Below are 55,008 nucleotides of genomic sequence, written 5' to 3' on the forward strand. Positions count from 1 at the left end.
CCTACCTGCCCCCCGCCATGACCCAAGCCCCATCCCCTGCCGACGCCGGCGCCCTGCGCGCCGAGGACTTCGACGAACTCGACGCCATCCTGGACGAGCTGCGCCAGCGCGACGACGAGACCCCGCAGTGGGAGTTCTGCGAGGGCTTCCTGGCCGCCCTGGTCTGCTGCCGCCGCTCCCTCCCGCAGGACGAATGGCTGCCGGTGCTGCTGGGCGGCGAGGAAGGCGAGACCTTCGCCGACGCGGCGCAGCGCCAGCGCTTCATGGCCCTGTGGCAGCGGCGCTGGGACGAGGTGCGTGCCGCGCTGGACGCGCCGGCCGAGTCGCTCGACGACGAGCAGGCCTACGCGCCCGAGGTCATGGACGTGCGCGGCGCGATCGCCGGCCTGCCCGAGGCCGAGCGCGCCGAGCTCGAGGGCGAGCTGCTGCCCGCCTTCGCCCAGGTCTGGGCGCTGGGCTTCATGTTCGCCGTGGAGAACTGGCCCGAGGAATGGGCGCCGCCGCGCGACCGCGAGGCCGCCAAATGGCTCGATGCCTCGCTGGAAGCCATCGTGGCCATGACCGAGGACGACGAGGAGGAGCCCACGCTGTCGGCGCTCAGCGAGGATGGGCCGCCCAGCGTCAGCGAGGCGCGCCTGAACGCCTACGCCGAGGCCCTGTGGGCGGTGTACGACCTGCGCGAGCTCTGGCGCGGCATCGGCCCGCGCGTGGAAACCGTGCGCAAGGCGCCCGAGCCCGGCCGCAACGACCCCTGCCCCTGCGGCAGCGGCAAGAAATACAAGAAATGCCATGGTGCCGTGGCCTGAGGGGCCGGGCCGCCATGGATGAAGCAAAGGAGAGGCAGAGCATGAAATCTTCATCCCAACCCTGGCGTGCCCTGGGGGTCGTCACCCTGGCGGCCCTGCTGATCAGCGGCTGCGAAACCATGCCGGGCGTGGCTGGACAGGTCGGCATCGCGGGTCCCAACGCCGCAGTGTCGGTGGCGTTCAGCGACCGCGACCGGCAGCTGATCAGCGAGTACTACGCGGCCCCCGCGCGCCGCGCCCCGCCCGGCCTGGCCAAGCGTGACCGCCTGCCGCCCGGGCTCGAGAAGCAACTGCAGCGCAACGGCCGGCTGCCGCCGGGCCTGCAGGGGCGCGGCCTGCCCGGCGACCTCGAGGCGCGGCTGACGCGCCTGCCCGAGGGCTATGCGCGCATCGTCATCGGCGGCGACATCGTGATCAGCAACACCCGTACCCAGGTCGTGGTCGACATCTTCAGGGGCGTCGTGCCCTACTGAGCGGGGTGCGCTCTCCTGGCTGTCCCGGCTTGACGAAGCGGGGCGCTGCGCGTTCAATGGGGGCACCACCGCCGCGGCGCAGCGGCCCGGCGGCGCGCATAAACGCCAAGGAGGAGACCCATGCGTGTCAGCGACCAGGACTATTTCCGCAGCTGCGTGGCCAAGGAGCGGCAGCTCGCGCACCTGCTGGGCCACAAGAACGTCGAGGAGTGCTACGAGAGCGCCGGCACGCTGTGGGACAACAACCGTGCCCTGCCGCAGTGGACGCGCGACTGGCAGGCCTGTGGCCCGCTGCTGGCGCGCTTCGCCATCCCCGTCAGCTATGGCCACGATCCCGGCCAGGCCGACCACAGCTACGCCATCGTCGGGTCCACGGTCGTGCATTTCGCCGACCACCCGAGCAAGGACCGCGCCCTGATGTACGGCATCGTCAAGGAGGTGATCCAGCACCTGGAGCATCCCAGGCGCTACGCGCTGGCCTAGCGCGAACGGGCCCTAAGCCAGCAACTCGACCAGGCGCCGCAGCGCATGGTCCACGGTCGCGGCGCGCACCGCGGCCCGGTCGCCGGCAAACTGACGGCGCTCCGCGCTGGTCCGTCCGGCCACGCACCAGCCGAACCACACGGTGCCGACCGGCTTGTCGGCGCTGCCGCCGCTGGGTCCCGCCACGCCGGTCACGGCCAGGCTGACCTGGGCCGGCGAACGCGCCAGAGCCCCCTCGGCCATGGCGCGCGCCACGGCCTCGCTGACCGCGCCGTGGCGCGCGATCAGCGCCGCGTCCACGCCCAGCAGCTCGGTCTTGGCGGTATTGGAGTAGCTCACGAAGCCGCGCTCGAACCAGTCGCTGGAGCCCGGCAGCTCGGTGCAGGCGCCGGCGATCAGGCCGCCGGTGCAGCTCTCGGCCGTGGCCAGCATCCAGCCCCGCCGCTTGAGCCGCTCGGCCAGTGGCTCGAGCATTGCGGCGGCGCTCACCAGGCCCTCCACAGCGCGATCACGAACAGGGTGCAGAAGGCCGCGACCAGGTCGTCGAGCAGGATGCCGAAGCCGCCGCGCCAGCCGAAGCCGTGCAGCAGCCGGTCGGCCCAGCCCACCGGGCCGGGCTTGACCGCGTCGAAGAAGCGGAACAGCGCGAAGGCCGCCAGCTGGCCCCAGAAGCCGGTCGGCAGCACCAGCCAGAGCACCAGCCAGAAGGCCACGATCTCGTCCCAGACGATGCGCCCGGGGTCCAGCAGGCGCAGGTGGCGCGCCGTCAGCGTGCAGGCCCACCAGCCCAGGCCCAGCGCGGCGGCGATCAGCAGGCCCTGCGCGCCCGGTGCCAGCCAGCGCTCGAGTACCAGCCAGGACAGCCAGGCCCAGAGCGTGCCGGCCGTGCCGGGCGCCACGGGCGAGAGGCCCGAGCCGAAGCCCATGGCGATGAAGTGCGCCGGGTGGGCCAGCATGAAGCGCGCGTCGGCGCGTGGCGGTGCCGGCGGCAACGGCGGGTTCAGCGCCGTGGGGGACTCGGGAGGCAATAGGGCGGTATCGGTGCGCTCGGTCATGGGGCTGATTATCGGCGTGCCATGTCGGCCAGCCACTGGGTCCAGTGGTCCATGCAGGCGCGGATTTTCGGCAGGCGCTGGCGCTGGCGCGGCATCACGGCATAGATGGTCACGCGCGGGCCGGCCATGCTGTCCTGCAAAAGCGGCACCAGCGCGCCGTCTTGCACCAGGGGGCGGGCCAGCAGGTCCATCAGCCGGGCGATGCCCACGCCATGCTGCACCAGGCTCAGCATCACGGCCGAGTTGTCGGTGCGTGTGTGGCCCTGCACCTGGAGCTCGCCGCCGCGCCGGTCCTCCCTGTCGGTCAGCGGCCAGCGGTTGAGCTGCGGGCTGACGCTGTTGGCCAGCAGGCGGTGCTGCCGCAGATCGTCCGGATGCCGGGGTGTGCCGAAGCGCGTCAGGTAGGCGGGCGAGGCATAGAGCGTGCGCGTGTAGCTGCCGATCTCGCGCGCCACCACGGTGTCGCTCGACGGCGTGCCGGTGCGGATCGCGATGTCTATGCCTTCGCGCGCCATGTCGGCGATCCGGTCGTCGGCGTTGATGTCGACGTGCAGCTGGGGATGGCGCTCGTAGAGGCTGGGCAGGCTGGGCGCGATCACGGTCTGCGCCAGCAGGGGGCTGACGCTCACGCGCACCCAGCCGCTGGGTCCGCTGATCTTGCCGCTGAGTTCGCTGGCCAGCTCTGCCGAGACGTCCAGCAGGCGCTGCCCGTAGGCCAGGAAGATGTCGCCCTCGTCGGTCAGCGAGAGGCCGTGCGTGCTGCGGTTGAGCAGGCGCAGCCCGCAGGCGGCCTCCAGCCGCGCGAGCGCGCGCGTGACCTGGCTGACCGGCACGTTGCGCTCGCGCGCCGCCGCAGACAGGCTGCCGAGTTCGGCGATGCGGGCGAACAGTGCGACGTCCTGGAGCTGCAGTTGCATGGCGGTACTTTGCATGGCTTTTGCAATTAATGCAAAACCAACGCCCATTTTTTGCCGTTTCCGTTCGTTGGATCAATCAATAAAGTTGATTCCACCGAAACTGAAAGGGATGCGCCATGAGCCCCTCCAAGACCTTCCCCGACTGGCCCGCATCGCCGGCACCCGCCGAGTTCAATCGCCTGCACGACGAGGCGCGATGCCTGGCGCTTGAACTGCGCCGCGAAGCCATGGAGGATTTCTGGCGCGGTGCCGATGCGGCCTTCGCCGCGACCCTGAGTCCGGCGCAGCGCAGCGCCTCGCGTCTGGCGCAGCGGCTGGCGCGTCATAGGCGCAGCCGGCCCGCGCCGACGCCCTAGGCGAAGTGATCGAACGACGCGTAGCGCTGGCTGATTGGCTGGCCCTGCGCGTCGACCAGGCGCAGGCCGGGCTCGGCCTCGATGCGGCCGATGCGCGTGACCGGGGTCCGGCTGGCCTGGGCGGCGGCCTGCACGGCCTGGCGCCCGGCGGGCGGGGCGGTGAACACGAGCTCGTAGTCGTCGCCGCCGGCCAGCACCCAGGCCAGCTGCTGCTCGGGATCCAGCGGGCGGCCGGCCTGGGCCAGCGGCGCGGCGGCGGCCAGCAGCGGTGCGGCCGCCTCGGCCTCGATGCGCGCGCCCACGCCGCTGGCCTTGAGGATATGGCCGAGGTCGCCGAGCAGGCCGTCGCTGACGTCGGCCGCGGCCGTGGCCAGGCCGCGCAGCGCCAGGCCCAGGGCCAGGCGCGGCGTCGGCTGCTCCAGGCGCGCGCGCGCGGCCTCGAATACCGGGTCCGGCAGCGCCAGCCGGCCCTGCAGCGCCTCGAGCGCCAGCCTTGCGTCGCCCAGGCTGCCGCTCACGTAGACCTCGTCGCCGACGCGCGCGCCCGAGCGCAGCAGGGCCTGGCCGCGCGGCACCTCGCCGAGCACGGTGATGCTGAGGTTCAGCGGGCCCTGGGTGGTGTCGCCGCCGATCAGCTCGCAACCATGGGCGTCGGCCAGGGCCAACAGGCCGCGCGCGAAGGGCGCCAGCCAGGCCTCGTCGACGCGCGGCAGCGCCAGGGCCAGCAGAAAGGCCAGCGGCTGGGCGCCGCAGGCGGCCAGGTCGCTGAGGTTCACGGCCAGCGCCTTGTGGCCCAGCTTGGCGGGGTCGACCTCGGGCAGGAAATGGCGTCCCTCGACCAGCATGTCGCTGGACAGGGCCAACTGCATGCCGGGCGCGGGCTGCAGCAGCGCGCAGTCGTCGCCCACGCCGAGGTCGGCGCGCCGCGCCGGGCGCTTGAAGAATCGGTCGATCAGCTCGAATTCACCCATGCGGCCGAGCATAACCCGCGGCGCTCAAGCGTCCGGCTGGCCGCGCAGGCGGCGCGCCGCCTGGCGCACCACCTCGGCCAGCAGGCGCTCCTGGCCCTGGCGTTCGCGCAGCCAGCGCGCGTCGTTGTGGTCGCGCCGGACGTCGTCGCGCAGGGTCTGTAGCATGCTGGCCGCGCCCAGCCCTTCGGCGTGGCGCTCGATCTGGTGCAGGGTGTGCAGGATGTGCTCGCGCAGCGCCATGTGCTTGCCCGTGGCGGGGTCGACGTAGATCGCGTCCAGGCCGAAGCGGCAGGCCTGGAAGCGGTTGTAGGTGTAGACCAGGTAGTCGTCCTCGGCCGGCAGGAAGGGCTGGTCCTGCATGAACCAGGACGCCAGGGCCTGCACGTAGCCGGCCAGGGCCGCCGCGCGCTCCACGGTCAGCGGCGTGTCGAACACGCGGATTTCTATGGTGCCGTACTCGGGCTTGGGCCGGATGTCCCAGTAGAAGTCCTTCATGCTCTTGACCACGCCGGTGCGCGTCATCTTCTCGAAGTACTGCCCGAACTCGGACCAGCTCAGCACGAAGGGAGCGCGGCCCGACAGCGGAAAGGCGAACACCGAGTTCAGCCGCGCCGAGTCGAAGGCCGTGTCCTGCCCCTGCACATAGGGGCTGGAAGCCGACAGCGCGATGAAGTGCGGGATGTAGCGCGACATGCGGTGCAGCGTGAGCAGGGCGGTGTCGGCGTCCGGGCAGCCCACGTGCACATGCTGGCCGAAGATGGTGAACTGCTTGGACAGGTAGCCGTAGAGCTCGGACAGCTCGCGAAAGCGCGGCTTGTCGTAGATGCGCCTCTCGTGCCATTGCTGGAACGGGTGCGTGCCGCCGCCGACCACGGCGATGTTGAGCTTGTCGGCGCAGCGCACCAGGGCGTCGCGGATCAGGCTGAGCTGCCCCAGCACCTCGGCCACCGAGTGGCAGACGCCGGTGGAGATCTCGATCATGCTCGAGGTCATCTCGGGCACCACGCTGCCGGGCAGGGCCTGCTTCTTCATCAGGCGCAGCATGTCGTCGGCGTAGGGCGCGAGGTCGTAGTCGTGCGTGTTGACCAGCTGCAGCTCGAGCTCGACGCCCAGCGACAGCGCGGCCGACTGCTGGAAGGGTTCAAGCGACATGGCGGTCTCCCGAGGCGGCGGCGCGCGGCGCGGACCTGCTGCGCGCGCTTTCCCCCGCGCGCAGCAGGGCGAAGGTGGCGATCACCGCGCCCAGCACCTCCATCAGCAGGATGGCGGGCAGGGCGATGGCCGAGATCTCGGGGCCCAGGCGCGGCGAGGCGGACGCGAACTGCGAGGTCATCAGCAGCGCCACCGAGGACAGCGGCGACATGGCGCAGCCGACCCACAGGGCCTGCTTCCAGGCCATGCCGCTGCCTATGCTGGCCACGGTGAGCGCCGCGACCTTGGCCAGCCCGCGCGCGGCCAGCAGCGCCAGCACCAGCACGGCGACGGCGCGGCTCCAGCCGCTCTGGGTCGCATGGGCGGCCACGGTGGACACCAGCACGAACATCAGCATGGTGATCAGCGAGGCGGCGGTGCCGAGCTGGCGCGGCCAGGCCCAGGGGCGCGGATGCAGCTGCTTGAGCAGCATGCCGCCGAGCAGGGCCGCCAGCGCCGCCGAGCCGCCGAACTGCGCCGCCAGCGCGGTGCCGGCCGCGATCATGGCCAGCAGCAGGATGGCGGTGTTCTCGCTCGTGGGGTTCATCACGCGCAAGGCCATGCGCAGCGCCAGCGCCAGCAGCGCCGCGACCACGAAGGACAGGCCCAGCACCACGGCGAGCGGGTAGATCGTGTCCATCAGCCTGTCCTGCGCCCGGCCCATCAGGCCGGCCTGGGCGCTGCTCAGGGTCAGCGCGTACAAGGTGTTCAGGGTGGACAGCACGACGGCGCGCTCGGTCACGGGGCCGGAGGCGCGCATGTCCATGACCACGCGCGTGAGCACGGCCGGCGAGGCGGCGACCGCGACCGTGGCCACGGCCTCGGCCACCTCGAGGTCGACCTTGAGCGCCTTGAGCGTGGCCAGCACGGCGACATAGGTCAGCGTGGCCTCCAGCAGGCTTTGCACCAGCACCATGGGGTTGTGGCGGAACCAGCGCACCGAGGTGCGCGCCCCGGCCTCGAACAGCACCACGGCGATGCCGAGCTCGACCAGGAACAGGCCTATGCCCTGCAGCGGCCAGATGGCGCCGCTGAAGCCGGCCAGGCCGGCGAGCGCGCCCACGACCGAATAGCCGGCCAGCTTGGGCAGGCCGGTGAAGCGCTGCAGCAGGTGGCCGGCGGCCGCGGCCACGGCCAGCAGCAGCGACCATTCGAGGGTGGGCAGACCGGCCGAGGGCTTGGCCCATTCGGCCCAGATGGCCATGAGTTCGTCCATGCGATTGTTCCTCTGGTTCGGGATGGCGGGCCGGCAGGAGGCCGGTCGCGCCGCGGCCGCTGCTCGATGGCGGGGCCGCGCGACAGGGGAGGCGCGGCGCGAGGCGGGCCCGCGGCGCACGAAGCAGGCGGCCCCGGTCTCATGGTCCGGGCCGGGCTGTCGAGGCCTATTTTGGCCCAGGAAGGACGGATTGGCGCCGAGCGCCGCCGATACGCTGTAACAACCTTTTTTACAAAAGGGGTCATTGCGGTCCGGCCGCCCCGGCCTCGGCCCGGTGCCGCGGCGGCAGCAGGAAGGAGGCCGGGGCCTGGAGCAGGCGCCGGCGCAGCGCGGCGTGGATGCGGCGCCGGTCGACCCGGGTCACGCTGTGCGCTGCCAGCGCGAGCCGGAACGCGAGGTAGAAGCTCACCGCGAGGTTCAGCGGCCCGATCACGGCGATGCCGGCGAGCGCCCACCAGAAGTCCGGCAGCTGCCATGCCGCCTGGCCCAGCGTCGCCGCGGCGGCCGCGACCTGGCCGGTGGACAGCGTGACGTGGCGCACCTCCAGGCCGAGCCCGAAGAAGGCGGTGAAGGCCGGCACCAGGCCCAGCATCAGGCCCAGCGAGATGTTGGCGCTGAAGCCCGAGATGTGGCGGCGCAGGAAGCCCGACCAGCGCTGCGCGCGCGCCGTGCCCCCCAAAAGGCGCGCGCAGCGCGGATGGTGCGCGATGGCCGAGTCGAGCCGGTGGAACACGAACCAGTTCTCCACCCAGCCGGCGATGATGCTGGAGGCGAACAGCAGCACCCCGGTGAAGGCTGCGAACAGCGCGGTGGGGCCGAGCAGATGCTGCTCGTGCAGCACCTTCCGGGTGTGCGCCAGGTCGACCATGGGCGGCAGGCCGGCCAGGCGCAGCGCCCAGCAGATCAGCAGCACCACCGGCACCACCAGGCCCAGGTTGCCGAGGATGGCAGCGATCTGCGAGCGCAGCAGGTTCGCCACCTCGTCGACGAAGCTCTCCACAGCGCCGGCGTCGCCCATGTCCTTGAGCTTGGCGGCCATGGCCGAGGCCGTCATGGCGGGCTGCTTGGTGGCCACGGTCCAGTGCATCAGCATGATCAGCACGAAGGAGGCGGCGTAGTTCAGGCCCGCCGCCAGGCCGCTCCAGAAGGCCGACAGGCCCAGCGCGTAGATCGCGAACTTGGCCCAGGTGGTGAAGGCCAGCACCGCGCCGCCGCCGGCGGCCGCGCCCAGCATGGCCCGGTACTCGGCGGCGTCGCGCGTGATGTAGTGCTCGCCGCTCTCGGCGCTGCGCTCGGCCACCTTGGCCGCCGTGAGGTGCGAGCTCGTCGTGATCAGCGCGCGCAGGCTGCGGCGGTCCTCGCTGATCTGCGCCAGCTGGGCCAGCAGCTCGGTCATGGCCTGGGCCGGCTGGTCGCTGCTCAGGCAGTCCAGCAGGGCCTTGATGCGGATGATGCGCTCGCGCAGCTGGCGCAGGCGGAACACGATGCCCACCGAGACGCCGTGCGCGTCGAGGTGGGCGTAGACGGTGTAGGCGGCGTGGCGGCAGGCGTCGAGCTGCTCTCGCAGCACGCCGGCTGCCACCAGGGCCGGCGCGCTCTGCGCCCCGTGGGTGGCCACGGCGGCGCGCAAGGCTTCGAAATGCGCGGGCAGATCATGGAAGGGGCGCGCCTGCTTGGCGGCGTCCGACATGCGGATGCGGATCTCGGAGGCGAAGCCGGTAGCGCTGACCTGGCTGACGCTGTAGGTCAGCGCGTCCATCAGCAGGCGGCTGCCGGGTTCCGGCGCATCGGCCGGCGCGTCGGCAGGGGCGGCGGCGAGCAGCAGGCGGTGCAGCCGCGCCAGCGTGTCAGCGTCGAGCGCGCGCAGCCACTGGGCGTCGTAGGCCGTGGGCCGCAGCAGGTCGAACAGCTCGCCCAGGTCGCTGGTCTCGGGCGTGCCCGGCAGCAGCTTGCGCCGCAGCCGGTGGCCGAACTCGCTGAAGAAGGCCGAGCGCGGCGCGAAGCCGTGGTCGGCCAGCAGCGGCGTGGCGTCCACCGTGGCCAGGAAGGCCTGCCACCAGCGGCGCCAGCGCTGCCCCTCCTCGGGGTGGGCCAGGGTCGCGTCGAGCAGCAGGCGCAGGCGCGCCGCGGCGGCGCTCACGTTGGCGCCGTCGCCGCGCAGCCACTGCACCAGGTCGATCAGCCAGAGGTGGCGCCCGGCCAGCGGGGCCTCGGGGTCCAGCGTGGCAAGCAGTCGTGTCAGGTCGGGTGGGGGACTTGCCATGTGCTCAGTGCAGCACGCGCCCGCGTCCCTGGGCCTGGCCGTCGGCCTCGAGCACGAACAGCGGGATGCTGGTCTCGAAGCGCTCGCCGTCCTCGGCCACGCAGAAGTAGCTGCCATGCATGGTGCCGCTGGCGGTGCGCAGGCGGCAGCCGCTGGTGTACTGGAAGGACTCGCCGGGCTTGAGCAGGGGCTGGTGGCCGACCACGCCCAGGCCCTTGACCTCCTCGGTGTGGCCGCGCGCGTCGCTGATGATCCAGTGGCGCGAGATCAGCTGCGCGGCGATCTCGCCGGTGTTGCTGATGGTGATGGTGTAGGCGAAACCGTAGGCGTCCTGCCCGGGATCGGACTGCTCGGGCAGGTACTGGGGCTCGACTTCCACGCTGAACTGGTACTTGGACATGGCGCCATGGTAACTGCGACAATTCCGCGATGAGCTCGACCTACCGCATTGCCCCCTCCATACTGTCCGCCGACTTCGCCCGCCTGGGCGAGGAGCTGCGCGACGTCATCGCCGCCGGCGCCGACTGGATCCATTTCGACGTGATGGACAACCATTACGTGCCCAACCTGACCTTCGGTCCCATGGTCTGCCAGGCGCTCAAGCCGCACGCCAAGCGCGCCGACGGCAGCGCGGTGCCGATCGACGTGCACCTCATGATCCAGCCCGTCGACGCGCTGGCCGCCGCCTTCGCCGAGGCCGGTGCCGACCTGATCAGCTTCCATCCCGACGCCTCGGCCCATGTGCACCGCAGCGTGCAGGCGATCAAGAGCAAGGGCTGCCAGGCCGGCCTGGTGTTCAACCCGGCCCAGCCGCTGGACGCGCTGGACTGGGTGATCGACGAGATCGACCTGGTGCTGATCATGTCGGTCAACCCCGGCTTCGGCGGCCAGAGCTTCATCGACTCGGCGCTGCGCAAGATCGAGCAGGCGCGCCAGCGCATCGAGGCCAGCGGACGCGACATCCGGCTCGAGGTCGATGGCGGCATCAAGGCCGACAACATCCGCCGCGTCGCCGACGCCGGCGCCGACACCTTCGTGGCCGGCAGCGCGATCTTCGGCAAGCCCGACTACCGTGCCGTGATCGAAGCCATGCGGGCCGAGCTGGCGCGCTGAGCCCTAAACCTGGACGCCACTGTGGTTTCTCGCACGTACCACGCTCGGAGGCTGCGCTCAATATAATTGTTCCTAGATGTAAAGCCTCTGGAACAGGGGCAGCAGGCGGTGCGCGGAAATGGACAGGCGTCTTTTCGGTAGCGACGGCGTGCGCGGACGCATGGGCGAGGCGCCCATGACGCCGGAAATGGTCATGCACCTGGGCTATGCCACGGGCAAGGTGCTGGTCGATGAGGCCGCACGCCAGCACCGTTCCGAGCGGCCCACGGTGCTGATCGGCAGCGACACCCGCAGTTCGGCCTACATGATCGAGGCGGCGCTGGGCGCAGGTTTCTCCGCCACCGGGGTCGACGTGATGCATTCGGGGCCGCTGCCACCCCCGGCCGTGGCCTACCTGACCCGCCAGATGCACCTGTCGGCCGGCATCGTGGTCCATGCCTCGCACCAGGCGCGCGACGACAACGAGGTCCATTTCTTCTCTTCCGAAGGGCGCCCGCTGCCCGAGGCCGTGGAACTGGCCATCGAGGCCGAAATGACCGCCCCGATCGACTGCGTGCCGCCGCCCCGCGCCGGCACCTCCAGGCGCATGCGCGATCCCAGCCGCCACTACCTGGACTTCTGCAAGAGCAGTTTCCCGGCGGGCCGTGACCTGCAGGGCCTGCGGCTGCTGGTGGACAGCGGCACCGGCACCGGCTACCAGCTGGCCCCCCAGGTGTTCGGCGAGCTCGGCGCCGAGGTGCTTGCGCTCGACCCCGTGCTCGATCCGGGCCGGGACGCATCGGGCGAGATCTCGCCGGCCGCGCTGGCGCAGGCCGTGCGGCGGCAGGGTGCCGCGCTCGGCATCGCGCTCGACGCCGAAGGCGACCGCCTGTGCATGGCGGACGGGGAGGGCGCCAGCTACGACGGCGACCACCTGCTCTACGTGATTGCCCGGCACCTGCGCCAGCGCGGCGCGCTGGCCGGCGGCGTGGTGGGCACGCAGATGAGCAACCTGGGACTGGCCCATGGGCTCAGCGACCTCGGCATCCCGTTCGCGCGTGCCGTGGACGGCGACCGCGGCCTGCTGGACCTGATGCTGAAGCGCCATTGGCGGCTCGGCGGCGACCCCTCGGGCCACATCATCTTCCTGGACCGCCAGTTCACCGGCGACGGCATCATCGCGGCGCTGCTGGTCCTGCAGGCGCTGCGTGAAAGCGGGTCGTCGCTGTCTCGGCTGACCCAGGACCTGACCCTGTACCCGCGGCGCGTGGTGCCCGTGGGGCTGCCGCCCGAGGCCGCCTGGCGCGACCATCCCGCCCTGCTGCGGTGCAAGATCGAAGTCGAATCCGCGCTGGCGGGCATGGGTCGGGTGCTGCTGATCCCGTCCGAAACCGGGTCATTGCTGAGGGTGGTGGTGGAGGCCCCGGAGCCTGAGCTGGCCGGCGAGCTCGCCCAGCGTCTGGCCGACACCGTGGCGGTCGAGCTTGGCGGTGAGCTGCTGGACGCCGCGTCACCCGGCAATGGCACCGCTGCATGATCGGACGCGGCAGTCGGCGCAATGTGCGCCAGCGCACCTAAAACTGGGTATTGCCGGATCGAATGGATCGGCCAAGAATGAGCCCAAAAAGTGGAGGCTGAGCGCGCATCCCAGGCGAGCGGCTTCCAGCCGCCTTTGGCCAAGGAGCCTATGCCCAGTCCATTGTCACCCTTGCAGAACCATCTGCTGGCGGCCCTGCCGGACGAGGTTTTCCAGCGCTTGCTGCCGCACGTGAGGGCAGCGGACCTGCACCCGGGCCAGATGCTTTACGAGTCCGGCATCGCCCAGGGCTCGGCTTATTTCCCGGTCAGCTGCACGGTGTCCCTGCTGCATGTGATGGAGAACGGCGCGACGGCCGAGGTGGCCGTGGTCGGGTCCGAGGGCCTGCTCGGATTTTCCATGCTGATGGGCGGCGAGCCGCGGCCTTGCCGCGCCGTGGTCCTGCATGGCGGCGGCGGCTTCCTGCTCAGCGCCCAGCGCCTGCAGGAAGAGTTCAACCGCGCCGGCGCCCTGATGCAATTGCTGCTGCGCTACACCCAGGCCTTCATCTGCCAGGTGTCGCAAACCGCGGTCTGCAACCGCCACCACGCGATCGACCAGCAGCTGTGCCGCTGGCTGCTGCTGAGCGTGGACCGGCAGCCCGGGCGTGATCTGCTGATGACCCAGGAGTTGATCGCCAGCATGCTCGGCGTGCGCCGCGAGGGCATCACCGAGGCGGCGGGCAAGCTGCAGCACGCGGGGCTGATCAACTACCGGCGCGGCCACATCAAGGTGCTGGACCGCGCGGGCCTGGAGGCCCGGGCCTGCGAGTGCTACGCCGCGGTGGAGCGCGAGTACCGGCGGCTGCTGCCGGCGCCACGGGCAATCGGGCACTGAGCAGCCGGGCCCCGGCGCAGGGCATGGCATTGGCGCTATGCTCGGCCGATGACCAGGCCAGAGCGCGTTTCCCCGATGTCCATTCCCTCGCTGGCAGGCCTCGAGCTAGACGCCTGCATCGTCGACCTGGACGGCACCCTGGTCGACACGCTGGGCGATTTCGAGGCCGCGCTGAACCTCATGCTGGCCGAGCTGGGCCGCCCTGCGGTCACGCGCTCGCTGGTCGAGCGCCTGGTGGGCAAGGGCTCGGAGCATTTGATCCGTTCGGTGATGGCGCACCAGGCGCGCGAGCGCGGCGGCCCGGACGCGGCCGTGCCCGATGCGCTGTACGAGCCGGCCTGGCGCGCCTACCAGCGGCATTACCTGGAAGTCAACGGCCGCCACAGCCGGGTCTACCCCGGCGTCATCGAGGGCCTGCACGCCCTGCGGGCGGCCGGGCTGCCGCTGGCCTGCCTGACCAACAAGCCGGGCGCGTTCGCGCGGCCGCTGCTGAAGGCCAAGGGCCTGGACGGCTATTTCGGGCCGGTGTTCGGCGGCGATGCCTTCGCACGCAAGAAGCCCGACCCGCTGCCCCTGCTCAAGACCTGCGAGGCGCTGGGTACCCACCCGGGCCGCACCCTGATGATCGGCGACTCGAGCAACGACGCCCAGGCCGCGCGCGCGGCCGGCTGCCCGGTGCTGCTGGTGACCTACGGCTACAACCATGGCGAGCCGGTGCGCGCCGTGGACGCCGACGGCTTCGTCGACTCGCTGGGGGAGCTGGCTGGGTGAGAATCCGGGGGCGCGCCGGGGCGCGGCTTTGCTACACTCTGGCCACGATGTTCATTCACGGCACTTTCCACTGCGCTTGCCTGCCGGGCCTGCAAGGCCGGGGAGCCTGGCCTTGGCGTAAGCCAGAGTAACGTGCATTTCTGACCGCGCGGCCGCAGGCCCGCGCCCAGGCGCTCCCGGCACCTCTGGCCGCGGGGCACAGGATGGATGAACGCAACCCTTGCCCAGAATCCACAGGGTTGTCGAGGCTCGATGGAGGCTTCTCTCGTGATCACCGAACTTGAATTCAAAAGCCTGGCCCAGCAGGGCTACAACCGCATCCCGCTGATGGCCGAGGCCTTCGCGGACTTGGAAACCCCTCTTTCCCTCTACCTCAAGCTGGCCCACAGCAAGGACGGCGGCAGGCACAGCTTCCTGCTCGAGTCCGTGGTCGGCGGCGAGCGCTTCGGCCGCTACAGCTTCATCGGCCTGCCGGCGCGCACCCTGCTGCGCGCCAGCGGCTTCGGCGCCGACGCCGTCACCGAGGTGGTGCGCGATGGCCAGGTGGTGGAGACGGCCACCGGCAACCCGCTGGACTTCATCGCCGCCTACCAGCAGCGCTTCAAGGTGGCGCTGCGCCCCGGCCTGCCGCGCTTTTGCGGCGGCCTGGCCGGCTACTTCGGCTACGACGCGGTGCGCTACATCGAGAAGAAGCTCGAGCGCAGCTGCCCGCCCGACACCCTGGGCTGCCCCGACATCCTGCTGCTGCAGTGCGAGGAGCTGGCCGTCATCGACAACCTCTCGGGCAAGCTCTACCTCATCGTCTACGCCGACCCGGCCCAGGCCGAGGCCTACGCCGGCGCCAAGAAGCGCCTGCGCGACCTGCGCGAGCAGCTCAAGTACTCGGTCAGCGCGCCGGTGGTCAAGCCCAGCCAGGGCTACCCGGTCGAGCGCGAGTTCGCCAAGCCCGACTACCTGGCCGCGGTCGAGCGCGCCAAGGAGCTGATCTTCGCCGGCGACTTCATGCAGGTGCAGGTCGGCCAGCGCATCAAGAAACGCTACACCGAGAGCCCGCTCTCGCTGTACCGCGCGCTGCGCTCGCTCAACCCCAGCCCCTACATGTACTACTACCACTTCGGCGATTTCCACGTGGTGGGGGCCAGCCCGGAGATCCTGGTGCGCCAGGAGCATGTGGAGGCGGGACAGAAGATCACCATCCGGCCGCTGGCCGGCACGCGTCCGCGCGGCGCCACGCCCGAGAAGGACAAGGCGGCCGAGGTCGAGCTGATCAACGACCCCAAGGAGCGCGCCGAGCACGTGATGCTGATCGACCTGGCGCGCAACGACATCGGCCGCATCGCCCGGACCGGCAGCGTCAAGGTCACCGAGGCCTTCGTGGTCGAGCGCTACAGCCACGTGATGCACATCGTCAGCAACGTCGAGGGCCTGCTCGAGGAGGGCATGACCAGCATGGACGTGCTCAAGGCCACCTTCCCGGCCGGCACGCTGACCGGCGCGCCCAAGGTGCACGCCATGGAGCTGATCGACCAGCTCGAGCCCAGCAAGCGCGGCCTGTACGGCGGCGCCTGCGGCTACCTCAGCTACGCCGGCGACATGGACGTGGCGATCGCCATCCGCACCGGCATCATCAAGGACCAGACGCTGTACGTGCAGGCGGCCGCCGGCGTGGTGGCCGACTCGGTGCCCGAGCTCGAATGGAGGGAGACCGAGGCCAAGGCGCGCGCCCTGCTGCGCGCGGCGGAACTCGTGGAGGAGGGCCTCGAATGACACGCGCGATCGACAAGGTGCAGCACTGCACCACCATGGAAGACGTGCGTCGCCAGATCGACGCGCTCGACGACATCCTGGTGCCCCTGCTCGTGCAGCGGGGCGGCTACATGACGCAGGCTGCGCGCATCAAGCAGGACGCGGCGCAGGTGCGTGACGAGGCGCGCATCCAGGCCATCGTGGACCGCGTGCGCCCGCGCGCCGAGGCCGAGGGCGGAGCGCCCGAGCTGATCGAGGCTATCTACCGCAGCATGATGGAGGCCTACATCGCCTATGAACACCGCGAATTCGCGCGCCTGCGCGAAGACGCACCCCGCACGGCACGAGAAGGGTGAGCATCATGAAACTGCTGATGATCGACAACTACGACTCGTTCACCTACAACATCGTCCAGTACTTCGGCGAACTCGGTGCCCAGGTCGAGGTGTTCCGCAACGACGAGATCACGCTCGAGGGCATCGCCGAGCGGCGCCCGGACCGGCTGGTGGTCTCGCCCGGTCCCTGCTCGCCGGCCGAGGCCGGCATCTCGGTCGCGGCCATCCGGCATTTCGCCGGCCAACTGCCCATCCTCGGCGTCTGCCTGGGGCACCAGAGCATAGGCGCGGCCTTCGGCGGCAAGATCGTGCGTGCCCGCCAGCTGATGCACGGCAAGACCAGCCTGATCTCCACCGACCAGAAGGGCGTGTTCGCCGGCCTGCCCAGGCAGTTCACGGTCAACCGCTACCACTCGCTGGCGATCGAGCGCGAGAGTTGCCCCGAGGAGCTGGAGGTCACGGCCTGGACCGAGGACGGCGAGATCATGGGCGTTCGCCACCGCAGCCTGGACATCGAGGGCGTGCAGTTCCACCCCGAGTCCATCCTCACCGAGCATGGCCACGATATGCTGAAGAACTTCCTGGAGCGCTGAGCATGAGCGCCGCCGGACCGCTCCAAGGCGCGAAGGCCCCCTCGGGGGGCAGCGCCGCGGCTTGGGCCGCAAGCGTGGGGGCCGCATGATGGGCGTCGACCACCTGGGGCTGTTCGTCGTCGCGGGCCTGCTGCTCAACCTGACGCCGGGGCCCGACGTGCTGTTCATCGTGACGCGCGCGCTGAAGTCGGGCGCGCGCGCCGGCATGGTGGCGGCGCTGGGCATTGCGGCCGGCTGCTGCGTGCACATTCTCGCGGCGGCCGTCGGCGTCAGCGCCCTGGTCGCGGCCTCGGCCACGGCCTTTGCCGTGCTCAAGTGGCTGGTCGCGGCCTACCTGGTCTATGTCGGCCTGTCCATGTTGCTGGCGCGCCGCGCGCGTGAATCCGGGCCGGTGGTCCTGGCCCCGGACGCGGTGGCGTTGCGGCCCGGCCTGGGCCGGCTGTTCCTGCAGGGCTTCTGGACCAATGCGCTCAACCCCAAGGTGGCGCTGTTCTTCCTGGCCTTCGTTCCGCAGTTCATCGCGCCCGGGGCGGGCGACCCCACGCTGGCCTTCCTGGGGCTGGGCGCCCTGTTCAACCTCAACGGCCTGCTGGTCAACTTCGGCTGGGCGCTGCTGGCGGCCTGGCTGGCCGGGCGGCTGGGCTCGCTGCGCCATGGCCTGGCCGGTCTGCAGCGCGTGGCCGGCGCTCTGTTCATAGGCTTCGGCCTCAAGCTGGCGCTCTCGGATGCGCCGGTCCCGTCACGATAGAAGGAGCTTGCAAATGTCCATCACCCCCCAGGAAGCCCTGCAGCGGACCATAGAGCACCGCGAGATCTTCCACGACGAGATGCTGGTCCTCATGCGCATGATCATGAAGGGCGAGCTCTCGCCCGTGATGACGGCCGCGCTGGTCACCGGCCTGCGCGTCAAGAAGGAAACCATAGGCGAGATCACGGCCGCGGCGCAGGTGATGCGCGAGTTCTCGACCAAGGTCCAGGTGGCCGACACCCGGCACCTGGTCGACATCGTGGGCACGGGCGGCGACGGGGCCCACACCTTCAACATCTCCACCTGCGCCATGTTCGTGGCCGCCGCCGCGGGCGCGCGGGTCAGCAAGCATGGCGGCCGCAGCGTGTCCAGCAAGTCCGGTAGCGCCGACGTGGTCGAGCGTCTGGGCGGCAGCCTGGACCTGACGCCCGGGCAGATCACGCGCAGCATTGCCGAAGTGGGCATAGGCTTCATGTTCGCGCCCAACCACCATCCGGCCATGAAGAACGTGGCGCCGGTGCGCAAGGAGCTGGGCGTGCGCACCATCTTCAACATCCTGGGCCCGCTCACAAACCCGGCCGGCGCGCCCAACATCCTGATGGGCGTGTTCCACCCCGACCTGGTCGGCATACAGGTGCGCGCCCTGCAGCGCCTGGGCGCCGAGCACGCGCTGGTGGTCTACGGCCGCGACGGCATGGACGAGATCAGCCTGGGCGCGGCCACCATGGTCGGCGAGCTCAAGAACGGCGAGATCAGCGAGTACGAGATCCACCCCGAGGACTTCGACCTGCCCATGGCCAGCAACCGCACGCTGAAAGTGGAGACGCCCGAGCAGTCGCTGGCCCTGATCCACGGCGTGCTCGACAACGACCATGGCGCGGCGCGCGACATCGTGATTTTCAACGCCGGCGTCGCGCTGTACGCGGCCAACGTGGTGGCCACGATGGAGGACGGCGTGGAGCGGGCGCGCGCGGCGATCGATTCCGGCGCGGCCAAGGCCAAGCTGGCCCAGTTCGTGGCCTTCAGCCAGTCGGTGAGGGCGCAGGCATGAGCGACATTCTTGACAAGATCGTCGCCGTCAAGCGCGAGGAGGTCGCGGCCGGCCTGAAGAAGAAGTCGCTGGCCGCGATGCGCGCCGACGCCGAGAGCCGGGTGCTGACGCGCGATTTCGTCGGCGCGATGCGCGCGCGCATCGCCGCCGGCCAAGCCGCCGTGATCGCCGAGGTCAAGAAGGCCAGCCCTTCCAAGGGCGTGCTGCGCGAGGACTTCGTGCCGGCCGACATCGCGCAAAGCTATGCCGAGCACGGCGCGGCCTGCCTGTCGGTGCTGACCGACCGCCAGTTCTTCCAAGGCAGCATCGACTACCTCAAGCAGGCCCGCGCCTCCTGCGACCTGCCGGTGCTGCGCAAGGACTTCATGGTCGACCCCTACCAGGTCTACGAGGCGCGCGCCATCGGCGCCGACTGCATCCTGCTGATCGCGGCCTGCCTGGACGACGCCCGGATGGCCGAGCTCGAGGCCATCGCGCGCGGTCTGGACATGGCGGTGCTGGTCGAGGTGCACGACCGCGCCGAGCTCGAGCGCGCGCTCAGGCTCAAGACCCCGCTGGTCGGCATCAACAACCGCAACCTGCGCAGCTTCGAGGTCAGCCTGGACACCACGCTGTCCATGCTCAAGGACGTGCCGGCCGACCGGCTGCTGGTCACCGAAAGCGGCATCCTCACGCGCGCCGACGTGCAGCGCATGCGCGACGCCGGCGTGCACGCCTTCCTGGTCGGCGAGGCCTTCATGCGCGCGAGCGACCCCGGTGCCGCGCTGGCGGCGCTGTTCTCCTGAACGCGCGCCGCGGAGCATGCGCATGCGATCACCGGTTCAGGCTGAACTGATGCTCGACGAGCCGCCGCCGGCGGCAGACCGGCCCGCCGGGCGTCTGGGCGCCTGGCTGGACGGCCTGGAGGGGGTGGCGCCCGACTGGCGGCCGCTGGTCGACGCCTTCCTGGCCGGCCCCGAGGGGCGGCGGGTCGAGGCTTTCGTGCGCGCGCGCCTGGCGGCCGGGGCGGCGGTCTATCCGCCGCTGCCGCTGCGCGCCCTGGCGCTGACGCCGCGCGCGGCGGTGCGCGTGGTCATCCTGGGCCAGGACCCCTACCACGGCCCCGGCCAAGCCGAGGGCCTGGCCTTCTCGGTGGCGCCCGGGGTCAGGATCCCGCCCAGCCTGCGCAACATCTTCAAGGAACTGCAGCGCGACCTGGGCCTGGCGCCGCCGGCCGACGGCTCGCTGGTGCGCTGGGCGCGTCAGGGCGTGCTGCTGCTCAACACCAGCTTCACGGTGGAGGATGGGCAGGCCGGCAGCCACGCACGCCGGGGCTGGGAGGCCTTGAGCGACGCCGCGGTGCAGGCCGTGGCGCAGGGCTCTCGCCCCGCGGTGTTCATGCTCTGGGGAGGGCATGCCCAGGCCAAGCGGCCGCTGATCGAAGCGGCCGCTCAGGGTGGGCGGCACCTGGTGCTGACGGCCAACCACCCCTCGCCGCTGTCGGCCCTGCGGCCGCCCCAGCCTTTCCTGGGCTGCGGCCACTTCCGCTCGGCCAACGACTACCTGGTGCGCCAGGGGGAAAAGCCGGTCGAATGGTAAATTCTTTGGCCCGGCATCGTCATCGGGCAAAAATGCTGGCATAATCCTGAGTTCGCTGCGGAGGAGTGCCCGAGTGGCTAAAGGGGGCAGACTGTAAATCTGTTGGCTTACGCCTACGCTGGTTCGAATCCAGCCTCCTCCACCAGCAAAAAAATCTGGCCATGCCAGTTGACGGCGAGCGTTTGGAAAAGGTTTCCGTGCATTGGCTCCCGCGGGTCGCGCCTGGTGCGTGGCCGTGCGGTCGATGCGGGAGTAGTTCAATGGTAGAACCTTAGCCTTCCAAGCTAATGACGCGGGTTCGATTCCCGTCTCCCGCTCCAGTCGACGGTGTGGCGAGTGCAGAATTTTCTGCCCTTGTGGCTCAGTGGTAGAGCACTCCCTTGGTAAGGGAGAGGTCGCGGGTCCGATTCCCGCCAAGGGCACCATTCTCAGGGTGTGCGACCGGTTCGCGTGCCTGGTGTCGCGGTTGTTGACTAATTGTTTTTTTCGGAGTCGAAAAAATGGCAAAAGAGAAATTTGAACGGACCAAGCCGCACGTCAACGTCGGCACCATCGGCCACGTGGACCACGGCAAGACGACCCTGACGGCGGCCATCGCCACGGTGCTGGCGGCCAAGTTCGGCGGCGAAGCCAAGGCCTACGACCAGATCGACGCGGCTCCGGAAGAGAAGGCGCGCGGCATCACCATCAACACCGCCCACGTCGAGTACGAGACGGCCAACCGCCACTACGCCCACGTGGACTGCCCGGGCCACGCCGACTACGTCAAGAACATGATCACCGGCGCCGCCCAGATGGACGGCGCCATCCTGGTGTGCTCGGCCGCCGACGGCCCCATGCCCCAGACCCGCGAGCACATCCTGCTGGCCCGTCAGGTCGGCGTGCCCTACATCATCGTGTTCCTGAACAAGTGCGACATGGTCGATGACGCCGAGCTGCTGGAGCTGGTCGAAATGGAAGTGCGCGAGCTGCTCTCCAAGTACGACTTCCCCGGTGACGACACCCCCATCATCCACGGCTCCGCCAAGCTCGCCCTCGAAGGCGACAAGGGCCCTCTGGGCGAAGAGGCCATCATGAAGCTGGCCGAAGCCCTGGACACCTACATCCCCACGCCCGAGCGCGCGGTGGACGGTGCCTTCCTGATGCCCGTGGAAGACGTGTTCTCCATCTCCGGCCGCGGCACCGTGGTGACCGGCCGTATCGAGCGCGGCATCGTCAAGGTTGGCGAGGAAATCGAGATCGTCGGCATCAAGCCCACGCTCAAGACCACCTGCACCGGCGTGGAAATGTTCCGCAAGCTGCTGGACCAGGGCCAGGCTGGCGACAACGTCGGCATCCTGCTGCGCGGCACCAAGCGCGAGGAAGTCGAGCGCGGCCAGGTGCTGTGCAAGCCCGGCTCCATCAAGCCGCACACCCACTTCACCGGTGAGGTCTACGTGCTGAGCAAGGACGAGGGCGGCCGCCACACCCCGTTCTTCAACAACTACCGCCCGCAGTTCTACTTCCGCACCACGGACGTGACCGGCGCCATCGAGCTGCCCGAGGGCAAGGAAATGGTGATGCCTGGCGACAACGTGTCGATCACCGTCAAGCTGATCGCCCCGATCGCCATGGAAGAAGGCCTGCGCTTCGCCATCCGTGAAGGCGGCCGCACCGTCGGCGCCGGCGTCGTGGCCAAGATCATCGAGTAATCGAGGCTCGTAGGGGTATAGCTCAACTGGCAGAGCGTCGGTCTCCAAAACCGAAGGTTGGGGGTTCGATTCCCTCTGCCCCTGCCACCCATGGGGTGGTTTTCAAGCCCGCCAGCACCCTGGCGGGCTTCAGCGTTGTAAGCGCTGGGACCCAAGCAGCAGAGCGCAGGACTTGCCGACATGGCCACATCTCAAGTTGAAACCGTCAGTACCGGAGCCGACAAGGCCAGGCTCGCCGTGGCCGGCGCCCTGGTCGTCGCGGCGCTGGTGGCCTTTTACCTGCTGTCCAAGCAGGGTGCCCTGGCCCAGTGGGGCGCGCTGCTGGTCGGCCTGGGTGCCGCGGTGGCGGTGTTCCTGAGCTCGGAGTCCGGGCGCCAGCTGATCGGCTTCGGCGGCGACGCCTGGCGCGAGGTCAAGAAGGTGGTCTGGCCGACCCGCAAGGAAGGCATGCAGATGACGGCCTACGTGTTCGCCTTCGTGGTGATCATGGCGCTGTTCCTCTGGCTGACCGACAAGACGCTCGAATGGGTGTTCTACGACCTGATTCTGGGGTGGAAAAAGTGATGACCGATGTTGTAGAAAACGCCGCTGGCGGCGCCCCTGCCAACCCCGACCTCAAGTGGTACGTGGTCCATGCCTATTCGGGCATGGAGAAGGCCGTGGAGCGCAACATCGTCGAGCGCATCAACCGCGCCGGCATGCAGGACAAGTTCGGCCGCATCCTGGTCCCGACCGAGGAAGTGGTCGAGATGAAGAACGGCCAGAGGCGCACCACCGAGCGCAAGTTCTTCCCCGGCTACGTGCTGGTCGAGATGGTGATGAACGACGACACCTGGCACCTGGTGAAGAACACCGCCAAGGTGACCGGCTTCGTCGGTGGCGCGCGCAACCGCCCGGCGCCGATCTCCGAGGACGAGGTGCAGAAGATCGTCAGCCAGATGCAGGAAGGCACAGACAAGCCGCGCCACAAGGTGGAGTTCGAGGTCGGCGAGTACGTGCGCGTCAAGGAAGGCCCGTTCACCGACTTCAACGGCACGGTCGAGGAAGTCAACTACGAAAAGAACAAGCTGCGCGTGTCGGTCACGATCTTCGGTCGCGCCACGCCGGTGGAGCTCGAATTCAGCCAGGTCGAGAAAACCTAAGTTTCTTCACCTGAGGGATCTGATTCCGCGCCTTGCGACTCGGTGCGGATGTTGTTTGTGAGTCGTCAACCCCGGGGAGCCCAGGCGTAGCCGCCCAGGCGTTAGAACCCGCAAGGAGAAAAGCATGGCGAAGAAAATCGTCGGTTTTGTCAAGCTGCAAGTGCCGGCTGGCAAAGCCAATCCGTCGCCGCCCATTGGTCCCGCTCTGGGCCAGCGCGGTCTGAACATCATGGAGTTCTGCAAGGCGTTCAACGCCCAGACCCAGGGCGTCGAGCCCGGTCTGCCGCTGCCGGTGGTGATCACCGCGTTCGCGGACAAGAGCTTCACCTTCATCATCAAGACGCCGCCCGCGACGACCCTGATCAAGAAGGCCATCAAGCTCGACAAGGGCTCGTCCAAGCCGCATACCGACAAGGTCGGCAAGATCACGCGCGCCCAGCTCGAAGAGATCGCCAAGACCAAGATGAAGGACATGACGGCCGCCGACCTGGACGCCGCCGTGCGCACCATCGCCGGCTCGGCCCGTTCCATGGGCGTGAATGTGGAGGGCGTGTGATGTCCAAGCTGACCAAGAAGCAAAAGGCCCTGCAGGGCAAGGTCGACAGCATGAAGCTGTACGCCCTGGGCGATGCGCTGGCCATCGTCAAGGAAGCCGCCACCGCCAAGTTCGATGAGTCCATCGACGTGGCCGTGCAGCTCGGCATCGACGCCAAGAAGTCGGACCAGGTGGTGCGTGGCGCCGTCGTGCTGCCCAACGGCACCGGCAAGACCAAGCGCGTGGCCGTGTTCGCCCAGGGTGCCAAGGCCGAGGAAGCCAAGGCCGCCGGCGCCGACATCGTCGGCATGGACGACCTGGCCGCCATGGTCAAGGCCGGTGACATGCCCTTCGACGTGGTGATCGCCGCCCCCGACGCGATGCGCGTGGTCGGCACGCTGGGCCAGATCCTGGGCCCGCGCGGCCTGATGCCGAACCCCAAGGTCGGCACGGTGACGCCCGACGTGGCCACGGCCGTGAAGAACGCCAAAGCGGGCCAGGTGCAGTTCCGCGTGGACAAGGCCGGCATCGTGCACGGCACGATCGGCCGCCGCTCGTTCGGCAACGACAAGCTGCAGGGCAACCTGGTGGCGCTGATCGAGGCCCTGAACAAGGCCAAGCCGGCCACCAGCAAGGGCGTGTACCTGCGCAAGGTGGCGGTCTCGTCGACCATGGGCGTCGGTGTCCGCGTGGACACCCAGACCATCGCGGCGTGAACGTAGATTCGGGCTTCCCGCAAGGGTGGCCCGGTGTGGTGGGCTGCCGGAGCCCCTTCCAGGACCCCGGCAGGCCATCCAAGACCGTTGGCGCGCGGCTGGCCGCGCTTAATCAGAGGAAAGCCAACGCAGATGGCGATCCCGCTGCAGATGGAATCGAGAGGTTTCTGAAAACAGTTGGTCGCTGCAATGAGGCGTGTCCGAGGGCGAAAGCCCGAAGGCACATTTTGAAGGAGTAGACCTTGAGTCTGAATCGCAGTGAGAAAGAAGCGGTCATCACCGAAGTGACCGGCCTCGCCGCTCAAGCTCAAACGCTGGTGATGGCGGAATACCGCGGCATCACGGTCGCTGACATGACCAAACTGCGCACCGACGCGCGCAGCAAGGGCGTGAGCCTGAGCGTGTTGAAGAACACGCTGGCCCGCCGTGCTGTGGCCGGCAGTGCCTTTGAGGTCGTGGCCGACCAGATGACCGGCCCGCTGATCTATGGCTTCTCCGTGGATGCCGTGGCCGCCGCCAAGGTGGTGGCCGACTTCGCGAAAACCAACGACAAGCTGGTGATTCGCGGCGGCGCATTCGCGGGCAAGGCCCTGGACGTCAACGGCGTCAAGCAGCTCGCCAGCATCCCTTCCAAGGAAGTGCTGCTGGCCCAGCTGTGTGGCTTGCTGATGTCGCCGATCTCCCGCACCGCCGTGGTGCTGGGTGCCCTGGCGGCCAAAAAAGGCGAAGGCGAACCGGTTGCCGCCTGAAGCGCGCAGCCAAACTGTTAACCAATTGTTAGGAAATCAAAATGGCATTCGATAAAGACGCATTTCTGACCGCGCTCGACAGCATGACGGTCCTCGAGCTCAACGACCTGGTGAAAGCCATCGAAGAGAAGTTCGGCGTGAGCGCCGCCGCCATGGCCGCTCCCGCCGCTGGCGGTGGCGCCGCTGCCCCGGCCGCCGAAGAGAAGACCGAGTTCACCGTGGTGCTGACCGAAGCCGGCGCCAACAAGGTGTCGGTCATCAAGGCCGTGCGTGAACTCACCGGCCTGGGCCTCAAGGAAGCCAAGGACCTGGTCGACGGCGCTCCGAAGCCCGTCAAGGAAGCCATTGCCAAGGCCGACGCCGAAGCCGCCAAGAAGAAGCTGGAAGAAGCCGGCGCCAAGGTCGAACTCAAGTAATTGGTTCGAAATCGAAAGGCTGGAGTGCCCGCAAAGGCCTCCAGCCTTTGGCGCTTAGAGAGCGCAGCCTCGCCAGTGCCTGCGGCACTGGCGGACTGTCTCAGAGCAACACTGGAAAAGAGACTGAGCCAGTCCCTTTTCCAGTGTTTTCTGACCCCGACTGCAGAAGACGACTTGGTTCGGGTTGCGTGCAATGCGCAGCCGTCCGCCAATGGTTGGTAGTGGCCAGCCACCAAGCAGGTCGAGCACGCCGGCTCGACGCACCAGTCGCCAAAGACCGAGGACTCATGTCTTTGCCCGGAGATTTCATGGCCTACTCATACACCGAACGCAAGCGCATCCGCAAAAGTTTCGGCACCCGCGAGAGCGTGCTCGAAGTACCTTACCTGCTGCAGATGCAAAAGGACGCCTACACCGCGTTCCTGCAGGCGGATGTTCCTCCCCAGAAACGCACCCACGAGGGCCTGCAGGCCGCCTTCGAGTCGGCCTTCCCCATCGTCTCGCACAACGGCTACGTCGAGATGAAGTTCGTCGAGTACAACCTGGCCAGGCCGGCCTTCGACGTGCGCGAGTGCCAGACCCGCGGCCTGACCTTCGCCTCGGCCGTGCGCGCGCGCGTGCAGCTGATCATCTACGACCGCGAGTCCTCGACCGCGCAGTCCAAGGTGGTCAAGGAAGTGAAGGAGCAGGAGGTCTACATGGGCGAGGTTCCGCTCATGACCGACAAGGGCTCGTTCATCATCAACGGCACCGAGCGCGTGATCGTCTCGCAGCTGCACCGCTCGCCGGGCGTGTTCTTCGAGCACGACAAGGGCAAGACCCACAGCTCGGGCAAGCTGCTGTTCTCGGCCCGCGTGATCCCCTACCGCGGCTCCTGGCTGGACTTCGAGTTTGACCCCAAGGACGTGCTGTACTTCCGCGTCGACCGCCGTCGCAAGATGCCGGTCACCATCCTGCTCAAGGCCATCGGCCTGAACCCCGAGTCCATCCTGGCGAACTTCTTCGTCAACGACAACTTCCGCCTGATGGACAGCGGCGCCCAGATGGAGTTCGTGTCCGAGCGCCTGCGCGGCGAGGTGGCGCGCTTCGACATCACCGACAAGTCGGGCAAGGTCGTGGTCGCCAAGGACAAGCGCATCACGGCGCGCCACACGCGTGAGCTCGAGCAGTCGGGCACCACGCACGTCAGCGTGCCGGAAGACTTCCTGGTCGGCCGCGTGGTGGCCAGGAACATCGTCGACGGCGACACCGGCGAGATCATCGCCAAGGCCAACGACGAGCTGACCGAAGCCCTGCTCAAGAAGCTGCGCAGCGCCGGCATCCAGGACCTGCAGTGCATCTACACCAACGAGCTCGACCAGGGCGCGTACATGTCGCAGACCCTGCGCATCGACGAGACCGTGGACGAGTTCGCGGCCCGCGTGGCCATCTACCGCATGATGCGCCCCGGTGAGCCGCCCACCGAGGACGCGGTGCAGGCCCTGTTCCAGCGCCTGTTCTACAACCCCGACACCTACGACCTGTCGCGCGTGGGCCGCATGAAGTTCAACGCCAAGGTCGGCCGCGACGAGTCGACCGGCCCCATGGTGCTGACCAACGACGACATCCTGGCCGTGGTCAAGATCCTGGTGGACCTGCGCAACGGCCGCGGCGAGGTGGACGACATCGACCACCTCGGCAACCGCCGCGTGCGCTGCGTCGGCGAGCTGGCCGAGAACCAGTACCGCACCGGCCTGGCGCGCATCGAGAAGGCCGTCAAGGAGCGCCTGGGCCAGGCCGAGCAGGATCCGCTGATGCCGCACGACCTGATCAACTCCAAGCCGATTTCCGCGGCGCTCAAGGAGTTCTTCGGCGCCTCGCAGCTGTCGCAGTTCATGGACCAGACCAACCCGCTGGCCGAGATCACGCACAAGCGCCGCGTTTCGGCCCTGGGCCCGGGCGGCCTGACGCGCGAGCGCGCGGGCTTCGAGGTGCGCGACGTGCACGTCACGCACTACGGCCGCGTCTGCCCGATCGAGACGCCGGAAGGCCCGAACATCGGTCTGATCAACTCGCTGGCCCTGTACGCCCGCCTGAACGAGTACGGCTTCATCGAGACGCCGTACCGCCGCGTGGTCGAGGGCAAGGTGACCAACGACATCGACTACCTGTCGGCCATCGAGGAAGGCAAGTACGTGATCGCCCAGGCCAACGCGGCCCTGGACAAGGAGGGCCGCCTGACCGGCGACCTGGTGTCGGCGCGCGAGCGCGGCGAATCCATCCTGGTCAGCGCCGAGCGCGTGCAGTACATGGACGTGTCGCCGGCGCAGATCGTCTCGGTGGCCGCCTCGCTGGTGCCCTTCCTCGAGCACGACGACGCCAACCGCGCGCTGATGGGCGCCAACATGTCGCGCCAGGCCGTGCCCGTGCTGCGTCCGGAGAAGCCCCTGGTCGGCACCGGCATCGAGCGCGTGGCGGCGGTTGACTCCGGCACCGTCGTCACCGCCACCCGCGGCGGCGTGGTCGACTATGTCGACGCCACCCGCATCGTGGTGCGTGTCAACGACGACGAGGCGGTGGCCGGCGAAGTGGGCGTGGACATCTACAACCTGATCAAGTACCAGCGCTCCAACCAGAACACCAACATCCACCAGCGTCCCATCGTCAAGCGCGGCGACAAGCTGGCCAAGGGCGACGTGGTCGCCGACGGCGCCTCGACCGACCTGGGCGAGATCGCGATCGGCCAGAACATGCTGATCGCCTTCATGCCCTGGAACGGCTACAACTTCGAGGACTCGATCCTGATCAGCGAGCGCGTGGTGGCCGACGACCGCTACACCTCGATCCACATCGAGGAGCTGGTGGTGATGGCGCGCGACACCAAGCTCGGTGCCGAGGAAATCACGCGCGACATTCCCAACCTGTCCGAGCAGCAGCTCAACCGCCTGGACGAGTCCGGCATCATCTACGTCGGCGCCGAAGTGCAACCGGGTGACGTGCTGGTCGGCAAGGTCACGCCCAAGGGCGAGACCACGCTGACGCCGGAAGAGAAGCTGCTGCGCGCCATCTTCGGCGAGAAGGCTTCCGACGTGAAGGACACCTCGCTGCGCGTGGACCAGGGTTCGCAGGGCACCGTGATCGACGTGCAGGTGTTCACCCGCGAGGGCATCCAGCGCGACAAGCGCGCCCAGCAGATCATCGACGACGAGCTCAAGCGCTTCCGCCTGGACCTGAACGACCAGCTGCGCATCGTCGAGGCCGACGCCTTCGACCGCATCGAGAAGCTGCTGACCGGCCGCGTCGCCAACGGCGGCCCGCAGAAGCTGGCCAAGGGCACCAAGATCGACAAGGCCTACCTGAGCTCGGTCGACAAGTTCCACTGGTTCGACATCCGTCCGGCCGAGGACGAGGTCGCCTCCCAGCTCGAGTCGATCAAGAACTCGCTCGAGCAGACGCGCCACAGCTTCGACCTGGCCTTCGAGGAGAAGCGCAAGAAGCTGACCCAGGGCGACGAGCTGCCCGCGGGCGTGCTCAAGATGGTCAAGGTCTACCTGGCCGTCAAGCGCCGCCTGCAGCCCGGCGACAAGATGGCCGGCCGCCACGGCAACAAGGGCGTGGTTTCAAAAATAGTTCCGGTCGAGGACATGCCCTACATGGCCGACGGCACCCCGGCCGACATCGTGCTCAACCCGCTGGGCGTGCCTTCGCGCATGAACGTGGGCCAGGTGCTGGAAGTCCACCTGGGCTGGGCCGGCAAGGGCATAGGCCAGCGCATCGGCGACATGCTGCAGCAGGAGGCCCGCGTGGCCGAGCTGCGCCAGTTCTTCGAGGAGCTGTACAACGGCATGGGCCGCAAGGAGGAGCTCTCCAAGCTCAGCGACAACGAGGTGCTGGAGATGGCGGGCAACCTCGCGGGCGGCGTGCCGTTCGCCTCGCCGGTGTTCGACGGCGCCTCGGAAGACGAGATCCGCGCCATGCTCAAGCTGGCGTACCCGGACGACCTGGCCGCGCGCAAGGGCCTGACGCCCACGCGCACCCAGGCCTACCTGTACGACGGCCGCACCGGCGACGCCTTCGAGCGCCCGACCACCGTGGGCTACATGCACTTCCTGAAGCTGCACCACCTGGTCGACGACAAGATGCACGCGCGCTCCACCGGCCCGTACTCGCTGGTCACGCAGCAGCCACTGGGCGGCAAGGCCCAGTTCGGCGGCCAGCGTTTCGGCGAGATGGAAGTCTGGGCGCTGGAAGCCTACGGCGCCGCCTACACGCTGCAGGAGATGCTCACCGTCAAATCCGACGACGTGCAGGGCCGCACCAAGGTCTACGAGAACATCGTCAAGGGCGAGCACTCGATCGACGCCGGCATGCCCGAGTCGTTCAACGTCCTGGTCAAGGAAATCCGTTCCCTGGGCCTCGACATCGAGCTCGAACGTTCTTAATTTGAAGGGATAGAGTCACATGAAATCACTACTCGACCTGTTCAAGCAGTTCACGCCGGACGAGCATTTCGATGCCATCCGCATCGGCATGGCCTCGCCCGAGAAGATCCGTTCCTGGTCCTTCGGCGAGGTGAAGAAGCCCGAGACCATCAACTACCGCACCTTCAAGCCCGAGCGCGACGGCCTGTTCTGCGCCAAGATCTTCGGCCCGATCAAGGACTACGAGTGCCTGTGCGGCAAGTACAAGCGCCTCAAGCACCGCGGCGTGATCTGCGAGAAGTGCGGCGTGGAAGTCACCCAGACCAAGGTGCGCCGCGAGCGCATGGGCCACATCGACCTGGCCGCGCCCTGCGCCCACATCTGGTTCCTCAAGTCCCTGCCTTCGCGCCTGGGCCTGGTGCTGGACATGACGCTGCGCGACATCGAGCGCGTGCTGTACTTCGAAGCCTACGTGGTGACCGACCCTGGCATGACCCCGCTGAAGAAGTTCGGCATCATGTCCGAGGACGACTACGACGCCAAGCGCAAGGAATACGGTGACGAGTTCATCGCCAAGATGGGCGCCGAGGGCATCAAGGACCTGCTGCAGGGCATCGACATCGAGCTCGAGATCGAGAAGCTGCGCGGCGACCTGACCGGCTCCGAAGTCAAGGTCAAGAAGAACGCCAAGCGCCTCAAGGTGCTGGAGGCCTTCAAGAAGTCCGGCATCAAGCCGGAGTGGATGGTGCTCGAGGTGCTGCCCGTGCTGCCGCCGGACCTGCGTCCGCTGGTGCCGCTGGACGGCGGCCGCTTCGCGACCTCCGACCTGAACGACCTGTACCGCCGCGTCATCAACCGCAACAGCCGTCTGCGCCGCCTGCTCGAGCTCAAGGCGCCCGAGATCATCGCGCGCAACGAGAAGCGCATGCTGCAGGAAGCCGTCGACTCGCTGCTCGACAACGGCCGCCGCGGCAAGGCCATGACCGGCGCCAACAAGCGCGCCCTCAAGTCGCTGGCCGACATGATCAAGGGCAAGAGCGGCCGCTTCCGCCAGAACCTGCTGGGCAAGCGCGTCGACTACTCGGGCCGTTCGGTCATCACCGTGGGCCCGACCCTCAAGCTGCACCAGTGCGGGTTACCGAAGCTGATGGCGCTGGAGCTGTTCAAGCCCTTCATCTTCGCGCGCCTGGAAGCCATGGGCATCGCCACCACCATCAAGGCGGCGAAGAAGGAAGTCGAATCCGGCACCCCGGTGGTGTGGGACATCCTGGAAGAGGTGATCAAGGAGCATCCGGTGATGCTCAACCGCGCGCCTACGCTGCACCGCCTGGGCATCCAGGCCTTCGAGCCCATCCTGATCGAAGGCAAGGCCATCCAGCTGCACCCGCTGGTCTGCGCCGCCTTCAACGCCGACTTCGACGGCGACCAGATGGCCGTGCACGTGCCGCTGTCGGTGGAAGCCCAGATGGAAGCCCGCACCCTGATGCTGGCCTCCAACAACGTGCTGTTCCCCGCCAACGGCGAGCCCTCCATCGTGCCCTCGCAGGACGTGGTGCTGGGCCTGTACTACACGACGCGCGAGCGCATCAACGGCAAGGGCGAAGGCCTGGTGTTCGCCGACGTGGGCGAAGTCCAGCGCGCCCTCGACGCCAGTGTGGTCGAGCTCACGGCCAAGATCAGCGTGCGCCTGACCGAGTGGAACAAGAACAAGGACAGCGGCGAATTCGAGCCGTCGACCTCGCTCGTGGACACCACCGTGGGCCGCGCCCTGCTGTCCGAGATCCTGCCCAAGGGCCTGGCCTTCAGCAACATCAACAAGGCGCTGAAGAAGAAGGAGATCTCCAAGCTGATCAACGCCTCGTTCCGCAAGTGCGGCCTCAAGGAGACCGTGGTCTTCGCCGACAAGCTGCTGCAGAACGGCTTCCGCCTGGCGACCAAGGCCGGCATCTCGATCGCCATCGACGACATGCTGGTGCCGCCGCAGAAGGCCGGCATCATCGAGCGCGCCGAGTCCGAGGTCAAGGAGATCGAGCAGCAGTACGTCTCGGGCCTGGTGACGGCCGGCGAGCGCTACAACAAGGTGGTGGACATCTGGGGCAAGGCTGGTGACGAAGTGTCCAAGGTCATGATGGCCCAGCTGGCCAAGCAGAAGACCACCGACCGCAACGGCCAGGAAGTGGACCAGGAGTCCTTCAACTCCATCTACATGATGGCCGACTCCGGCGCCCGCGGCTCCGCGGCGCAGATCCGCCAGCTGGCCGGCATGCGCGGCCTGATGGCCAAGCCCGACGGCTCCATCATCGAGACCCCCATCACGGCCAACTTCCGTGAAGGCCTGAACGTGCTGCAGTACTTCATCTCCACGCACGGCGCCCGCAAGGGCCTGGCCGACACGGCGCTGAAGACCGCGAACTCGGGCTACCTGACGCGCCGCCTGGTCGACGTGACCCAGGACCTGGTGGTGACCGAGGACGATTGCGGCACCCGCGAAGGCTCGCTGATGCGCGCCATCGTCGAGGGCGGCGAGGTGATCGAGTCGCTGCGCGACCGTATCCTGGGCCGCACCGCGGCCGAGGAAGTGCTGCATCCCGAGAACCGCGCCGTTCTTGCCCCCGCCGGCACCATGCTGGACGAGGACATGATCGACGGGCTCGAGGCCGCCGGCGTCGACGAGGTCAAGGTGCGCACCGCGCTGACCTGCGAAACCCGCTTCGGCCTGTGCGCCAGGTGCTACGGCCGCGACCTCGGCCGCGGCGGCCTGGTCAACATGGGCGAGGCCGTGGGCGTGATCGCCGCGCAGTCGATCGGCGAGCCCGGCACCCAGCTGACCATGCGGACCTTCCACATCGGTGGCGCCGCCTCGCGCGCCGCCATCGCATCCAGCGTGGAAGCCAAGTCCAACGGCCTGATCGGCTTCAACGCCACGATGCGCTACGTGACCAACAGCAAGGGCGAGCTGGTGGTGATTGCGCGTTCCGGCGAGATCATCATCCACGACGAGCATGGCCGCGAGCGCGAGCGCCACAAGGTGCCGTACGGCGCGACCCTGGCCGTCAAGGCCGACCAGTCCATCAAGGCCGGCGCCATCCTGGCCAACTGGGATCCGCTGACGCGTCCCATCATCACGGAATTCGCCGGCCAGACCAAGTTCGAGAACGTCGAGGAAGGCCTGACCGTGGCCAAGCAGGTCGACGAGGTCACCGGCCTGTCGACCCTGGTGGTGATCGACCCCAAGCGCCGCGGCTCGGCCAAGGTCGTGCGTCCCCAGGTCAAGCTGATCGACGCCTCGGGCAACGAGGTCAAGATCCCCGGCACCGACCACTCGGTGACCATCGGCTTCCAGGTCGGCGCGCTGATCCAGGTGCGCGACGGCCAGGACGTGGGCCCCGGCGAGGTGCTGGCCCGTATCCCGGTGGAAGGCCAGAAGACCCGCGACATCACGGGCGGCCTGCCGCGCGTGGCCGAGCTGTTCGAAGCCCGTTCGCCCAAGGACAAGGGCGTGCTGGCCGAGATGACCGGCACGGTCTCGTTCGGCAAGGAGACCAAGGGCAAGATCCGCCTGCAGATCACCGATCCGGACGGCAAGGTCTGGGAAGAGCTGATCCCCAAGGAGAAGAACATCCTGGTGCACGAAGGCCAGGTGGTCAACAAGGGCGAGAGCATCGTCGACGGCCCGGCCGATCCGCAGGACATCCTGCGTCTCTTGGGCATGGAAGAGCTGGCGCGCTACATCGTCGACGAGGTGCAGGACGTCTACCGCCTGCAGGGCGTGAAGATCAACGACAAGCACATCGAGGTGATCGTGCGCCAGATGCTGCGCCGCGTCGTGGTCGAGAACCCGGGCGAGTCGAGCTACATCGCCGGCGAGCAGGTCGAGCGCTCGGAGATTCTGGACACCAACGACGCCCTGCGCGCCGAAGGCAAGATCCCGTCCACCTACAGCAACCTGCTGCTGGGCATCACCAAGGCCTCGCTGTCGACCGACTCGTTCATCTCGGCCGCTTCCTTCCAGGAAACCACGCGCGTGCTGACCGAAGCCGCCATCATGGGCAAGCGTGACGAGCTGCGTGGCCTGAAGGAAAACGTCATCGTGGGCCGCCTGATTCCGGCCGGCACCGGCATGGCGTACCACCAGGCGCGCAAGGTCAAGGACCAGATGGACGAGGCCGAGCGCCACGCCATCGCCGAGGCCGAGGCCGCCGAGCTGGCCAGTGCCACGGCGTCGGAAGCCCCGGCCGGCGACGACGGAGCCGCCGCCGAGTAAGCAGCCCCCGCTGCATTGACTGCGCCCCTTGCCCGTGCCACATGGGCCTGGGGCGTTTTCATTGAAAAGCCCGGTGGGTACCGGACTTTTTCACGCGCTCATCCATGCCAAGCTCGATGTCTTCCCTGCTGTCCTGGGCGTTGCTCGCCGTGGCCTTCTTCTGGGCGGTGGGGGCCTACAACCGCCTGGTGCGCCTGCGCGCCCAGGTCGGCCAGGCCTTTGCCGCGCTCGACGCCCAGCTGGTGCGCCAGCTGGTCTGGGTCCAGGGCAGCCTGCCGCCGGCGCTGCGCGGCGCGGCCCCGGCGCAGCCGGCCCGCGCCGACGACGCGGTGGGCGCGGCCTGGGCCAGCCTGCAGGCCGCGAGCGAGCAGTTCGCGCATTCGCTGGCCGCCGCGCGTGCCCGCCCGCTGGACGCCGCCGCGCTGGCGGCCCTGTCCGCGGCGCGCGGCGTGCTCGAGACCTCCTGGCAGCGCGTCTGGACCCTGGGCGAGGACCCCGACGGCCTGGCCCTGCCCGAGCCCATGCTGGGCCAGCACGAGCAACTGCTGGCCCTGGCCCTGCCGCTGTGCGAGGCCTTCAACGGCGCTGTGCGCGGCTACAACGAGGCCGTGGTGCAGTTCCCGGCCGTGCTGCTGGCGCGGCTGTTCGGTTTCCGCCAGGCCGGCACCCTGGTGCCCATGGCCCTGGTGGCGGGGGAGGGCGCATGAAGCCGGCGCAGCAAGTCCCGCTGTGGCGGCAGCTGCAGGCCAGCGCCGCGCTGCTGCAGGCGGTGCGCGCGGGTCGCTCGACGACCACGCTGCTCGACGGCCTGGACGCGGCGCTGCGCCCCGGCGTGCAGGCCCTGGGCTTCCAGACCCTGCGCTGGCTGGGCCGAGCCGAGGCGCTGCGCCGCCAGCTCGCCAGGCGCGCCCCGCCCGAGGCTGCCGACGCCCTGCTGTGCACCGCCCTGGCCCTGCTGTGGCGTCCGGAGCAGGCGCCCTACGAGGCCCACACCCTGGTCGACCAGGCGGTCGAGGCGGCGCGGCGCCAGCCGGCCACCCGCGCCCAGGCCAGCTTCATCAACGCCTGCCTGCGCCGCTTCCTGCGCGAGCGCGAGGCGCTGCTGGCACAGACCGAACGCGACCCGGTGGCGCAGTGGAACCACCCGCGCTGGTGGATAGAGCGCCTGCAGCGCGACCATCCCGCGCACTGGCAGGACATCCTGCGCGCCAGCCAGGCGCCGGCGCCCATGACCCTGCGCGTGAACCGGCTCAAGACCAGCGTGGACGCGTACCTCGCGTCCTTGCGCGCGGCCGGCCTGGACGGGCGGGCGGTGGGCCAGGCCGGCATCGAACTGGCCCAGCCGCGCCCGGTGCAGGCCCTGCCGGGTTTCGAGCAGGGCTGGGTCTCGGTGCAGGACGCCGCGGCCCAGCTGGCAGCGCCGCTGCTGCTCGATGGCCTGGACCTGGCGCGCCCGCTGCGCCTGCTCGACGCCTGCGCCGCGCCGGGCGGCAAGACCGCCCACCTGCTCGAGCTGTGCCCGGCGGCCCAGCTCACGGCGCTGGACATCGACCCGCGGCGCTGCGAGCGCATCGTGCAGAACCTGGCGCGCCTGGACTTGGCAGCCAGGGCGCTGGCCGCCGACGCGGCCGAGCCCGCCGGCTGGTGGGACGGCCAGCCCTTCGACGCCATCCTGCTCGATGCGCCCTGCACGGCCTCGGGCATAGGCCGGCGCCACCCCGACGTGCGCTGGTTGCGCCGCGAGAGCGACGTGGCCCAGCTGGCGGCGATACAGGCGCGCCTGCTGCAGGCCCTGTGGCCGCTGCTGGCGCCGGGGGGGCGCCTGCTGTACTGCACCTGCTCGGTGTTCCGCGCCGAAGGCCAGGAGCAGGTGGAAGCGTTTGTTGCAAACAACACCGACGCGGTTTTGCGCCCCTCGCCGGGCCATTTGATGCCCCAAAGCGGGGCCGTCAGCGGCCCGCTCCCGGACAATGGCCCGGGTGAGCATGACGGATTTTTTTACGCATTGCTGGAAAAGCGCGCGGCTTAGCCTGCTGGCCCTGCTCGGGGGCCTCTGGCTGGCCACCGTGGCGCCGGCCGCGCGGGCGCAGACGGCGGCCGAGCTGAGCGACTTCCGCCTGGAGCGCGCCGAAGGCGGCCTGTACCTGTCGGCCAGCCTGCGCTTCGAGCTCGCGCCAGCGATCGAGGACGCCCTGACCAAGGGCGTGGCCATGCACTTCGTGGCCGAGGCCGAGCTGCTGCGCGACCGCTGGTACTGGTACGACCGCAAGGTCGCGTCCGCCGCGCGCTACATGCGCCTGGCCTACCAGCCGCTGACGCGGCGCTGGCGGCTGAGCAGCTCGCCCGAGCCCATGGGCGCCGTCGGCCAGGGGGTCAGCTTCACCCAGTACTACGACTCGCTGTCGGAGGCGCTGGCGGCCGTGCGCCGCATCTCGCGCTGGAAAATCGCCGAGGCCTCCGAGATCGAGGTCGACGCGCGCCACAGCGTGGAGTTCCGCTTCCGGCTCGACGTGAGCCAGCTGCCGCGCCCGTTCCAGATCGGCGCCGCGGGGCAGGGCGAATGGAACCTGTCGGTCTCGCGCAACCAGCGCCTGGGAGCGGAGGGCGGCAAGTGAGCGCCTCCTCCCCTCCGGCCGGCCCCGCCGGGCGCAGGCGCTCGCGCGCCGCGCGCTGGGCCGCCGGCACCGCGGTGGCTGCCATGGCGGCGATCGGCCTGGTGCTGATGTTCCTGCTGGCGCAGGCGACCCGCAACCGCGAGCTCTACGAGCGCAACTACGCCCTGCTGTTCTCGCTCAACGTGGTGGTCGCGGCCCTGCTGGTCGCGGTCATCCTGTGGATCGCCATCCGCCTGGCGCTGCGCCTGCGCCGCGGCAAGTTCGGCAGCCGCCTGCTGGTCAAGCTCGCTGCCATCTTCGCCCTGGTCGGCGTGGTGCCGGGCGTGCTGATCTACGTGGTGTCCTACCAGTTCGTCTCGCGCTCCATCGAAAGCTGGTTCGACGTCAAGGTCGAGGGCGCGCTGGACGCGGGCCTGAGCCTGGGCCGCGCCACGCTGGACACCCTGGCCAACGACCTGTCCAACCAGACCCGCGCGGCGAGCGGCCAGCTCGGCGGCGTGCCCGACACCTCGGCCGGCCTGATGCTAGAGCGCATCCGCGACCAGCTCGCCGCCAGCGACGTGGTGCTCTGGAGCGCGGGCGGGCGCCAGATCGCCAGCGCCGGCCAGTCGCGCTTCCAGCTCAATCCCGAGCGGCCCTCGCAGCAGCAACTGCGCAGCGCGCGCAGCCAGGGCGCGGTCTCGCAGATCGAGGGCCTGGACGACGCGGCCACCGGCGCGACCGGCCGGGCCCGCATCAAGGTGCTGGCCCTGGTCTCGGCGCCGGGCTTCGGCCTGTTCGTCGAGCCGCGCTACCTGCAGGTCACGCAGGCGCTGCCCCCCACCCTGGTGGCCAACGCCCTGGCGGTGCAGGAGGCCTACAGCGAGTACCAGGAGCGCGCCCTGGGCCGCGAAGGCCTGCGCCGCATGTACATAGGCACGCTGACGCTGAGCCTGTTCCTGGCCGTGTTCGGCGCGGTGCTGCTGGCCGTGCTGCTGGGCAACCAGCTGGCGCGGCCGCTGCTGCTGCTGGCCGAGGGCGTGCGCCAGGTGGCGGCCGGCGACCTGCGCCCCAAGGTGGCGCTGCAGGGCCGCGACGAGCTCGGCGGCCTGACCCGCTCGTTCGCCGAGATGACGCGCCAGCTGGCCGACGCGCGCGCCGCGGCCCTGCACAGCATGGCCCAGCTCGACGCCGCGCGCGCCAACTTGCAGGCCATCCTGGACAACCTGACGGCCGGCGTCATCGTGCTCGACGCCCAGGGCCTGATCCTGTCCTCCAACCCCGGCGCCACGCGCATCCTGCGCGCACCGCTGGCCGCCTTCGAGGGCCGGCTGCTGGCCGCCATTCCCGGCCTCGAGGCCTTTGCCGCCAGCGTGCTGGCGCAGTTCGAGTCGTTCCAGGGCGAGCGCCAGCAGCATGGCCTGGACCACTGGCAGAAGTCGTTCGAGCTGCACGCGTCGGGCGGCTCGGGCCCGCAGGCCGACGTCATCACCCTGGTCGCGCGCGGCGCGGCCCTGCCCGACGACACGCGGCTCTTGGTGTTCGACGACATCTCCGAGATCGTCTCGGCCCAGCGTGTGCAGGCCTGGGGCGAGGTGGCGCGCCGCCTGGCGCACGAGATCAAGAACCCGCTGACGCCGATCCAGCTTTCGGCCGAGCGCCTGGAGATGAAGCTCTCCGGCAAGGTCGCGCAGCCCGAGCAGGCGGTGCTGGCCAAGTCGGTCAAGACCATCGTCGACCAAGTCGAGGCCATGAAGCGCCTAGTCAACGAATTCCGCGACTATGCGCGCCTGCCGGCCGCCGAGCTCAAGCCGCTGGACCTCAACGCCCTGGTGTCCGACGTGCTGCAGCTGTACGGCGGCGAGAGCGGCGAGGCCGGCGGCGGGGTGGCCGTGCGCGCCGAGCTCGACCCGCTTTGCCCGCGCATCCTGGGCGATGCGCAACAGTTGAGGCAGGTAGTACACAATTTGTTGCAAAATGCCCAGGACGCCACGGAGGCGGTCGCCGGGCACGGCGAAGCCCCGTTCGTGCTGGTCAGAACCCAGTGGGTGGAGGCCTCGCGCCGGGTGCGGCTGAGCGTGCTCGACCAGGGGCATGGCTTCCCGGAGCCCATACTGAAGCGGGCTTTCGAGCCCTACGTCACCACCAAGGCCCGCGGCACGGGCCTGGGCCTGGCGGTGGTCAAGAAGATCGCCGACGAGCACCGCGCGCGCGTCGACATCTCCAACCGGGTCGTCGATGGCCAGGTTCGGGGCGCCCAAGTGTCGCTATCATTCGCCATGGACGATACGACGGCGGCAGCGGCCTGAGCGCGCTGCACGCACACGCAAGGGACAACGCTGCAATCATGGCAAACATACTGGTGGTCGACGACGAGCTGGGTATCCGCGATCTGCTCTCGGAAATCCTGAACGACGAAGGCCACAACGTGGAGCTTGCCGAGAACGCCGCCCAGGCCCGCGCGGCACGCGGCCGGGGCCGCCCGGACCTGGTCCTGCTCGACATCTGGATGCCCGACACCGACGGCGTGACCCTGCTCAAGGAGTGGTCCACCAGCGGCCAGCTCAGCATGCCGGTGATCATGATGAGCGGCCATGCCACCATAGACACCGCGGTGGAGGCGACGCGCATAGGCGCGCAGTCCTTCCTCGAAAAGCCGATCACGCTGCAGAAGCTGCTCAAGGCCGTGGAGCAGGGCCTGGCGCGCGACAGCGCGCGCCGGCTGAACGGCGCGGCCGCCGCGGCGGCGCCGCTGGTCGAGTTCGGCGTCCATGCCGTGGCGGGCGATGGCCAGCTGCTGGCCCCGGTCATGGAGCCCGGCCTGCCGGGCCTGCGCAGCTTCGAGCTCGACAAGCCGCTGCGCGACGCGCGCGACGAGTTCGAGAAGGCCTACTTCGAGTTCCATCTCAGCAAGGAAGGTGGATCCATGACCCGCGTGGCCGAGAAGACCGGCCTGGAGCGCACCCACCTGTACCGCAAGCTCAAGCAGCTGGGCGTGGACCTCTCGCGCGGCAAGCGAAATTCGGTGCTCTGAGCCGAAAAGCGGTCTTCGAGCCTGCTATAATTCCAAGTCTGGCCCGGTAGCTCAGTTGGTAGAGCAGCGGATTGAAAATCCGCGTGTCGGTGGTTCGATTCCGCCCCAGGCCACCAGCATCCATGCGCCCCAGCGCCCGGTCCGGGTTCTGGGGCGTTTCTACAATTTGGGGTGGTTTTCTACAATTGCCCTGGGTTTGGCGTGCTCACGAGTGGGGTCACGCACCTTCGAGGTGCTCCCGAGGGGGCTTATGAACTTCTCAGAAGTGTGCTAGTCTCAACTTGACGAGTCTTATCCATCTAGCAGTTCCACATGAAGCAGAAACCAGTTGGCTCGCGATCCCGAGAGGCTGTTTCGGGCTCGGCCGAACTCAAGAAGAACCCCTTGAAGGGGAAGACGGTCGTTGCGTCTGAAGCATTGCGCAAGGAAGGCCGCTACCTCCTTGTTGGGGCGGGAACCGTGCTGGATGTTGGCGGGTCGCATTTGAAGTGCCCTTCTCTTGGATCCCTTTCGGACGATGTGAAAATTCTCCAGCGAGATTTTTGGACGGTTGGGGATGACTTGAGGACTGTCCTTCAGTACCAACTCTCTAATTTAAAACGATAGCATGTCCGATGAGAGTCAGCCCATTGCCCCTGCCGAGGTGGTGGAGCTAGTAGAACCGCTAATACGAGCGCTGCCACAGGAAAAGCAGGCTGAACTACGGCAAATCATTCAAACCTCGATTCAGTACCAGGGGCCGTTGCCGCCGCCGGCAATGATGGCCGAGTATCAGCACATCATCCCTAATGGCGCTGATCGTTTGATGCTTCTTCTAGAGAAGCAGACTGACCACCGCATTGACATGGAAGCCCGCTTGGTAATTGGGCGCATTGAAGTCACGAAAGACGGTCAAAGGATCGCTGCAGGATTGAGTCTCTTTTTTGGACTAGTTGCAGCATTTCTCGGTTACTTCGGTCACGATTGGTTGGCCGGTACGATTGGCGTGACAACTATCATTGGGCTGGCGGTCGTGTTCGTCTTAGGTAAGGAGCCGGGACGCCAGGATGCCAAGTCGGCGGCACCCGAGGAGCCTCGTGAGGAAGTCGCCAAGCCGCACTCAAGCCGGCCACAGAAGAGGAAGAGGTGACTACACCGTAGGGGACTGTCAGCGTAGCGGCTTGACGCGGTCGCCGATCCGTGTTTTCACGTAATGTTCAGTCATCTCTCGGTTCTTGTGCGCCAATAGCTTTTGCGAGTGAGCCAAGTCCCCGGTGTCTGTAGCCGCCTTCGCTCGGATATCCCGGAACTGGAAGTGCACCTTGGCCTTGTCGCGTGCCTTGTCGAAGCGTGACCGCAGGGCATACTGGCTTAGAGGCTGGCCGTTGTCGTCCTGGATCAGGAACGGGCTGATGACCACGCGAGGGCGCTCCGTGATGCGCTTGATGACCTGGGCCAGCTGGCCTGTGATCTCGATTGCTAGGCGTGCGCCAGTCTTGTTCTGAACGATCCACAGTGCCCCGTCACGAATGTCCTTGCGCGTGAGTTTAAGCACGTCGGCGGGACGCTGGCCGGTGAGCAGGGCCAGGTCCATGGCGTCGACTACGGTGTGGTGGGCGTGCTCCCTGACCTTCTCGAATTCGTCGTCCGATACATAGCGGTCGCGCCCAGTCTCGCGGAAGCCCTTGACGCCCTGGCACGGGTTCGTCGCGGCCGTGTAGCCCCACTCCCTGGCCTTGTTGAAGATGTGGGAGAAAAGGGCCTTCTCGCGGTTGGCGCGCACGGGCGCCGATTGGCCTCGAATGTCCAAGTACTCGCGGATGTGCATCGGGGCGATCGCGTCGATCGGCATGTGGCCGAAGACGCGAAGCAGGTTGGCCAGCTCCTTGTCGTTGTCCTTTCGCGTGCGGACGGACTTCGTCGGGTAGACCTCCCGCACGTACCGCCTCGCGATCACGGAAAAGAGCCTGGTCGAGTCGTCCTCCCGCACGCCCTCGCGCTGCGCCCACAGACGGAGCGCCTCGGCCCGGTCGGTAGAAAGCTTGGTCCAGACGCGGGGCAGGGTGCCGCTGACGTGGTACCAGACCTTGCCCTTGTGGTGAAAGCGCGGCGGGTCGTCGAAGTTGGATTGGCGGCGGCGTCCCATCAGACGGCCCTCAGTGCGGCGAAATTCGGACGGGGGCGCTGTTCTTCATTCCCGCCGCAGCCGAGCATCTTCTCGGCGTACTTTCTTGCAATGATCGGCTTGCGGTTCCCGTTCAACTCGAAGCGCCACCCCTTGGCGTGTAGCCATTGGACCTGGCGCATCGGCGTCTTGAAGCCGGTCAGGAACTCGACTTCATCAGCCAGGAGGAACAGCGGTTCAAGGCGGGCGTCGGTGCTCATAGCAAGTGGGGTGCGCCTATCACGGAGTAGGGGCCTTCGATCTTGGCAAATCCTCCTAGGTACTCGAAGACCTTTGTCGCAGTAACTCGGCCTCCGCAGCAGGACACCCGCCAGGGCGACGGCACGCAAAGCCCCGTAGCCGAATCGACCAGGCCGACACCTTTAACGCGCACAAATCGGCTGCCGACTCCGGCGAGATGCTTAAGCCATGTGGGCAGGTTGAACCATCTTCGAATAGCCTTACCGGCTTCCTCGAATCCACCCGCTCCGTGAATTCGAGCACCTTTTGGAAGACCGACCTTTGAGTCGAACTTGGAGGCGTACTTGATAAGGTAGCCAACGGGGTGTCTTGCCCATTCAATTCGGGTGCTTCCATGTGGCCACCAGCCTTGCTTGTCGGGTTTTGGGAGGGTCAGGCCCTTGGGGAGCCAGATCAGGACGTGGTAGTGCAGGGCGCCCCGCTTCTGGAGTTCGGCAACCCACACGTAGCTGAACCGATGGCCGCGGCGCTGCAGCCAGTGGCGGATGCGCTTGAGCAGTTCGGATATGTGGCACGGCTGGAAGCCGTCGACGTCGCGGTAGGTGAGGGTCAGCATCGCGGGCTTGAACCGGAAGCCGCGGTAGCAGTGCTCGAATAGCTTGGCCGCTACTAGGACCGAACGCTTTAGCCGGGTGTGCCTGGCCCAGTCGGAGTCGATCTCTACCGACTGGTGCGTATGAACGTGTCACTTGTTTTAAGAGTGACAAGCCCAGGCGCCGTCGCCGCGCCCGGTGCGCCTTGCGGCGCCCCCGGCCGCACCGAAGGCGCCGTCGTGTCGATTTGCAAAAAGGGGTTCTCCATACCCCTCAATGTAGAGGGGTATGCGAGACCCGTCAAGGGTGCTTGCTACCCCTTATTCGAGCTTCCGACGATCCGGCACGGACACTTCGCCGGACACAGCCTTCCAAAAATTGCTGAGTGTCTTCGCGAAGCGATAGCCAACCGACCGCATTGAGGCTGCGGCCTCCTCCGGGAACGCCTCGCGGACGGAGATTCCGAGGATCTCCTCGTACTTGCGAATGGTGCGTTTGTTGTGCACCAGGACCAAGACCTTCCAGCCGACATGCCGACCGATGACATACATCCCGAGGGCCTGTTCAAGCTCGTCGATGCTGCCGACCTCGCTCAGTTTCGGGCTACCGAACTTGTCGATTGCGCGGTCAAGCAGGTCCATGGCCTCTTTGGCCTGCTCAGGCGTCAACGGCGGTTCGATTGGAGGGCGAGACTTAGGCATTAACCGAGCTTAGGCGGGTCAAGGGGTGTTGGTCAACCCTTTCGCCGAGCCGAGTTGCCCACCGCGTCGGTCGGTACGTCGCAAGCGCCGCCCGCCGCCGTGGACAACTCTGCACCTATGGCGCTCGGCTGCTGCGAGCGGAAACTCAGTCTTCGACCAACTGATCTGGAACTTGTTGCCAGTAATTACACTTCCGGCCTACTTGGCGCTTAAAGACGCGGAAGAGCTCGTTGGGGTCGATATTGGCTTGCGGAGCCACCTCTTCAAGCGCTGCCTGAAGAGCACGGCGCATGTCGTATCTCAGGTGCTCCAGTACGCCTTCAATTCTGATTTTGGCCATCGCGACCTCCCTCGGCGAAATTCTAGGACTAAATGTTCTACAAAGGTCGTCGAGTTGGGTTCGCTGCCGAGACGAGCGACTTGGCTTAGGCGTTGCGTTTTGTAGAGGGTGGGGCGACCTAACGTCTTGGCACACAAGGACTTTGCCGGCAGATTGAAAATCCGCGTGTCGGTGGTTCGATTCCGCCCCAGGCCACCAGTCATTTCGAACAAGCCCATCCCTTCCGATGGGCTTTTTCTTTGACCGCCTGGTCGGTCATCATGCGGGAATAGCTCAGCTGGCAGAGCGCAACCTTGCCAAGGTTGAGGTCGCGAGTTCGAACCTCGTTTCCCGCTCCATCCTTCTCTTCGGGTGGCCCATGTGGCTCAGTGGCAGAGCACTCCCTTGGTAAGGGAGAGGTCGCGGGTCCGATTCCCGCCATGGGCACCACCGGTCTCCTGCCGCGCTTCCCGATCATTGCCGGATCTTGGCAGCTGAAACTCTCTTCCTCTGACTACCCTGCGTCCCGGCACAGGCGACGGGCTTTTCGCTTTTGGGCGGGCCTGTGCGCTTCGGCCGACCCTGGACTCGGGTTAGCGAGTATGGGTTTGTCCACCAATGTGTATACACTTTGTGCGAGACCCTCGGCCGACTCCCGGCTGGACCCACGCAACGATGAAAGGACAAGGATGGGACACCTCAGCACCCATGTGCTCGACACCATGAACGGCTGCCCGGCCGCCGGCATGGCCGTGAAGCTGCAGCGGGTAGCCGGCGCGCAGGCCGAGACGATCATGGCCTTCACGCTCAACGCCGACGGGCGCAACGAGGGCGGCGCGCTGCTCGACGCGCAGAGCATGGCGGCGGGCCGCTACCGGCTGGTGTTCTCGGTCGCGGCCTATTTCCGCGCGCGCGGCGTGCAACTGCCCGAGCCGCCCTTCATCGACGAGGTGCAGCTCGACTTCGGCATCGCCGACGCGGCCGGCCACTACCACGTGCCGCTGCTGGTCAGCCCCTGGGCCTACTCGACCTACCGCGGCTCGTAAGTTCCGGGCCGGTCGGCTTCCGGCCTGGCACGCCGGTTGCATTCGCGTCTTCGCTGTCCGGGCACTATGCTCTCAACCACCCCTGGAGATGTCCATGCCGAACCGTCGTCACGCCGTCCTGGCTTCGCTGACCCTTGCTGCGGCCGTCATCGCCGCTCCCGCTCATGCGGCCTGGCCCGAAAAGCCGATCCGCGTCGTCGTGACCTTCGCCGCCGGCGGGGCCAGCGACATCGTCGCGCGCGCGATCTCGGAGAAGCTGTCCCGGGCGCTGGGCCAGCCGGTGATCGTCGACAACAAGCCCGGCGCGGGCGGCACCATAGGCGGCAGCGAGGTGGTGCGCGCGCCGGCCGACGGCTACACGCTGATGCTGTCGAACTCCACGCCGACCTCGATCGGCCCCTACACCGTGCCCAAGCTACCCTACGACCCAGGCAAGCAGTTCACCCATGTGGCCATGCTGGGCGTGGCGCCGGTGCTGATCATGGCCCACCCCAAGGCGGGGCCGGCCACGCTCAAGGACCTGCCCAAGGCCGCGGCGACACCCGGCTACAGCTTCGGCAGCGGCGGTCCGGGCTCGATCGGCCACATCGTCGGCGAGATGACCAAGGCCGCGATGAAGATACAGATGAACCACGTGCCCTACCGCGGCGGCGCGCCCATGACCACCGACCTGATCGCCGGCACCATCCCGTTGGGCATAGACGTGATCACGGCCTTCGTGCCCATGGTCAAGGCGGGGCAGATCCGGGCCCTGGCGGTGACCACGCGCGAGCGCTCGCCGCTCTTGCCCGAGGTGCCCAGCGTGGTCGAGCTCGGCTGGCCGCAGCTGGTGGCGGAGAACTACTTCGGCGTCTCGGGGCCGGCCGGCCTGCCCAAGGAGGTGACGGACAAGCTCGCCAAGGCCCTGGCCGAGATCGTTGCCGACCCGGCCATCGTCCGCCGCTTCGAGGAGCTCGGCGTCACGCCGGTCAAGATGGGCCAAGCCGAGTTCGCGGCCTTCGTGGTCAAGCAGGCCAATGACTGGGCGCCTGCGATCAAGGCGGCCGACCTCAAGCCCTGAGGCCCGACCCGGTTGGTCCGGGTTTTCCCGCGTGCCGACCGGGAACAAAAGTGTATACACTTAAATCACGTCGCCGCGGCGTCCGCGGACCGGCTCCCAGCCGGCCCGCATGGTTGCGACGCATGCTCCTCACAGAGCCCGCTGTGGTGAGGGGAACCCGCACCGCTGCGCTGGTGCGTTTTCCGAACCTGTGAGGATCTGATGGATGCCTACCTTCTCGACTGGGCCAACCTGCTGCTGCGCTGGGCCCATGTCATCACCGCGATCGCCTGGATCGGCGCCTCGTTCTACTTCGTACTGCTCGACAACAGCCTGAGCCCGCCGGCCCACGAGGACCTCAAGAAAAAAGGCGTCGACGGCGAGATGTGGGCCGTGCATGGCGGCGGCTTCTACCACTCGAACAAGTACATGGTGGCGCCCAAGTGGCTGCCGCTGCCCGAGAACCTGCACTGGTCCTACTGGGAGAGCTACTCGACCTGGCTGACCGGCTTTGCCCTGTTCACCGCGCTCTACCTGTTCAACGCCGGCAGCTTCCTGGTCGACAAGAGTGTCTACGACTGGTCGGCCGGCGCCGCCATCGCCGCCGCCCTGGGCTTCCTGGCCGCGTTCTGGCTGATCTACGACGCGATCTGCCGCGTCTTCGGCCAGAAGAAGGGCGGCGACCTCATCGTCGGCGCCGGCGTGACCTTGTTCATCGTCTTCGCGTCCTGGCTGGCCTGCCAGCTGTTCGCCGGCCGCGCCGCCTTCCTGCTGGTCGGGGCGATGATCGCGACGGCCATGAGCGCCAACGTGTTCTTCTGGATCATCCCGGGCCAGCGCAAGGTCATCGCCCAGATGAAGGCCGGCCAGCCGGTCGACCCTGTCCACGGCCAGCGCGGCAAGCAGCGCAGCGTGCACAACACCTATTTCACGCTGCCGGTGCTGATCGCCATGCTGTCCAATCACTACGGCTGGCTCTACCAGGCCAAGCAGAACTGGCTGGTGCTGGTGCTGCTGATGCTGGCCGGCGCCCTGATACGCCACAGCTTCGTCGCGCGCCACAAGGCCCATGTGCTGGGCCAGCGCACGCCCTGGGAGCACGCGGTCGTCGGCACCCTGGTCCTCGCCGGCATGGCTTTCTGGCTGGCGCCGCCGCCGCAGAGCGCCGAGGCCAAGGCCGCCGCTGCCAAGCCGGTGGCCTTTGCCGAGGTCAAGGCCGTGCTCGACCAGCGCTGCGCCATGTGCCACAACGCCCAGCTGCAGAGCAAGGGTGTGGCCCTGCACACGGCCGAGCTGATCCGCCAGCATGCCCAGGCCGTCTACCAGCAGGCCTCGGTGCTCAAGCTGATGCCGCTCAACAACGCGACCCAGATCACCGACGAAGAGCGGGCCCTGATCAAGCGCTGGTACGAGGCCGGCGCGCCGGCCAACTGAAACCCGCGAGCTACCGCTCCATGATGCCCCAGGCCACCCGCCGTCCGCCGCGCTGCGAGCGCGAGATCCGCACCGACCTCGCCGCCGCCTACCGCCTGGCCGCGCTGGCCGGCTGGGACGACACGGTCTACACGCATCTTTCGGCCGCGGTGCCGGGCCAGCCCGGGGTCTACCTGATCAACGAATTCGGCCTGGGCTTCGACGAGGTCACGGCGTCCAACCTGGTCAAGGTCGACCTGCAGGGCAGGGTGGTCGACGGCTCGGGGCGGCCGGTCAACCCGACCGGTTTCACCATCCACGGCGCGGTGCACGCGGCGCGGCCCGAGCTCGAGTGCGTGATCCACCTGCACGCGCCCTGGGGCGTGGCGCTGTCGATGCGGCCCGAGGGTCTGCTGCCCTGCTCGCAGTGGGCCATGCGCCTGCATGGCCGGCTCGGCCGCCACGCCTACGAGGGCCTGGCCCTGGGCGCCGAGGAGCAGCGGCGCCTGGTGGCCAACTTGGGGCTCCTCGACGGCCTGATCCTCGAGCACCACGGCACCCTGACCGTGGGCCGCACGGTGGCCGAGGCCTTCATGCTGATGCACCTGCTCGAGCGCGCCGCACAGGCCCAGCTGCTGGCCATGGCGGCCGGCGGCGGCGGCGTGCCGGCCGTCGGCGAGGCGCTCGCCGAGCGCAGTTACCGACAATGGGTGGGCGATGGCAGCGAATGGGACGGCGACGCCGAATGGCCCGCGCTGCTGCGCCGCGCCGACCGGCTGTCGCCCGGCTTCCGCGACTGAAACCAGACTGAACACCACAGGAGAAACACCACCATGCCGACCATCCGCGTCGAACTCTTCGAAGGCCGCAGCCCCGAGCAGAAGGCCGCCCTGGCCAAGGAATTCACCGAGGCCTGCGTGCGCGTGCTGGGCGGCAGCGGCGACGGCGTGGACGTGGTCTTCTACGACATCGCCCGCCAAGACTGGGCCACCGGCGGCGTGCTCTGGAGCGACAAGGCCCCGCCCAAGCCCGCGGGCTGAGCGCCGAGGGCGGGGACTCGCGGCGGCACATGCCGTGGAGTTTTTCCTTTCTTGCAATTAATAATGATTCGCATTTAAAATCGACGCCCACGGGGCCTTCGCCTCCAGCCGGCTGCTGCCGCAGCCCGGGCCGGCCCCGTTTCAAGAGGAGTCGACATGTCGAGTCAAGACGGCATCCCGTCCTGCCAGCACCTCAGCCTGGCACGCAGCGAAATCGGTCACATCAGCACCTGCCGCGACTGCGGCGTGGTCCAGCTCCATTTGCAGGCCCTGAGCCTGCGCCTGGAAGACGAGGCCTTCGAGGCGCTGGCGCGCATGGTGGGCCGCGCCAGCCTGCGCCTCGCGGCCATGGACCGGCTGGCGGGTGAGCCGCCGCGCGGGGACGCGCCCGGGCGGCCTGCCGGCCTGCACTGAGGGCGTTCCATGATGCGCCAGACCATCGCCGTGCGACAGGCCACGAGCCGCGAACTGGAGGGGGAGATCGCCGCGCTGCGCGCGGAAAACGCGCTGCTGCTGCGCGGCTTGGCGCGGGCCCAGGCGAGCGCCAGCGAGGGTGTGGCCGAACTGCACGGCGAGGTGCAGCGGCTGCAGCGCGAGCTGATGCGCCTGCGCGCCGCGCTGATCATCAAGCAGAGTCAGCAGGCGCTGCTGCAGATGCGGCCGGTTGACCTGGGCGCGGTCGCGCAGGCCGCCGCGCGCGCCCTGATCTGCCAGACCGGCTGCCTGGCGCACGACGCGCACTGGCTGGCGCAGGGACGCTGCCGCCTCCACGGCCAGGCCTGCGAGCTGCTGCCGCAACCCGCGGCCGAGCCTGCCGAGGAAGGCTCGCTCCGGTAGCCGGGCGGGCGTGCTGGGGCAGGGGGCCGCTCGCGCTGGCGGTTCGATCAAATCCTGCGCTTTCGGTTTTTTGAATCACAATGCGAATTATTCGCATTACAATTCTTTTCTGAAAATTTGCCAGCGCGCAGAACGGGGCCGGCCCATGGGTCGGCCGCCCCGTTGCCGCGCCGCCCTCCTAAACCCCAAGAAACAAGCATGCAAGCTCAGCGAACCCCCCTCTTCACCAGCCGCCCGGTCGCCCTGGCCGTCAGCTCGGCACTCGCCTTGCTGGCCGCTCCTGCGGCCTGGGCCCAGTCCGAAACGCCCGGGGCCAGCCTGCCCGAGGTCAGCATCAGCGCCGACTGGCTGGGCGCGCCGGGCGCCGCGCAGGCCAAGACCCATCCCGGCGCGCGCACGGTGCTGGGCGAGCAGGCCCTGGAGGACCAGGCGGCACGCACGCTGGACGACGTGCTCAGGCAGGTGCCCGGCACCACGGTGCTCGACGAGAGCGGCACCGGGGTCCTGCCCAACATCGGCGTGCGCGGGCTGAACCCGCTGCGCAGCGAACAGGTGCTGCTGCTGCAGGACGGCATGCCGATGACGCTGGCCCCCTACGGCCAGACCGGCGCCTCGCTGTTCCCGCTCACGCTGCAGTCCGTCGAGGCGATCGATGTGGCGCGCGGCGGCGTGGCCGTGCACTACGGGCCGAACAACGTGGGCGGAGTGATCAACTTCATCACCAGGCGCATCCCGGTCAAGCCGGCCGTCACGCTCAAGGAGACCCTGTCGGTCAGCGAAGCCACGGGCCGCCTGCTCAGCGACAGCTACCTGCGCGCCGGCGGCTTCGTCAACGAGCGCCTGGGCCTGCAGCTGCAGGCCAACCTGATCGAGGGCCACGGCGAGCGGGCCCATTCGGACACCCGTACCGGCAACCTCATGCTGGACGCCGAGTGGTACGCCAGCGACACCGTCAACATCAAGGCCGGGCTGCAGCGCTACGAGACCCGCAACGAGCTGCCGGGCGCGCTGACGCCGCAGGCCTATGCCCAGGACCGCCACCAGTCGACGCGGCCGCTGGACCGCTTCGACGGCGACACCACGCGCGGCCACCTGAACTACCAGCAGCAGCTGGGCCCCGGCGTGCAGCTGAGCTGGAACAACTTCGGCCACCGCAGCTCGCGCACCTTCAGCTTCGGCAACGCGAGCAACGCCAGCCAGGCGTCCACGGCGCGGAGCTCCTCGCCGCGCGAGTACTGGGTCTACGGCACCGAGCCCAAGCTCAGCGTCGAGCTGGACGGCGCCCTCAAGCAGAAGGTCCTGCTCGGCCTGCGCTACCTGCGCGAGGAGGTCGACTACCTGGTCGACAGCCGCAACCTCGCGACCGGCGCCTACAGCATCACGCGCGACTGGCGCTTCGAGAACGACGCCTATGCCGCCTACGTCAGCGACACCTTCAGCCTGCTGGACGGCAAGCTCAAGCTCACGCCCGGCGTGCGCCACGAGGAGGTGAAGCTGTCCTACCGCAACAAGCTGACCGGCGCACAGACCCGAGACCAGACGCGCGACTGGCTGCCCGGGCTGGACCTAGGCTACCAGGCCAGCGAGCGCCTGTTCCTGTTCGCCAACGCACACCGCTCGCTGCGCCCCGTGCAGTTCACGCAGATCACCTACGGCGGCGACCTCGCGGCCGAGCGTGCCAAGAATTACGAGGGCGGGGCGCGCTGGGCGGCGACGCCGCGCCTGGACCTGGGCGCCACGGCCTTCCGCTTCGAGTTCGACAACAAGCTCGAATTCGTCAACGCCAGCACGGGCTTCCGCAACCTCGGCGAGGCCCTGCACCAGGGCGTGGAGCTGGACCTGGCCTGGCGGCCCGAGGCCGTGCGCGGCCTGGAGCTCAAGGGCGGCTATACCCGCGTCAGCACCCGGCAGCAGTCCGGCAGCTTCCAGGGCAAGGATCTGCCCTACGCACCGCACCACAAGCTGAGCCTGGACGCGGGCTGGCGCCAGGCCGCCTGGAGCTGGAACCTCAACGGCCTGTACCAGAGCGCCATGTTCAGCGACGGCGCCAACACGGTCGCGGAAAACGCCAGCGGCTCGGTCGGTCGCATCCCGTCCTACTGGCTGTGGAACGCCAAGCTCGGCTACGACTTTCGCTGGCACGGCACGCGCATGAAGGCGGGCCTGGCCGTCAACAACCTGTTCGACCGCGACCACTACTTCCGCGGCGTGGACTACAGCCAGGGCCGCCTGCCGCAGCCCGGCCGTGCCCTGCTGCTGAGCCTGCAGGCCGACCTTTGAGGCTCACGCCCCCGGCCCGGCCGGTGCCGGGCCGCGCGGGGCTTTGTCGCTTCCATCCCCCGATCCCCGACTTCCGAACATGAGCCGCCTCGCACCGCGCCGCATCCGCCCATCAGAATCCTTTTCCCTGCGTCCCCTGCTGCTGGCACTTGCCGGCCTGGGACTGGCCGCCTCCACCCAGGCGCAGACCAGCGGCACCCTGGGCGAGGTCCAGGTCAGCGGCGAGGCCTCGCGCAGCTACAGCGCGCGCAGCGTGCAGGTCGGAACCTACCGGGACCAGGACCCGCTGGACGTGCCCCTGACCAACAACGTGGTCACGCGCGAGGTGCTCGACGCCCAGGGCGCGAACACGCTGCACGGCGCGCTGCGCAACACGGCCGGCGTGGCCCATGCCCAGATCGGCAACGCGACCTACGACAACATCGCGATCCGCGGCCTGCTGGTGGACAACCAGCGCAATTACCGGCTCAACGGCTCGCTGCCCATCGTCAACCTGATCGCCACGCCGCTCGAGAACAAGGAGCGCGTCGAGGTGCTCAAGGGCGCGGCCTCGCTCTACTACGGCCTGGTGCCGCCTTCGGGCATCGTCAACCTCGTGACCAAGCGCGCCGGCGCCCAGCCGGTGACCAGCATCGCGACCTCGGTCAACAACCACGGCGGCTTCGACGCCCATGCCGACATCGCGCGCCGCTTCGGCCCCGATGAGGCCATGGGGCTGCGCGTCAACGCGGTCGCCGGCAAGCAGGAGACCGGCCTGCACCGCTTCGAAGGCGAGCGCAGCCTGCTCTCGCTGGCCCATGACTGGCGCGTCAACCGCGCGCTCAGCTTCAAGCTCGACCTCGAGCATTACCGCAAGAACGTCAGCGAGCCCGCGACCCTGCTGCTCAACGCGAACAAGCCCGCCGTGCCCAGGCCGGTGGACAACCGCATCAACCATGCCGGCGAATGGCAGCGCTACAAGGCCGAGGCCACCAACCTGCTGCTGCGCTCGGACATCGCGCTCTCGGACGAATGGGCCCTGACCCTGGAGACCGGGCGGGCCGTCACCGAGCGCGACCGCAATTTCTCCACGCTGAGCAACATCGACCTGGCCACGGGCGAGGGGACGCTCAACATCAGCTTCGTGCGCGACCAGCGCTTCGCCAACACCAACCACCGCGCCGAGCTGGTCGGCCGCCTGGCCGCGGGCGCGCTGGCCCATGAGCTGACCCTGGGCGCGACGAGCAATCTGCGCCGCGCCAGCGGCGAGCAGTCCCTGCCGGCTGCAAGCGTCTCCCAGAACTACCACGAGCCGCGCATCATCGCGCCCATCGCGCGCAGCAACTGGACGGCCATCACCCCCTCGCGCGTCAGCGACAAGGGCGCCTACCTGTTCGACCGCATGTCCCTGGGCGAGCGCTGGCAGCTGCTCGCGGGCCTGCGCTACAGCGACTACCTCAGCCAGTCCGGCTCGGCCACGCCCTACGAGGCCAGCAACCGCTCGCCCAACCTGTCCGTGATCTACAAGCCCAGTTCCGAGCTCTCTTGGTACGCGAGCTATCTGGAGGCGCTCGAGGAGACGGGCGTCGCGGCGGCGCAGCGCGCCAATGCCGGCGAGCTGCTGCCGCCCGCGGTGAACAAGCAGAAGGAGCTGGGTGTCAAGGCGCGCCTGCGGCCCGGCCTGCTCGTGCAGGCGGCCTATTTCGACATCCAGCGGCCCCAGACCACCATCGACGCGGCCAACCGCTTCGTGATCGGCGGCCGCAGCGACTACCGCGGTCTCGAGCTGTCGGCCAGCGGCGCGCTGGGCCGCCAATGGTCGCTGCTGGCCTCGGCCCTGCTGCTGGACGCCGAGATCTCCCAGGTCGGCCCCGGCAACGCGGCCGAGCTCGGCAAGACGCCGCAGAACACGGCCAGGCGCACGCTGAGCCTGTTCGGCGAGTACCGCGTGCCCCAGGTGCCGGGCTGGTCGCTCAACGCCGGCATCTTCCATGTCGGCAAGCGCCCGGTGAACAGCCGCAACCTGGCCTATGTCGACGCCTACACCACGCTCTCGCTGGGCACGCGCTACCTCACGAAGTGGAACGGCAGCGCGGTGACCTGGCAGGCCAACATCGACAACGCGACCGACCGCAACTACTGGAGCAGCACGGGCGACAACTACCTGGCCGCCGGCCTGCCGCGCACCCTGCGCCTGGCCGCGAAGTTCGATTTCTGAGCACCATGCGGCCGGCAAGCTTGCGCACCTGGTGGCTCAAGGCCCACCGCTGGTTCGGTCTGAGCCTGGGCGGGGTGCTGCTGCTCGCCGCCGTCACGGGCGCGCTGATGACCGTGGCGCGACCGCTGGACGCCTGGCTGCATCCCGAGCTGTTCCGGGTCGCGCCGGCGCCGCAGGCGGCCGCCGCCCTGCCCCTGGAGCAGGTGCGCCGCCAGCTCGAGGCCGAGTTCGGCGCCGGCGTCGCGTTCCGCCTGCGCCCGCCGCGCGAGCCCGGCGACAGCCTCTGGGCCTCGGTCCAGGGGGCCTGGACGGGCACGGTGTATTTCCATCCCGATACGGCGGCCGAGCTCGGGCGGCGCGGCGAGCACGAGGGCCTGGCGAACTGGCTGTTCGAGCTGCACAGCAACCTGCTGCTCGGCGAGGCCGGCAAGGCCCTGCTCGCCGCCACGGCCCTGGCCTACCTGCTGCTGCTGGTCTCGGGCCTGGTGCTCTGGTGGCCGGCGCGCTGGCGCCATGCCTTCAGCCTGCGGCTGGTTGGCGGGACCACGCGCGCCCTGTTCGACCTGCACCGCGTCGGCGGCGCGCTGCTGGGCTTGGCGATCGCCGTCAGCGTGCTCAGCGGCGCCTACATGGCCTGGCGCCCGCTGTCGGCCGCCGTGACCGCGCTCAGCGGTGCGCAGGCCACAGCTGCGCCGCGCCCGCGGGTCGAGCCCGGCGGCACCGCGGCGCCGCTCGACCAGCTGCTGGTGCGGGCGCGCCAGGCCCTGCCCGGGGGCCTCGTGGGCTTCGTTCAGGTGGCTGGGCACGGCCAGCCGGTGCGCGTGCGCCTGAGGCTGCCCGACGACCCGCACCCGAACGGCCTGAGCTCGGTCTGGCTGCATCCCGCCACGGCCCAGGTGCTCGCGGTGCAGCGCTGGCAGGGGCTGGACCCCGGGGCGCGCGCCTATGTGTTCATGTACCCGCTGCACATCGGCGAGCTCGGCGGCGTGGCCCACCTCGTGCTCACCGGCATGCTGGGCCTGGCCCTGGCCGGCTTCGGCGCGACCGGGGTCTGGCTCTGGTGGCGCCGCCGGCGCTGAAGCCTTGGTCGTCTAACGACGATATCTCATGCCCGTGCCTGAGACGGGCGTTGGCGAATATGGGGTTTGCAGGGCCGGCGATGTATAACTGGGGGCATCGTCCAGAATCGCATTCCGCGGCAGCAGGGAGAACAATGTGGCTCGTTCGCAGATTTCAAGCAAATCTTGTCGTCTATGGGCCTATGGCCTGACCGCCCTCTGACCGCTTCTACGCGACGATGGCCGAACCCCTCGCCCCGCAGGAATCGCCCTCGGACTTGCCAGGGGCGATCGCGCTGCTGGCATGGCTTGGCGGGACGATCGTCGCCCTGCTGGTGCCGTTGATCTTTCTCGCCATCGGCTACCAGACCCTGTCCACCCAGCTGGACGCAGTGTCGCTGACCAGCTCCCGCCTGGCTGCGACCGCCTTTTCCAAGCGCGCCGTCGCCAAGGACTCCGCCCGCTTCAACCCGCAAGGCATTTTCGAAGCATTGGCGCCGCTTAGCGGCAACACCAAGATCCAGATCCTGGATCACAGAAAC

General features: G+C 68.6%; 54 protein-coding genes, 7 tRNA genes and 1 pseudogene (1 of these 62 only partly in view). 49 read left to right on the forward strand and 13 right to left on the reverse strand.

All coding sequences use genetic code 11. The features are described from left to right. Positions 1–17: 17 nt before the first annotated feature. The 3 genes from FFS10_RS13235 to FFS10_RS13245 all read left to right on the forward strand — a co-directional run bounded on the left by FFS10_RS13235 (position 18) and on the right by FFS10_RS13245 (position 1,762). Positions 18–806, forward strand: a complete 789-nt coding sequence (locus FFS10_RS13235) for a YecA/YgfB family protein (protein ID WP_137894945.1) — start codon at positions 18–20, stop codon at positions 804–806. 41 nt (positions 807–847) lie between these two features. After that, positions 848–1,279: a hypothetical protein gene (locus tag FFS10_RS13240; protein WP_137894946.1), complete on the forward strand. Its 432-nt coding sequence runs from the start codon at positions 848–850 to the stop codon at positions 1,277–1,279. Between the two features lie 120 nt (positions 1,280–1,399). Beyond that, positions 1,400–1,762, forward strand: a complete 363-nt coding sequence (locus FFS10_RS13245; protein ID WP_137894947.1) for an aminoacyl-tRNA synthetase — start codon at positions 1,400–1,402, stop codon at positions 1,760–1,762. Between the two features lie 12 nt (positions 1,763–1,774). Here the strand turns inward: FFS10_RS13245 and FFS10_RS13250 are convergent, their stop codons facing one another. From FFS10_RS13250 to FFS10_RS13260, 3 genes are read right to left on the reverse strand one after another with little or no spacing between them, the layout of a single operon-like run. Continuing rightward, positions 1,775–2,236 (reverse strand): CinA family protein, encoded by a 462-nt coding sequence (locus FFS10_RS13250; RefSeq protein WP_137895002.1) that lies wholly within the window; start codon positions 2,234–2,236, stop codon positions 1,775–1,777. A gap of 11 nt (positions 2,237–2,247) precedes the next feature. Continuing rightward, a complete protein-coding gene (locus FFS10_RS13255; protein WP_137894948.1) occupies positions 2,248–2,817 on the reverse strand; it encodes a phosphatidylglycerophosphatase A family protein in 570 nt (189 codons plus the stop codon). Between the two features lie 8 nt (positions 2,818–2,825). Then, the gene (locus tag FFS10_RS13260) at positions 2,826–3,734 is read right to left on the reverse strand and encodes a LysR family transcriptional regulator (protein WP_137894949.1); all 909 of its coding nucleotides are present in this window, start codon (positions 3,732–3,734) and stop codon (positions 2,826–2,828) included. A 116-nt stretch (positions 3,735–3,850) separates the two neighbouring features. Here FFS10_RS13260 and FFS10_RS13265 point away from each other — a divergent pair, with 116 nt between their 5' ends. After that, on the forward strand, positions 3,851–4,090 hold the full coding sequence (locus FFS10_RS13265) for a hypothetical protein (protein WP_137894950.1): 240 nt from the start codon (positions 3,851–3,853) through the stop codon (positions 4,088–4,090). Here the strand turns inward: FFS10_RS13265 and thiL are convergent. From thiL to apaG, 5 genes are all read right to left on the reverse strand, one after another. Next, complete coding sequence (thiL, locus tag FFS10_RS13270) at positions 4,087–5,061, reverse strand: thiamine-phosphate kinase (protein WP_137894951.1); 975 nt, start codon at positions 5,059–5,061, stop codon at positions 4,087–4,089. The genes FFS10_RS13265 and thiL overlap by 4 nt on opposite strands. Before the next feature lie 24 nt (positions 5,062–5,085). Then, positions 5,086–6,213: a YbdK family carboxylate-amine ligase gene (locus FFS10_RS13275; protein WP_137894952.1), complete on the reverse strand. Its 1,128-nt coding sequence runs from the start codon at positions 6,211–6,213 to the stop codon at positions 5,086–5,088. Then, entirely contained in the window at positions 6,203–7,468 is a 1,266-nt protein-coding gene (locus tag FFS10_RS13280; protein WP_137894953.1) for a cation:proton antiporter domain-containing protein, read from the reverse strand. Before FFS10_RS13280 ends, FFS10_RS13275 begins: the two co-directional genes overlap by 11 nt. 241 nt (positions 7,469–7,709) lie before the next feature. After that, entirely contained in the window at positions 7,710–9,731 is a 2,022-nt protein-coding gene (gene tlpB / locus FFS10_RS13285) for a transporter-like protein TlpB (protein ID WP_137894954.1), read from the reverse strand. A gap of 4 nt (positions 9,732–9,735) precedes the next feature. Continuing rightward, on the reverse strand, positions 9,736–10,131 hold the full coding sequence (gene apaG, locus FFS10_RS13290) for a Co2+/Mg2+ efflux facilitator ApaG/CorD (protein ID WP_137894955.1): 396 nt from the start codon (positions 10,129–10,131) through the stop codon (positions 9,736–9,738). 29 nt (positions 10,132–10,160) lie between these two features. Between apaG and rpe the strand changes: the two genes are divergently transcribed. The 32 genes from rpe to FFS10_RS13450 all read left to right on the forward strand — a co-directional run bounded on the left by rpe (position 10,161) and on the right by FFS10_RS13450 (position 40,728). Then, positions 10,161–10,844: a ribulose-phosphate 3-epimerase gene (gene rpe, locus FFS10_RS13295; protein WP_137894956.1), complete on the forward strand. Its 684-nt coding sequence runs from the start codon at positions 10,161–10,163 to the stop codon at positions 10,842–10,844. A 118-nt stretch (positions 10,845–10,962) separates the two neighbouring features. Continuing rightward, positions 10,963–12,360 carry a phosphohexomutase domain-containing protein gene (locus FFS10_RS13300; protein WP_137894957.1) on the forward strand — a complete coding sequence of 466 codons (1,398 nt, stop codon included), beginning with the start codon at positions 10,963–10,965 and terminating at the stop codon, positions 12,358–12,360. 150 nt (positions 12,361–12,510) lie between these two features. After that, positions 12,511–13,236, forward strand: a complete 726-nt coding sequence (locus FFS10_RS13305) for a Crp/Fnr family transcriptional regulator (protein WP_137894958.1) — start codon at positions 12,511–12,513, stop codon at positions 13,234–13,236. 75 nt (positions 13,237–13,311) lie between these two features. Beyond that, positions 13,312–14,007 carry a phosphoglycolate phosphatase gene (locus tag FFS10_RS13310; protein WP_137894959.1) on the forward strand — a complete coding sequence of 232 codons (696 nt, stop codon included), beginning with the start codon at positions 13,312–13,314 and terminating at the stop codon, positions 14,005–14,007. A gap of 267 nt (positions 14,008–14,274) precedes the next feature. Further along, positions 14,275–15,774, forward strand: a complete 1,500-nt coding sequence (trpE, locus tag FFS10_RS13315; protein ID WP_137894960.1) for an anthranilate synthase component I — start codon at positions 14,275–14,277, stop codon at positions 15,772–15,774. Continuing rightward, a complete protein-coding gene (locus tag FFS10_RS13320) occupies positions 15,771–16,109 on the forward strand; it encodes a chorismate mutase (protein WP_137894961.1) in 339 nt (112 codons plus the stop codon). Before trpE ends, FFS10_RS13320 begins: the two co-directional genes overlap by 4 nt. Before the next feature lie 5 nt (positions 16,110–16,114). Beyond that, positions 16,115–16,681, forward strand: coding sequence for an aminodeoxychorismate/anthranilate synthase component II (locus FFS10_RS13325; protein WP_137894962.1), 567 nt, complete (start codon positions 16,115–16,117; stop codon positions 16,679–16,681). Positions 16,682–16,766: 85 nt separating this feature from the next. Beyond that, entirely contained in the window at positions 16,767–17,429 is a 663-nt protein-coding gene (locus FFS10_RS13330) for a LysE family translocator (RefSeq protein WP_137894963.1), read from the forward strand. A gap of 13 nt (positions 17,430–17,442) precedes the next feature. Beyond that, positions 17,443–18,480: an anthranilate phosphoribosyltransferase gene (trpD, locus tag FFS10_RS13335; protein ID WP_137894964.1), complete on the forward strand. Its 1,038-nt coding sequence runs from the start codon at positions 17,443–17,445 to the stop codon at positions 18,478–18,480. After that, a complete protein-coding gene (trpC, locus tag FFS10_RS13340; RefSeq protein WP_137894965.1) occupies positions 18,477–19,265 on the forward strand; it encodes an indole-3-glycerol phosphate synthase TrpC in 789 nt (262 codons plus the stop codon). The genes trpD and trpC overlap by 4 nt, the downstream gene beginning before the upstream one ends. Positions 19,266–19,287: 22 nt before the next feature. After that, entirely contained in the window at positions 19,288–20,058 is a 771-nt protein-coding gene (locus FFS10_RS13345; protein ID WP_249931283.1) for a uracil-DNA glycosylase, read from the forward strand. A gap of 59 nt (positions 20,059–20,117) precedes the next feature. After that, a tRNA-Tyr gene (locus FFS10_RS13350) sits at positions 20,118–20,203 on the forward strand. Between the two features lie 101 nt (positions 20,204–20,304). Then, a tRNA-Gly gene (locus FFS10_RS13355) sits at positions 20,305–20,378 on the forward strand. Positions 20,379–20,408: 30 nt separating this feature from the next. Beyond that, positions 20,409–20,483: transfer RNA gene (locus FFS10_RS13360), tRNA-Thr, on the forward strand. A 75-nt stretch (positions 20,484–20,558) separates the two neighbouring features. Beyond that, a complete protein-coding gene (tuf, locus tag FFS10_RS13365) occupies positions 20,559–21,749 on the forward strand; it encodes an elongation factor Tu (RefSeq protein ID WP_137894966.1) in 1,191 nt (396 codons plus the stop codon). Between the two features lie 11 nt (positions 21,750–21,760). Then, positions 21,761–21,836 (forward strand) — tRNA-Trp (locus FFS10_RS13370). A gap of 93 nt (positions 21,837–21,929) precedes the next feature. Then, a complete protein-coding gene (gene secE / locus FFS10_RS13375; RefSeq protein WP_137894967.1) occupies positions 21,930–22,313 on the forward strand; it encodes a preprotein translocase subunit SecE in 384 nt (127 codons plus the stop codon). After that, the gene (nusG, locus tag FFS10_RS13380) at positions 22,313–22,891 is read left to right on the forward strand and encodes a transcription termination/antitermination protein NusG (protein WP_137894968.1); all 579 of its coding nucleotides are present in this window, start codon (positions 22,313–22,315) and stop codon (positions 22,889–22,891) included. The genes secE and nusG overlap by 1 nt, the downstream gene beginning before the upstream one ends. A 124-nt stretch (positions 22,892–23,015) precedes the next feature. Next, positions 23,016–23,447 (forward strand): 50S ribosomal protein L11, encoded by a 432-nt coding sequence (gene rplK / locus FFS10_RS13385; RefSeq protein WP_137894969.1) that lies wholly within the window; start codon positions 23,016–23,018, stop codon positions 23,445–23,447. Then, positions 23,447–24,142, forward strand: a complete 696-nt coding sequence (gene rplA / locus FFS10_RS13390) for a 50S ribosomal protein L1 (RefSeq protein WP_137894970.1) — start codon at positions 23,447–23,449, stop codon at positions 24,140–24,142. Before rplK ends, rplA begins: the two co-directional genes overlap by 1 nt. Before the next feature lie 242 nt (positions 24,143–24,384). Beyond that, a complete protein-coding gene (gene rplJ, locus FFS10_RS13395) occupies positions 24,385–24,891 on the forward strand; it encodes a 50S ribosomal protein L10 (RefSeq protein WP_137894971.1) in 507 nt (168 codons plus the stop codon). Between the two features lie 41 nt (positions 24,892–24,932). Then, positions 24,933–25,307 carry a 50S ribosomal protein L7/L12 gene (gene rplL, locus FFS10_RS13400; protein ID WP_137894972.1) on the forward strand — a complete coding sequence of 125 codons (375 nt, stop codon included), beginning with the start codon at positions 24,933–24,935 and terminating at the stop codon, positions 25,305–25,307. A 308-nt stretch (positions 25,308–25,615) separates the two neighbouring features. Continuing rightward, the gene (gene rpoB / locus FFS10_RS13405; RefSeq protein ID WP_137894973.1) at positions 25,616–29,728 is read left to right on the forward strand and encodes a DNA-directed RNA polymerase subunit beta; all 4,113 of its coding nucleotides are present in this window, start codon (positions 25,616–25,618) and stop codon (positions 29,726–29,728) included. 19 nt (positions 29,729–29,747) lie between these two features. After that, positions 29,748–33,971, forward strand: a complete 4,224-nt coding sequence (rpoC, locus tag FFS10_RS13410; RefSeq protein ID WP_137894974.1) for a DNA-directed RNA polymerase subunit beta' — start codon at positions 29,748–29,750, stop codon at positions 33,969–33,971. A gap of 104 nt (positions 33,972–34,075) precedes the next feature. Beyond that, entirely contained in the window at positions 34,076–34,678 is a 603-nt protein-coding gene (locus FFS10_RS13415; protein WP_249931284.1) for a LemA family protein, read from the forward strand. After that, entirely contained in the window at positions 34,675–36,000 is a 1,326-nt protein-coding gene (gene rsmB, locus FFS10_RS13420; RefSeq protein ID WP_137894976.1) for a 16S rRNA (cytosine(967)-C(5))-methyltransferase RsmB, read from the forward strand. Before FFS10_RS13415 ends, rsmB begins: the two co-directional genes overlap by 4 nt. Continuing rightward, positions 35,957–36,586, forward strand: a complete 630-nt coding sequence (locus tag FFS10_RS13425; protein WP_171016013.1) for a DUF4390 domain-containing protein — start codon at positions 35,957–35,959, stop codon at positions 36,584–36,586. The genes rsmB and FFS10_RS13425 overlap by 44 nt, the downstream gene beginning before the upstream one ends. Beyond that, complete coding sequence (locus tag FFS10_RS13430) at positions 36,532–38,874, forward strand: ATP-binding protein (protein ID WP_137894978.1); 2,343 nt, start codon at positions 36,532–36,534, stop codon at positions 38,872–38,874. The genes FFS10_RS13425 and FFS10_RS13430 overlap by 55 nt, the downstream gene beginning before the upstream one ends. Positions 38,875–38,912: 38 nt before the next feature. Then, positions 38,913–39,599, forward strand: a complete 687-nt coding sequence (locus FFS10_RS13435; RefSeq protein ID WP_137894979.1) for a response regulator — start codon at positions 38,913–38,915, stop codon at positions 39,597–39,599. Positions 39,600–39,639: 40 nt separating this feature from the next. Beyond that, positions 39,640–39,715, forward strand: a tRNA-Phe gene (locus FFS10_RS13440). A gap of 196 nt (positions 39,716–39,911) precedes the next feature. Beyond that, a complete protein-coding gene (locus FFS10_RS13445; protein WP_137894980.1) occupies positions 39,912–40,205 on the forward strand; it encodes a hypothetical protein in 294 nt (97 codons plus the stop codon). A 1-nt stretch (position 40,206) separates the two neighbouring features. Then, positions 40,207–40,728, forward strand: coding sequence for a DUF2335 domain-containing protein (locus FFS10_RS13450; RefSeq protein ID WP_137894981.1), 522 nt, complete (start codon positions 40,207–40,209; stop codon positions 40,726–40,728). An 18-nt stretch (positions 40,729–40,746) separates the two neighbouring features. On the opposite strand, the gene FFS10_RS23530 is transcribed toward FFS10_RS13450, so the two are convergent. From FFS10_RS23530 to FFS10_RS13475, 5 genes are all read right to left on the reverse strand, one after another. Then, positions 40,747–41,724 carry a tyrosine-type recombinase/integrase gene (locus tag FFS10_RS23530; RefSeq protein WP_137894982.1) on the reverse strand — a complete coding sequence of 326 codons (978 nt, stop codon included), beginning with the start codon at positions 41,722–41,724 and terminating at the stop codon, positions 40,747–40,749. Further along, positions 41,724–41,963, reverse strand: a complete 240-nt coding sequence (locus FFS10_RS13460) for a DUF4224 domain-containing protein (RefSeq protein WP_137894983.1) — start codon at positions 41,961–41,963, stop codon at positions 41,724–41,726. Before FFS10_RS13460 ends, FFS10_RS23530 begins: the two co-directional genes overlap by 1 nt. Then, positions 41,960–42,559: a rolling circle replication-associated protein gene (locus FFS10_RS13465; protein WP_137894984.1), complete on the reverse strand. Its 600-nt coding sequence runs from the start codon at positions 42,557–42,559 to the stop codon at positions 41,960–41,962. The genes FFS10_RS13460 and FFS10_RS13465 overlap by 4 nt, the downstream gene beginning before the upstream one ends. Positions 42,560–42,856: 297 nt before the next feature. Continuing rightward, entirely contained in the window at positions 42,857–43,177 is a 321-nt protein-coding gene (locus tag FFS10_RS13470; RefSeq protein WP_137894985.1) for a hypothetical protein, read from the reverse strand. A gap of 205 nt (positions 43,178–43,382) precedes the next feature. Continuing rightward, complete coding sequence (locus FFS10_RS13475; RefSeq protein ID WP_137894986.1) at positions 43,383–43,577, reverse strand: hypothetical protein; 195 nt, start codon at positions 43,575–43,577, stop codon at positions 43,383–43,385. A 262-nt stretch (positions 43,578–43,839) separates the two neighbouring features. Here FFS10_RS13475 and FFS10_RS13480 point away from each other — a divergent pair. The 13 genes and pseudogenes from FFS10_RS13480 to FFS10_RS13540 form a co-directional block, all read left to right on the forward strand. Further along, a tRNA-Gly gene (locus FFS10_RS13480) sits at positions 43,840–43,915 on the forward strand. A gap of 16 nt (positions 43,916–43,931) precedes the next feature. Continuing rightward, positions 43,932–44,006: transfer RNA gene (locus tag FFS10_RS13485), tRNA-Thr, on the forward strand. 239 nt (positions 44,007–44,245) lie between these two features. Beyond that, the gene (uraH, locus tag FFS10_RS13490; RefSeq protein ID WP_137894987.1) at positions 44,246–44,602 is read left to right on the forward strand and encodes a hydroxyisourate hydrolase; all 357 of its coding nucleotides are present in this window, start codon (positions 44,246–44,248) and stop codon (positions 44,600–44,602) included. Positions 44,603–44,696: 94 nt separating this feature from the next. Beyond that, positions 44,697–45,662 (forward strand): Bug family tripartite tricarboxylate transporter substrate binding protein, encoded by a 966-nt coding sequence (locus FFS10_RS13495; protein WP_171016012.1) that lies wholly within the window; start codon positions 44,697–44,699, stop codon positions 45,660–45,662. A gap of 201 nt (positions 45,663–45,863) precedes the next feature. Further along, positions 45,864–47,075, forward strand: coding sequence for a urate hydroxylase PuuD (locus tag FFS10_RS13500; RefSeq protein WP_137894989.1), 1,212 nt, complete (start codon positions 45,864–45,866; stop codon positions 47,073–47,075). Positions 47,076–47,095: 20 nt separating this feature from the next. After that, entirely contained in the window at positions 47,096–47,854 is a 759-nt protein-coding gene (locus FFS10_RS13505) for a class II aldolase/adducin family protein (protein ID WP_137894990.1), read from the forward strand. Positions 47,855–47,881: 27 nt separating this feature from the next. After that, positions 47,882–48,094, forward strand: a pseudogene (locus FFS10_RS13510) (4-oxalocrotonate tautomerase); the annotation flags it as partial. Between the two features lie 156 nt (positions 48,095–48,250). Further along, entirely contained in the window at positions 48,251–48,508 is a 258-nt protein-coding gene (locus tag FFS10_RS13515; protein ID WP_137894992.1) for a hypothetical protein, read from the forward strand. Positions 48,509–48,517: 9 nt separating this feature from the next. After that, positions 48,518–48,931: a YeaH/YhbH family protein gene (locus FFS10_RS13520; protein ID WP_137894993.1), complete on the forward strand. Its 414-nt coding sequence runs from the start codon at positions 48,518–48,520 to the stop codon at positions 48,929–48,931. 198 nt (positions 48,932–49,129) lie between these two features. Next, positions 49,130–51,211 (forward strand): TonB-dependent receptor family protein, encoded by a 2,082-nt coding sequence (locus FFS10_RS13525; RefSeq protein WP_137894994.1) that lies wholly within the window; start codon positions 49,130–49,132, stop codon positions 51,209–51,211. A gap of 79 nt (positions 51,212–51,290) precedes the next feature. After that, a complete protein-coding gene (locus FFS10_RS13530) occupies positions 51,291–53,408 on the forward strand; it encodes a TonB-dependent siderophore receptor (protein WP_137894995.1) in 2,118 nt (705 codons plus the stop codon). Positions 53,409–53,413: 5 nt separating this feature from the next. Next, positions 53,414–54,487, forward strand: a complete 1,074-nt coding sequence (locus FFS10_RS13535) for a PepSY-associated TM helix domain-containing protein (protein WP_137894996.1) — start codon at positions 53,414–53,416, stop codon at positions 54,485–54,487. A gap of 218 nt (positions 54,488–54,705) precedes the next feature. Beyond that, positions 54,706–55,008 carry the 5' end (the start) of a sensor domain-containing protein gene (locus FFS10_RS13540; RefSeq protein WP_137894997.1) on the forward strand. Its footprint extends 2,526 nt past the window's final position, so 303 of the gene's 2,829 nt are visible here — the first part of the coding sequence; it begins with the start codon at positions 54,706–54,708; the stop codon falls past the right edge of the window.

Source organism: Ramlibacter sp. 2FC (assembly GCF_005503345.1).
Lineage (GTDB): Bacteria > Pseudomonadota > Gammaproteobacteria > Burkholderiales > Burkholderiaceae_C > SCMQ01.

Bases quoted from the DNA above. Each gene is read 5' to 3' on its own strand.
- rsmB (WP_137894976.1), top strand. From the start codon at position 34,675: ATGAAGCCGGCGCAGCAAGTCCCGCTGTGGCGGCAGCTGCAGGCCAGC.
- FFS10_RS13450 (WP_137894981.1), top strand. From the start codon at position 40,207: ATGTCCGATGAGAGTCAGCCCATTGCCCCTGCCGAGGTGGTGGAGCTA.
- FFS10_RS13345 (WP_249931283.1), top strand. From the start codon at position 19,288: ATGCGATCACCGGTTCAGGCTGAACTGATGCTCGACGAGCCGCCGCCG.
- uraH (WP_137894987.1), top strand. From the start codon at position 44,246: ATGGGACACCTCAGCACCCATGTGCTCGACACCATGAACGGCTGCCCG.
- FFS10_RS13500 (WP_137894989.1), top strand. From the start codon at position 45,864: ATGGATGCCTACCTTCTCGACTGGGCCAACCTGCTGCTGCGCTGGGCC.
- FFS10_RS13330 (WP_137894963.1), top strand. From the start codon at position 16,767: ATGATGGGCGTCGACCACCTGGGGCTGTTCGTCGTCGCGGGCCTGCTG.
- FFS10_RS13250 (WP_137895002.1), bottom strand. From the start codon at position 2,236: ATGCTCGAGCCACTGGCCGAGCGGCTCAAGCGGCGGGGCTGGATGCTG.
- FFS10_RS13325 (WP_137894962.1), top strand. From the start codon at position 16,115: ATGAAACTGCTGATGATCGACAACTACGACTCGTTCACCTACAACATC.
- FFS10_RS13525 (WP_137894994.1), top strand. From the start codon at position 49,130: ATGCAAGCTCAGCGAACCCCCCTCTTCACCAGCCGCCCGGTCGCCCTG.
- rplA (WP_137894970.1), top strand. From the start codon at position 23,447: ATGTCCAAGCTGACCAAGAAGCAAAAGGCCCTGCAGGGCAAGGTCGAC.
- FFS10_RS13505 (WP_137894990.1), top strand. From the start codon at position 47,096: ATGATGCCCCAGGCCACCCGCCGTCCGCCGCGCTGCGAGCGCGAGATC.
- rpoC (WP_137894974.1), top strand. From the start codon at position 29,748: ATGAAATCACTACTCGACCTGTTCAAGCAGTTCACGCCGGACGAGCAT.
- FFS10_RS13530 (WP_137894995.1), top strand. From the start codon at position 51,291: ATGAGCCGCCTCGCACCGCGCCGCATCCGCCCATCAGAATCCTTTTCC.
- rpoB (WP_137894973.1), top strand. From the start codon at position 25,616: ATGGCCTACTCATACACCGAACGCAAGCGCATCCGCAAAAGTTTCGGC.
- trpC (WP_137894965.1), top strand. From the start codon at position 18,477: ATGAGCGACATTCTTGACAAGATCGTCGCCGTCAAGCGCGAGGAGGTC.
- FFS10_RS13245 (WP_137894947.1), top strand. From the start codon at position 1,400: ATGCGTGTCAGCGACCAGGACTATTTCCGCAGCTGCGTGGCCAAGGAG.
- FFS10_RS13430 (WP_137894978.1), top strand. From the start codon at position 36,532: ATGGAACCTGTCGGTCTCGCGCAACCAGCGCCTGGGAGCGGAGGGCGG.
- FFS10_RS13465 (WP_137894984.1), bottom strand. From the start codon at position 42,559: ATGCTGACCCTCACCTACCGCGACGTCGACGGCTTCCAGCCGTGCCAC.
- thiL (WP_137894951.1), bottom strand. From the start codon at position 5,061: ATGGGTGAATTCGAGCTGATCGACCGATTCTTCAAGCGCCCGGCGCGG.
- rplL (WP_137894972.1), top strand. From the start codon at position 24,933: ATGGCATTCGATAAAGACGCATTTCTGACCGCGCTCGACAGCATGACG.
- FFS10_RS13445 (WP_137894980.1), top strand. From the start codon at position 39,912: ATGAAGCAGAAACCAGTTGGCTCGCGATCCCGAGAGGCTGTTTCGGGC.
- FFS10_RS13435 (WP_137894979.1), top strand. From the start codon at position 38,913: ATGGCAAACATACTGGTGGTCGACGACGAGCTGGGTATCCGCGATCTG.
- FFS10_RS13310 (WP_137894959.1), top strand. From the start codon at position 13,312: ATGTCCATTCCCTCGCTGGCAGGCCTCGAGCTAGACGCCTGCATCGTC.
- FFS10_RS13515 (WP_137894992.1), top strand. From the start codon at position 48,251: ATGTCGAGTCAAGACGGCATCCCGTCCTGCCAGCACCTCAGCCTGGCA.
- FFS10_RS13470 (WP_137894985.1), bottom strand. From the start codon at position 43,177: ATGGACCTGCTTGACCGCGCAATCGACAAGTTCGGTAGCCCGAAACTG.
- FFS10_RS13265 (WP_137894950.1), top strand. From the start codon at position 3,851: ATGAGCCCCTCCAAGACCTTCCCCGACTGGCCCGCATCGCCGGCACCC.
- FFS10_RS13275 (WP_137894952.1), bottom strand. From the start codon at position 6,213: ATGTCGCTTGAACCCTTCCAGCAGTCGGCCGCGCTGTCGCTGGGCGTC.
- FFS10_RS13460 (WP_137894983.1), bottom strand. From the start codon at position 41,963: ATGAGCACCGACGCCCGCCTTGAACCGCTGTTCCTCCTGGCTGATGAA.
- FFS10_RS13300 (WP_137894957.1), top strand. From the start codon at position 10,963: ATGGACAGGCGTCTTTTCGGTAGCGACGGCGTGCGCGGACGCATGGGC.
- FFS10_RS13415 (WP_249931284.1), top strand. From the start codon at position 34,076: ATGCCAAGCTCGATGTCTTCCCTGCTGTCCTGGGCGTTGCTCGCCGTG.
- FFS10_RS13535 (WP_137894996.1), top strand. From the start codon at position 53,414: ATGCGGCCGGCAAGCTTGCGCACCTGGTGGCTCAAGGCCCACCGCTGG.
- FFS10_RS23530 (WP_137894982.1), bottom strand. From the start codon at position 41,724: ATGGGACGCCGCCGCCAATCCAACTTCGACGACCCGCCGCGCTTTCAC.
- rpe (WP_137894956.1), top strand. From the start codon at position 10,161: ATGAGCTCGACCTACCGCATTGCCCCCTCCATACTGTCCGCCGACTTC.
- FFS10_RS13305 (WP_137894958.1), top strand. From the start codon at position 12,511: ATGCCCAGTCCATTGTCACCCTTGCAGAACCATCTGCTGGCGGCCCTG.
- tlpB (WP_137894954.1), bottom strand. From the start codon at position 9,731: ATGGCAAGTCCCCCACCCGACCTGACACGACTGCTTGCCACGCTGGAC.
- FFS10_RS13520 (WP_137894993.1), top strand. From the start codon at position 48,518: ATGATGCGCCAGACCATCGCCGTGCGACAGGCCACGAGCCGCGAACTG.
- nusG (WP_137894968.1), top strand. From the start codon at position 22,313: ATGACCGATGTTGTAGAAAACGCCGCTGGCGGCGCCCCTGCCAACCCC.
- secE (WP_137894967.1), top strand. From the start codon at position 21,930: ATGGCCACATCTCAAGTTGAAACCGTCAGTACCGGAGCCGACAAGGCC.
- FFS10_RS13320 (WP_137894961.1), top strand. From the start codon at position 15,771: ATGACACGCGCGATCGACAAGGTGCAGCACTGCACCACCATGGAAGAC.
- apaG (WP_137894955.1), bottom strand. From the start codon at position 10,131: ATGTCCAAGTACCAGTTCAGCGTGGAAGTCGAGCCCCAGTACCTGCCC.
- rplK (WP_137894969.1), top strand. From the start codon at position 23,016: ATGGCGAAGAAAATCGTCGGTTTTGTCAAGCTGCAAGTGCCGGCTGGC.
- FFS10_RS13260 (WP_137894949.1), bottom strand. From the start codon at position 3,734: ATGCAACTGCAGCTCCAGGACGTCGCACTGTTCGCCCGCATCGCCGAA.
- FFS10_RS13475 (WP_137894986.1), bottom strand. From the start codon at position 43,577: ATGGCCAAAATCAGAATTGAAGGCGTACTGGAGCACCTGAGATACGAC.
- FFS10_RS13235 (WP_137894945.1), top strand. From the start codon at position 18: ATGACCCAAGCCCCATCCCCTGCCGACGCCGGCGCCCTGCGCGCCGAG.
- FFS10_RS13280 (WP_137894953.1), bottom strand. From the start codon at position 7,468: ATGGACGAACTCATGGCCATCTGGGCCGAATGGGCCAAGCCCTCGGCC.
- FFS10_RS13240 (WP_137894946.1), top strand. From the start codon at position 848: ATGAAATCTTCATCCCAACCCTGGCGTGCCCTGGGGGTCGTCACCCTG.
- tuf (WP_137894966.1), top strand. From the start codon at position 20,559: ATGGCAAAAGAGAAATTTGAACGGACCAAGCCGCACGTCAACGTCGGC.
- FFS10_RS13495 (WP_171016012.1), top strand. From the start codon at position 44,697: ATGCCGAACCGTCGTCACGCCGTCCTGGCTTCGCTGACCCTTGCTGCG.
- FFS10_RS13425 (WP_171016013.1), top strand. From the start codon at position 35,957: ATGACGGATTTTTTTACGCATTGCTGGAAAAGCGCGCGGCTTAGCCTG.
- trpD (WP_137894964.1), top strand. From the start codon at position 17,443: ATGTCCATCACCCCCCAGGAAGCCCTGCAGCGGACCATAGAGCACCGC.
- FFS10_RS13255 (WP_137894948.1), bottom strand. From the start codon at position 2,817: ATGACCGAGCGCACCGATACCGCCCTATTGCCTCCCGAGTCCCCCACG.